The sequence below is a fragment of the Haladaptatus sp. CMAA 1909 genome, assembly GCF_043952005.1.
GTDB lineage: Archaea > Halobacteriota > Halobacteria > Halobacteriales > Haladaptataceae > Haladaptatus.
In genome coordinates this window covers 1089397-1145591 of sequence record NZ_JBIOAV010000001.1, presented here as the reverse complement: position 1 = coordinate 1145591, position 56195 = coordinate 1089397, and the positions used below count along the sequence as shown (strand labels likewise).

Genomic DNA, 56195 nt, shown 5'->3' with positions numbered 1-56195 from the left:
CCCCGGAGGACGAGACGTATTTCGGGTCGACGTTCCCCGGACTCGTCGCCGAACTCGAAGCACGGGAAGAACTCGAACGACGGCAAACGAGCGGCGGGGTCCGTTGGGTGTACGACGGCGACGGCAGTCCCCAGCACGAGATGAGCCTTCGAACCATCGACGACCGCGAAATCGACCTCCTCGACAGGTCGCGCGGCGACGTCATCGCTTCCCTCCCGTTCAGCGACGCGCTGAACGACGCCCATCCCGGCGCGATATACCACCAGCAGGGTCAGTCCTACGAGGTGGTCGACCTCGACCTGTCGCGGGACGTGGCCGAACTCTCCCCGACGTGGGCCGACTATCACACGAAGACGCTGACCGACAAGGAGATCACCGTCGAGGAGGATTTGTCCGAAAAGGCGCTCTCGAATCGCGGGGACTGTCTCATCCGCTTCGCCGACGTGACCATGCGAAAGCGAATCACCGGGTTCGAACGCCGGGACGCGAAACGCGGCGAGACGCTCGGACAGGAATCGCTCTCCCTTCCGGAACTCACCCTTCGGACCAAGGCGCTCTACTTCACGATTCCCGACGATCTGGAGCGCGAATTGCGGGCGATGGACGGCGATTTCAACGGCGCGATTCACGCCGCCGAACACGGGATGATTTCGCTCTTCCCGCTCGAACTCCTCTGTGATCGCGGCGACATCGGCGGCCTCTCCACGCCGCTGCATCCGCACACGGGTACGAGCACGATTTTTATCTACGACGGATATCCCGGCGGCGTCGGCCTGACGCGCAACGGGTACGAAACCGTCGAATCGCTCATGGTGAACACGCGGGAGATGCTTCGCGCCTGCGACTGCGAGTCGGGGTGTCCCTCCTGCGTACAGTCGCCTCAGTGTGGTAACGCGAACGACCCGCTCGACAAACGCCTCGCCGAACACCTCCTCGCCGACCTTACGGACTGAGTCGCAACGCTTTTAGGCTATCCTAAACCTAAATTAGGTTAGCCTAAACATGGACGACATCCTTCGCCGAACCCGACGCGAAATCGAAGAGTTGGCAGTCGAGTCCGGACCCTTCTCCGTCGTCGCCGCCGAATCCGGCGAATGTCCGACGCCGATAACCGGCACGCGCTTCGAATCCCACGACGACGCGATGCGCGCCGCCGACCTCGCGCGCGAGTACCGAAACGCCCTCCGCGAACACGACCCCGATCTACCGACGCACCGGTTCGTCGTCACCGAACTCGCGAGCGAACACCTCCAGATGGTCGGCGTCCGCGAGCGAACCGACGGCGTTCGAGCGAACGGTCTCCCGCGAACCCAACGCTCCGTCACCGTCACCAGCGACCGTGACGGCGCGTGGCTACGGATGGAAAACGCCCCGCTCGTTCACCTCGCTCGGGACTGCGGACCGGTCGGCGACGACGCCGTGGGTCGACAACTCGACGCGAAACTCTAAGGCCGAGTCGAGTCACCGTCGCGGATTTTCTCCCGAAGCGCCGGGATGAGGTCGAACTTGTCCTCCGTGTCTCCCAGCACGAACAGCGAGAAGTAACCGAGATACGTCCGAATCGGTACGCGGACGACGGCGAGCGTCACGAGGAGGCAGACGACGTACGCGAGGACGAGCAGACCGAACAGAGCCAGCGCCAGCGGGTTCGCGAGCGTCGTCCCGACGGCGGATAATCCGCCGAACGCGACGACCACGAGGAGGCCGATGACGGCGAACGGAATCAACAGGAGAACCGCGAGGATGCCCGCCGCGATGGAGACGAGAAATCCCACCGCGATGGCGAGGAAGAACTTGAGGACGAGGTAGATACCGAACTGTTTCCACTCGCGACGGAGCGTCGGCCAGAAGGCCCGCCATCCGGCCACCACGCCGCGCTCCTGAAGCCGCGAGTCCTGCCACCCCGTCGATTCGCTGTGTTCGCGAGCGACCATCACGGGAACGACGAAATTCGTCGTCAATCCATCGACGAGCGCGACGAAAAAGACGAGGACGGCGAAGACGGGAAGGAACACCAGCAGCGTTCCGAAGGCGATGGTCGGCGGTCCGGACGAGAACGCCGAAAGGGCGAACAGGACGAAGCCGAGGACCGGCAGAAAGACGACGAGAAAGAGAACCAGTCGAAACGCGAACAGGCGAAGTCCCTGCCCGAAATACTCCCCTGCATATCTCCTGACGTGAACCTCCCGCGTCCGAAGCGACTCGATGAAGACGAACTCCATCACCGACCCGACGAGGAGGAAGAGTATCGCTATAGAGACGGCGATGACGATGAGGACGGCCACCAGCGTCAGGATATCGACGGGAATCGAGACGTTACTCGGCGGTGACGGAACCGGTTGGTCCGAACCGGTCGAGAACTGCGTGCCGCCTTGGAACGGAGACGCCGTACCAAACCCCCCGAGGAAGAACACCACGACGGCGAGTCGGAGCCACGTTTTCACATCGAACGGAAAGAGGAACTCCCGCGTCCCCTCGATGGCGTCCCCCAACGCGTCAACGGCGTACCATGCCATGTGAAATCATCGTTCGTCCCGATAGTTAAACTACCGGACAGACTCACTCATCAGGTGGGCCACGTACTCCTCGGGCAGGAGGAGGACGTTGTAGGTGAACGTGGTCTGTGCTCCCACGACGAGGAACGCGACGAGTCCGTGAAGCACGAACGTCAGGAGGTAGCTGACGAAAAGGTTTCCGAGGGTCGCGACGACGTGAACGAACGACGTCGCCCGTATCTCCCTCGTCATGTCTGGTTCGACCATGAATTCGCCGAACGTGAAGAGCGCGAGGAGCGCGAACGCGACGATTGCACCGCCGACGTAGGCGAACACCTCCGCCGCGGAGGGGGTACCAAACCGGGTCATCAGAAGCCCGCCACCCCCCCAAATCGAAAGCGTGTAGCCGTACGCCCGTGACTCCGAGAGCAGATTTCTGCCGAGCCGTCGTCTCGGGTTCATACCCGACGTTCAGCGGACCGAAAGAAATGCGTGTCGGGTTATTCGCCTATCGAGTCCTTGATTCGCGAGTCGACGGTTTGGGACAGGATGGCCGCAAATCCCGTCTGGGAACTCCAGATGGCGCTTTCGTGGTCGCCAAGGATGCTGATGAGAATGGTATCGTCGTCTACGATGAGCATGCGTCCCGCGGGTTCGGCTTGCGGCTTGTCGTGGCGGATGACGACCTGCAAATCGTCGAAGTGGTCCTGCATCGATGGATCTTGGGAGATGATGAGGACGTCGACACCCGCTTCCGCCCGCTCCTGTAGCATCACCTCGATGCGTTCCGTGTAGAGGGATACGTCGTGAAGACCGAAGACGATTCTCGATTCGGCTTCCACCACCAACTGTTCGATTCGACTGGTAATGGCCTCCTCACCATCGATGGACCACACATCTTCGCGTTCGTTGTCGGTATCGACGAACTCGTTCTCCACCGATTCGAGGTAGTCGAACGCCTGTTCCTGTGTGCGTTCGAACCGCTTTCGGAGGTGCGATTTCGCGGCCTCCAAACTCACGGGACGGTACTGAATCGGCTTCGACTGTTTGACCTCCACGAGGCTGCGTTCCTGGAGGTCTTCGGCCGCGCCGTACACCTGTGACCGCGGCACGTCGGTGACGCCATGGATGTCCCGCGCGGTGCCGGTACCCAACTTCTGGAGCGCGACGAACACCTTGGCCTCGTAGTTGGAGAGGCCGAGGTCGGTCAGCGCGTCGATGGCGTCAGCTTCGTCCATTTCAGTCCTCACTCGGGGTTGCGGTCGTTTCGGACTTAGTTTCGATGGTTCCGCGCGCACCCGGTCCGAAGTAGCGCGTCCAGACGACGAGCAAACTCGGGAGGACCAGCACGCTTGCGACGAACGCGTAGATGATGGTCAGCCCGGTGATGATACCGAACTGCTGGAGCGCGGGCAGGATGGCGAAGGCGAGGACGCCGAAACCACCCACCGTCGTCGCCGCACTGCCCAGCAGCGCACCGCCGGTTCCGGTGAGGCTGACGTGGAGCGCGTCCCACACCGAGCCCTGTCGTTCGAGTTCCACATTGTACCGCTCGGAGAGGTGGATGCTGTACGCAACGCCCAACCCGACAGTGAGGCTCGTAATCATGCCCGTCAGGATGTTGAACGGCATTCCGAGGAGGTACATCGTCCCCAGAATCCACGCCACGCTGAACACGACGGGGAGCAGGGTGACCGCTCCGAGGGTCGCGCTGCCTTCCGTGATGCGGTAGATGAGCATCAGGAACGCGAACACTGCGACCATCGTGATGACGAGGCTCTCGATGACCGTGTTGAGCAGGTCGTCCTGCACGATTTCGAAGACGATGGACTGTCCCGTCGCCGTCGCGGTGAGACCCTCGAAGGAGTCGGCCACGTCACGCATCTGCGTCGTGACCGCCGAACTCGACGCGCCGCCTTTCAACGAGATGGCGACGCGGAGTGCGTCGTAGTCGCCGTCATCGCGGTGGATGACGCCCGCGGCTTGGCCGGGGGCGGCGGCGAACAACCCGTCGTAGACCTTCTTCAGGTCCTTGTCGGGAACGCCGTCACCGTCCGTGTCCGCCGCGGTGAACGTCTGATTGAACGTTTGGTTCTGTGCGGCGACTTGGTTCATCACCGTTAGCGGCCCCTGTACCTGTGGCTCGCCGTTCGAGAGGGTGAGCGTGACGTCCTTTTCCGCCGCTTGCTCCCGTGCCCGATGCACCTGTTCGAGCGTATCATCGCGGGTGATATCGCCCTGTATCAGTAGTTGGGCCTGTGAGTCCTGCCTGACGAAGTTGTCGTTTACGTAATCGAGGTTCTGCTTCGCGGAGTACTCGCCGGGCTTGAACGGTTCCGGGAGCTGTTTCGTCCAGTGTGGCGGACTGTCCGCGAGGAAGTCCTCCTGCGAGAAGCTCGTGTCCACTTTCGTCGCCCCGTAGCCGCCCGCCGCGCTGACGAGGAGGGTGAGGACGATGACCGCGAGCGGCGCTTTCCGCGCCGCGGTTGCGCCGACCGTCAAGAGGCGACCGATAGCACCGCCGCCGGTCCCGAACGCGCGCTTCTTGCGGTTGTATCCCCGCGATTCGAGGAGCGCATCGAGTTCCAGTTTGAGGGCGGGAATCAACCCGCCGAAGATTATCAGCGCCGCGATGATACCGACCGAACTCACGATACCGAAGTCCTGAATCGGCGGAAGCGGACTGACCAGATTCGAGAGGAAGCCGATGACCGTCGTCGCGGTCACCCACGTCAGGGCCGCACCGACGCTGACGAGCGCGACGCGCATCGACCCCCGAACGTCCTCGTCGGGGTTCGTCTCCCGTTCCTCGCGGTGGCGCATGAAGACGTGAATCGCGTAGTCGATGGCTAACCCGATGAGGAGGACGGGAACCGCGATGAACATCTGGTTGAACGTGATTCCGGCCCAGCCCATGAAGCCGAACGTCCAGACGAGGACGAAAACGATACCGAGGACGCCGAGCAGGATGTCGAGGAGGTCGCGGTAGGCGACGATGAGCGTCAGGACGACGAACAACAGCGCCAGCGGCCCGACGATGGCGAGGCTGTCAGCCATCGACTGGTTGATCTCCTCGCTGATAATGCCGCTCCCGAAGACGAGGGCTTCGTCGAACTCCTCGTTCGCGATGGTTTTGATTCCCTTTTGGGTGGTGACGAGCGTGTCGGAGGCTTGGCCCTCCATCGACGACTGGCTCTCCTGTTTCTGGAAGATGACCAACATCGTCGCGTTCGCCTCGGTGGAACCGGTGTCGTAGGACGTCGGCATGAACGCCAGTGCCTGACTCGACATGCCGCCCGAACCGCCCCCGTCACCGGAGAGAACGGCCGACGTCAACGAGTCTATCTGCGACTGGTTCATCGAGCGCAACTGGTCGAGTTGCTCGGCGATGGTCGGCATCGAGCCGTTTTGGAGCGCGTTCCGCTTTTGCTGCAGTTTTTCGCTCCGCTCGCCGAGTTTCTCGTACTCGTCCGCCAGCACGCCTTGTGTACCGAGTTTGTACACCTTGCCGAACTGGGACTGGATTTCGCCTGCCCGCTGCTCATAGGTCGATTGGTTGATGTCTCCCGACCGGTAGGAGGCGTTCAGCCCGTCGAGTTTGGCCTGCAGGCCGCGTGCCTGCTGTGCGGATTTGTTGAACGTCGCGGACTGCTCCGTCGAGAGGTTCGCCGTCGCCGACGCCCGCACCCGTGCGAGTTGGGTTTCGAGCGTCGCCGACTGCGTCCGGTAGGACTCGTTGTCCACCTCGCCCGACTGGTAGGAGGCGTTCAACTTGTCGTACTTCACCTGCAACGCACGCGTCCGATTGAGCGCGTCGCTCAGCCCGGCGGCCGTCCGGTTGAGTTGCTGGCTCCGCCGCTGGAGTTCCGCACCCGACGCCTTGAGCTCCGCGACCTTTCCCTGTTGAATCGCGGAGATGGCGATGACGTTTGCGACGCCGCTGGTGGCGGTGTCCTCCGCCAACGTGTCGTTGATGGTTTGGTTGTCCCGAAGGCGCTGTTGGAACTCTAACGAGTTGACCATCGCCTCCTTCGACAGGACGTTATCGCCCTTCACGATGACCTGAACGGTGGTCGTGTTCTCGTTGCCCGTCGTGAAGTTCGAGTTGATGTAGTTCAGTTTCTTCGCGGCCGGGCTGTCGCTTTGGAACTGGTCGAGCGACGAGGATTGCTCTATCATCGGCGCACCGGCCCCGACGAGGACCGTCAGGACGACGAGCACAGCGATGATTGCCCGACTGTGCTTGGTTACGTTTTCGAAAAGCCGGTCGAGGAGCGTCACGGACGCCCTCCACGGCTATGAAGCTGTATTGCCATAGCTGTTGTTAGAATACTACTGACAGCCCTACCAAAAAGATGGAGGTTTCGGTTTCTAGTATGACATATGTTCACTAGCACATCTCCCGTCGAAACGGAGAAACGATCTACACAGGGCGTGTTCTGCTCCTTCCGGCGGTTTACGCGGGACGAAAGTAGAGTCCGACCGAAAGCGGTGCATCCTGAAACGGGGATGGGACGATTTCTTCGGGACGTGTCGCCCGATATTTTTATTCTTACCGATGGTAGATGGAATTTTCATCGACTTGCCATCAACGTTACCACCCTGCCCGATGGAGAGGGACCTAATGGTAGATCTGCTCACTGGACTCCACTTGCTCGGTGGGGTGTTTCTCCTGTTGATGAACGCCTACTTCGTCGTCACGGAGTTCGCCATGACGCGGGTACGGCAGTTCGACAAATCCGAGTTCGAGAATTCGAAGGGACTACAACGCGCGTGGGACATGACCGACCGCCTCGAAATCTATCTCTCCGGGTGCCAGGTCGGCATCACCATCGCCAGCGTCGGACTGGGTGTCGTTGCCGAACCCGCAGTCGTGGCGCTGTTCCACCCGGTCATCAACGCCATCGGCCTCGGTAATGGGTCCACCGAAGCCCTTTCCGTGATTTTTGCACTCGCCCTCATCAACCTCCTCCACGTCATCGTCGGCGAACAGGCACCGACCTACTTCGGCATCGAACGGACGAAGTTCGCGGCGCGGTACGGGTCGGGAATCCTCTACTGGTGGACGAAACTCATGTCCCCCGTCATCATCCTCGCGGACAAGATCGCAAAGAGCCTCCTCGCTTTGTTCGGCGTCGAAATCGAACGCTCGTGGACGGAGGCCGAAGAAGGCGAGGACGGCGAGCGGCAGATAGCCAGTCGAGCGGACCTCCATCGCGAGATGGGCGACGTTCTCGGCGAGGTCGAAGACCTCCCCGCGGAGCGCGAAGAGGAGATCCTGTCCGCGCTCAAAATCGAGCGCGTCCCGGTTCGTGACGTCATGATTCCGCGGGAGGACATCATCGCCCTCTCGACCGAGGACTCCATCGAGGAGAACATCGAACGGATGCGGGAGAACCCGGTCGTCCGGTTCCCGCTCATCGACGGGTCGTTCGACGAATTTCGGGGAATCGTCTACACGCCGACGGTCATCGGACGGTACGACGACCTCATGTCGGGCGACGTTTCGCTGACCGACATCGCACACGACCCGATGACGGTCGCGGGTGATACGACCGTGGCCGACGCTATCGACCTGTTTCAGGCCCAAAATCAGGAACTCGCGCTGGTGTTGGACGGGAGCGACGTCATCGGGTTGCTGACGGTGACGGACGCCTTCGAAGTCGTCCTCGGTGATTTGGAGGACCCGACGGACAGGGAACTGCGTGCCTAAGGTTCGCCTACTCCTCGTGGAACTCCCGCGCCTGCTCGCGCGTCATCGTCTTCCACTCGCCGTTCTCGGTTCGCACCTGCACGTGCCCGTCAGGAATCTCCGTTTCGACCGTCTCGACGTGCGCTCCGAGGAGATGCGATTCGTACTGTTTCCACGCGACCCGCTCGGACGGCGCGATGGCGACCCATCCGCACCCGTCCTGACTGCACCGAATCATTGAGTGTCGTCACTCGCGACGAGGGATATAAGCCTTGAGAAACGCGTCCGCCGTGTCTCCGTGTTGATACGACGAGCGTTACCCTTTGACGACCCGCGAAGACAGTTGGGAGAGCGTCCCCGACACCTCGTAGTCGGGCGTTCGAATCCGGATCTCCGATTCCGGGGTCACGTCGTAGAACGTGAGATGGAGCGAATAGGAACCGTCTTCTTTGATATCCGTCGCCTCCATCTGCCCCGATTCGAGGTGTCGCGCCCACGCCGTCCCGCCGATTGACGCGGCGTCGATTCCGTTGATTTCGTACGTCGGAGGTGTATACGACGTGTTCTCGCCGCTCACCGGGTAGCCCTTCTCGTGCCACGCCCAGTATCCTTCGTCGATGACGTAGACGTTCGTATACCCGTTGTTGAGCAGAGTTGCGGCGCGCATCGACGAGAGGTGGTGGGGACAGCCACAGTAACAGACGATTTTCTGGTCCTTGGACCACGAGGCGACAGGGTCATCCTTGGACAGGCCGTCGGGTGCCGTACTCAGTGCCGCTCCCTTGATGTGCGACGTCGTGTACTGCTTTCTCCCTCGTGCGTCCGCGAACTTCGCGGAATCGTTTTTGTACCACTTGTACGTGTCCGAAAGCGGGGCAAGCGGGACGTACGTGCCGTCTACTTCCTTCGTATCGTACCCTTCCTCGGACTTGTGTTTCGAGTCGCCGGAACCGCCCCCCAATCCGAGACAGCCGCTCAATCCGGCAATCGAAACCGCACCCGCCGCGAGAAAGGAACGTCTGTTCATTGTTATTCCCCCCTAGCGACTACCCGACTATCAATTTTATTATCCGTGGACATTCATCATCCGAAGAATTATCGAAAGCAGACAGGTTGTTTCGGAGAGTGCCTAACAGGTTTGGCATCGTCTTTTTTCAGAATAACAGCGTACCAACTGGTATTCTCGGGGCTCGACGCCATGAAGGACACACACATAGAGGCGGGGAAGGCGATACAGCAGCAAACCGGGAAAACGTTCCATCTCGCGACTCGGCTGTTGCCCGAGCGAGTGCGCCACCCGACGTATGTGTTGTACGGCTTCTTTCGAATCTGCGACGAGGTGGTGGACGACGCCGCAGACGTCCCACCCGACGAGCAAGCCGAGCGGCTGGAATCGCTCCGAAAACAGGCACTCGGAGAAGAACCCCCCGAAGACCCGGTTCTGGAGGCGTTTCACGACCTCTGTGAATCACACGGTATCGAGGACGAGGAGGTCATCGTCTTCATCGACGCGATGGCGTCGGACATCGAGACGTCGCGCTACGAGACCTACGAGGAACTGGAGACGTACATGCGAGGGTCCGCCGCCGCCGTCGGACAGATGATGACGTCGGTGATGAACCCCGCCAACCCGGAGCGGGCACGTCCCCACGCGACGTCGCTCGGCGAGGCGTTCCAACTCACGAACTTCCTCCGGGACGTGCGCGAGGACATCGTGGACAGGAATCGAATCTACCTGCCGCGAACGACCCGCTCGCGGTACGGCGTGAGCGACGAACAGATACGACGCCTCGAATTCGACGACGGATTCGCCGAAGTCATGCAGGACGAGCTCCGACGCGCCGAAGCCCTGTATCGGGAGGGCGTCGCCGGAATCCGCTACCTCCCCGAGGACTGCCAGTTCGCGGTGTTGCTCGCGGCGGTGCTCTACGCGGAGTACCACCGCGAGATTCGAGCGCAGGGCTACGACGTTCTCTCCCGAGGACCGTCGCTGGGAACGGTTCGAAAACTCGTACTCCTCGCGAAGACGCGGTGGCACTGGCGGAAGACCCGCGACCCCGAGACCGTCTTCCGGGCCGTGAGTCCGGTCGGGACGCCGGAACACCGTGGCTCGGACGTGGAGCGTCGGGATACGCTTCCGACTCGCTAGCTCTCCACGCTCCTCGCCCCGCTTCAATCGTCGCCGTGGCCTTCGCTGGCGTGCTCCGCGAACGACGGTAGGTCCGGAACCGAACGCGTGTCGTGTGTCCCCGTCGGCGGCAGGTTCGCCGCCGCCGCGGACGAGTCCGTCAGGTCCGTCTCTCCGTCTATCGATTCCATGTCGCCGTCGACGTCCCGCGCGTCCTGGTCGATGCGCATCGAACAGAACTCCACGCCGCACATCGAGCAGTAGCGCGCTTTCTTGTAGTTATCGCCGGGGAGAGACTGGTCGTGGTACGTTCGTGCCCGTTTCGGGTCGAGGGCGAGTTCGAACTGTCGTGACCAGTCGAACTCGTAGCGGGCCTCCGAGAGCGCGTCGTCCCAGTCGCGGGCACCCGGTTGGCCGGTTGCGACGTCCGCCGCGTGGGCCGCGATTCGGTACGCCGCGAGGCCGTCTCGAACGTCCTCCTCCTCGGGGAGTCCGAGGTGCTCTTTCGGCGTCACGTAACACAGCATGGCCGCTCCGGCCCGGGCGGCCTCGGTGGCACCGATGGCGCTCGTGATGTGGTCGTACCCGGGCGCGATGTCGGTCACCAACGGGCCGAGGACGTAGAACGGAGCGCCGTCACAGACCTCCTGCTGGCGTTCGACGTTCGTTTCGATGTCGTCCATCGGGACGTGGCCCGGCCCTTCGACCATCACCTGTACGCCGTGATCCCGTGCCGTTCGGGTCAATTCGCCCAACGTCTCCAGTTCGGCGAACTGCGCGTCGTCGCACGCGTCGGCGAGGCAACCGGGCCGAAGGCCGTCGCCGAGGCTGAACGTCACGTCGTACTCGGCGAAAATCGCACAAATTCGCTCGAAGTGCGTGTACAGCGGGTTTTGGGCCTCGTTCTCCTCCATCCACTTGGCGAGAATCGACCCGCCGCGCGAGACGATGCCGGTCTTCCGACCGTTGGTGAGCGGGACGTGTTCCAGCAACACGCCCGCGTGGACGGTCATGTAATCGACGCCCTGCCGGGCCTGTTTCTCGATGACGTCGAGCAGTAACTCGGGCGTGAGGTCGGCGACGTCGTCGACGCGCGTGACCGCCTCGTAAATCGGAACGGTTCCGACCGGAACCGGAGAGTGTTCGACGTTCGTCTCACGAATCGAATCGAGGTTCGCACCGGTGCTCAAGTCCATCACGGTATCCGCGCCGTAGTGAACCGCCGCGTGGAGCTTTCGGAGTTCTTCCTCGGGGTTGCTCGTCGTCTCGCTGTTGCCGATGTTCGCGTTGACCTTCGTGGCGAACTCTCGTCCGATTATCATCGGGTCGAGCACGTCGTGTTCGTGGTTGTTCGGGATGACCGCCTGTCCCTCGGCGACCGCGCGCCGAATCGTCTCTGGGTCCCTGCTCTCCCGCTCCACCACCCGTTTCATCGCCGCGGTCAGTTCGCCGGAACGAGCGCGTTGGAGTTGTGTTTCCGACATCGATTACTCAGTTATATTACTAGGTAATAATTCTTGCCGAGCGAAACCGACACCAACGTTCACCATCGTCCGGCACGAACGTGGCGTATGCGAGTTGCAGTCCTCGAAGAACCCGGTTCCTTCGTCGTCGAAGAGCGTGACAAACCAGCCCCCGGTTCGGACGAGGTAGTCGTCGAAATCGGCCAGGTAGGCATCTGCGGGTCCGACGTCCACTACTACGAACACGGCCGCATCGGCGACTACGTGGTCGAATCGCCGCTCATCCTCGGGCACGAGAGCGCGGGCGAAGTCGTCTCGGTCGGCGAAAACGCCGAAGGCGATTTCGACGTCGGCGACCGCGTGACTCTGGAACCCGGCGTCCCCTGTCGGCGCTGTGCCCACTGCAAGCGCGGCGAGTACAACCTCTGTCCCGACGTGACGTTCATGGCGACGCCGCCGGACGACGGCGCGTTCGCGGAGTTCGTCGCCTGGCCCGCCGACTTCGCGTACCGACTCCCCGACTCCGTTTCGACCCGCGAGGGCGCGCTGTGTGAACCCTTGAGCGTCGGCATCCACGCCGCCCGGCGCGGGGACGTCGGCGTCGGTGACTCCGTCCTCGTCAGCGGGTGCGGTCCCATCGGCCTGCTGGCGATGGAGGCCGCGAAGGCCGCCGGTGCGACGGAAGTGTTCATCTCGGACGTCGTCCCCGAAAAACTCGCCTTAGCCGAGGAACGGGGCGCGGATGCGACCATCGACGTGAGCGAAACGGACCTCGCGGGGGCCGTCTCCGACCTCACCGACGGAGCGGGCGTGGACGTGGTCATCGAAGCGTCCGGTGCCGTTCCCGCGATTCGAACGACCATCGACGCGGTTCGGCGCGGCGGAACCGTCGTCCTCGTCGGCCTCGCACAGGACGCTGAAATCCCGCTGGATACGGGCGACATTATCGACAACGAACTCGACGTCCACGGGTCGTTTCGCTACCGGAACACGTACCCTGCGGCGATCCAACTGCTGGCGGACGGTGCGGTCGACGTCGAAGGTATCGTGGATTTCGAGACGACACTGACCGATGTCGATGCGGCCTTCGAACGGGCGAAGGAGTCCGGAACCGTGAAAGGGATGATTTCGGTTTCCGAGTGAGCGGCCCAAGAAAGCGACCGACCGCGCTCTCGTTTCTCGATGGCAACCCCTCGTGTATGAGAAGGTATGACGAGTCCAGCGATAGCACGGTCCTTAGAGAGAGATTAGCGTGGTAAACTCTGTCGAAATATTTACTCGGCAATGAGTAAACTATATCAACAGCGGTCAACTACGCTGTGTCGATGAGCGAAATGACCTACAAAGCAAACACAGTGGAGGTCGAACGATAATGTGGCAAGACATCGTATTCCTCTGTGGGAGCGTCTTCTCCCTCGTCGTTCTCGTGCCGACCCTCCGCGATTCGATGGCGAACGTCCCGCTCGGAACGTCCCTCCCATCGGCCGTTATCGGTATCGTCTACGGAACCGCTTTCCTCACGCTCGGGATGAGCCTCTCCGCCACCGGTTCCCTGCTCACGGGAATCATGTGGAGCCTCATCGCGGCGCTTCGGTCCCCGAACCCGCTCGGACCCGACTCGGACGACGAACGGGAAACGACGTTCTCGAAGTACGTCCCCACGCAGTACGCGGACTGACCGACGAAACGACGCGGGGGAACTGACCCACCTCCACGAAAACGGAACGAACCATTTCTCGATTTTCGACGCCCGAAACGGGCCGTTTCCAGAAGCGCGACGCGTCGTGGGACTTCGGTTTGTCGTCGAGTTGGGGGTGTGCCCGTCGCACTTGGCAGTAGTTCTCTGATAGATGCGGTGGTCAACGTCCTGCGCCTGCCGGACGCCCGGCACGTCGATTTGCATCCAGTCCGTGACGTCGTCGTAACTGCCCGGTCTACTCGCGGGTGTGCGTGGAACCGACGTGTGAGAGTACGAGAAAACCGCTCGATAACGCGGGTCGGGATTCCTGACTCCCTCGATAGTGTTATCGGGACGAAGACTCCGGCGTGAACGCCGCCGTATCCACCGAAATCGGGTTCGGACCGAGGGCGAACGTCCGCCACGTTCGTCTGACGAACGGTAACTTCGGCGCGACCGTAAACAGCCCCTTCCCCGCCGGGGGGATCACCCGATCGGGGACCGATTCGCCGTTCCGTACGTACCACGTGATGGCACGCTCGCCGCGTCGTTGGAGGCGAAGGACTTCCTCGATAGCGGGCCTGCGAATCGATTCGAACCGGTTGAGACGATCCGCCGGGAGCGATTCGGTCGTCGCATCGAGGGCGCTCACGACCGTCGAATGGGCGACCACGGCGTCCTGAATCGCGAGTCCGTTTCCCTGTCCGCCGACCGGCGAGGCGACGTGCGCCGCGTCGCCGAGCAGGAGGAGGCCGTCGTCCACCCACCGCTCGGTCAGACCGGGTTCGATGTGGAGCAGCGAACACTGGTCGAAGCTCTTCAGACGGCGGGCGATTCCCGGGTCCACCGCGGCGATTTCCCGGCGAAAACGTTCGATTCCGCGTTCTCTGACCTCGGGATACGTCCCCTTCTCGATGAACCACCCAGCCTGTGCCTCCTCCCTTCCGAGGCCGAAGTAGAGGAGGATTCCGTCGCCCTCGATACGACCCTGTGCGGGCGAGTGGACGGCGTCGGATGGAAGTTTGAACCAGAGGAGTTCGACCCCGGAGTCGAACAGACCGGCGTCGAGACTCGCCGCCTTCCGAACCGTCGAGAAGCGACCGTCTGCGCCGACGACGAGACGGCTTCGAAGTTCGAGGTCCTCGTCGCGCTCCCGGTCCGTCGCCCGCACGCCGACGACGCGGTCACCCTCGCGAACGAGGTCCGAAACGGCCGTCGACGGGCGAAATTCGAAGTTCTCGAACTCGTCGGCACGGTCGATGAGCAGGCGGAGCAACGCCGGTTGCTCCATCAGCAGTCCGTAGTCGTACGGTTTCGGCAGTTCCGAGAAGTCCACCACCTCGTAGGAACGGCCGAAGGCCGTCACTTCGGGCCGCTGCACTTCGTCGTGGTCGAGGGCCAAAACGTCGTCCAGCACCCCCATCTCCGCGAACAACCTGACCGCGAGGGGTTGGAAGAAGTAGCCGCGAAACTCGCGGTCCAGGTCCGCGTGTCGTTCCAACAGGACGGTATCGACGCCGCTTCTGGCGAGGAGGTAGCTCAACACGCACCCGCCCGGCCCGGCACCGACGACCGCGACGGCCGTTTCGCGGGTCGTCGGAGACCCCCGGCTGTCGGGCATGCTGGATTCCTCCCGTTACTCCTCGTCCGTGTCGGTGTCGGAATCGGTATCGGAGTCCGTCTCCCCGTCGCCGAGGAGCGCGTCCACGTCCGCGTGGTCGTGGAGGAGTTCGCCCATCCGCTCGACCGTCGCCTCGTCGCGGGTGCGACCGCTTCGCACCACGTCCTCGGCGCGTTCGATGGTCGTCAGCGTGTCCGCCTGCACGAGGAGGACGGGGACCCCCTTCCCCTCGGCCTTGCCGATGACGGCACCCGGCGGGCGGAACCCGCCGGTCAGAATCAGACACTTCACGCCGGGCGCTTCCAGCGCGACGGTCTGGAGGTCGGGCCGGTCGCCGCCCGTGACGAGGGCGGCGTCCCGCGTCCGGCGGAGGTAGCGAAGCGCCTTGTCGCCGCTCATCGCGCCGACGAGGAAGCGTTCGACGAACTCGTCCGTGTCCGCATTCGTGAGGAGTTCGGCGTTGAGTTCCGCCGCGAGGTCGCCGACGCTGATGCCCGCGAGATCCTGTTGTCGCGGGATGACGCCGAGAACGGGGATGCCTTCGCCTTCGAGGAACGGTACCACGTCCGTGTCGAGCGGATCGAAGTTCGTGTTCGAGACGGCGTTGAACAGCACGCCGGACAGTCGGTCGCCGATGTCGTCCACGGCGGCGAGGAGGCCGTCGACGTCGCCAGCCGTCTCGTAGCCCGAGAGGAGAAGGACCTCCGCGTCCAGCAGTTCGGCGACTTCCGGGTCCGTCAGTCCGACGATACCGCCGGTCGTGAGATCGCCGCCGCCCTCGATTATCATCAGATCGTGGTCCGCCGACATCGAGTCGAAACTCGCCCGGATCTGCTCGCGGAGTTCCTCCGGGTCTTCGCGGCCTCGAATCGCCTGCTCGATGAACGTCGGCGAGTACACGACGGGTTCCATCTCGTGCATTTCGGCGTCCAGACCGAGCAGTTCGCGAGCTAACATCGGGTCCTCGTCCAGCGTCTTGCCGACGTTGCTCTGGAGTCGGGTTCCCTTCGGTTTCATGTAACCCACCGACAGCCCGCGCTCCTGTGCGAGTCGCGCCAGCGCGAGGGCGACGGCGGTTTTGCCTGTACTTTCTTCGGTTGCGGTGACGAGTATCGTGTTCATAGTTCGTCCGTGTCCACGGTCAGTCGGATGTCTATCGCTCGCGCGCCGTCCGGGGTGGCGACGAGTGGGTTCACGTCCAATTCGAGAATCGCGGGGAAGTCGGTCACGAGTTGCGAGAGGCGTTGTAGGCTCTCGATGACGCCGTCGATGTCGGCGGGTTCGCGGCCCCTCGCCCCGCGGAGCAGGGGTGCCGCCTCGATGTCGTTCACCATCTCGCTCGCCTCGCGCTCGCTTATCGGCGCGACGCGGAAGGTGGTGTCCTCGATGATTTCGACGAAGATGCCGCCCAGTCCGAACAGCAGGAGTGGACCGAACTGCGGGTCGCGGTTCATCCCGATGATGGTTTCCGTTCCCGAATCGAGGTCCACCATCTCCTGTACCTGCACGCCGAGAATCGTTGCGTCCGGTTGGTAGTTCCGCGCCCGCGTCACGAGGTCCTCGTACGCGTCGTACACGTCCTCGTTTTCGACGCCGACTTTGACGCCGCCGATGTCGGACTTGTGCAGGATGTCGGGACTGACGATTTTCATGACGACGTTCCCGTCGATGTCCTGTGCGGCGGCGACGGCGTCCTCGGGCGTCTCGGCGATGGCGCTTTCCGGCGTCGGAATCCCGTACGCCGACAGCAGGTCCATCGCTTCCACACCGAGGCGGTTGTCCCCGCGCTCCTTCGCACGGGAGAGGATTTCCGATGCTCGCTCCCTGTCGACGTCGAACTCGGTCGGTTCCTCGTACTCGCGCTGGCTGATGTCACGGTACGTCGTGAGCGCGTCCAGACTCCGCACCGCGCGGGCCGGGTCGAAGTAGTTCGGAATCCCCCCCTCGCGGAGGCGGTCCGCCGCCGCCGCGGTCCGTTCGCCGCCCATCATCGCCGCGGCGACCGGTTTCCCGTGTTTCGCCTGTAGTTCCACGACCACCTGGGCGAGGTCGTCGTAGTCGATGACGGCCGTCGGCGCGGCCAACACGACGGCGGTCCCGACGTTCTCGTCCCCGAGCGCGATGTCAATGGCGTCGCGGAACCGGGCGATGTCGGCGTCCCCGATGGTGTCTATCGGGTTGTAGATGTTCGCCTCCTCGGGCAGGGCCTCGGCCAGTTCCGAGAGCGTCCCCTCGGAGAAGGAGGCCAACGAGAGCGTCGAATCGCCCACCGCGTCGGTCGTCATCACGCCCGGACCGCCCGCGTTCGTGACGATTGCCACGTCGTCCCGCTCCGGAAGCGGTTGTCCCGCAAGAATCTGGGCGAAGTCGAACAGTTCTTGGACGGAATCGACGCGCAGCACGCCCGCTTGTTCGAGTCCGGCCTCGTACGCCCGGTCGCTCCCCGCGAGGGTTCCGGTGTGCGAGGAGACGGCCTGCGCCCCGGCGTCGGTGCGACCCGATTTCACCATCACGATAGGCGTATCGTCGGTCACTTCGCGGGCCGTGTCGATAAACGTCGCGCCGTCCTCGACGCCTTCGAGGTAGCCGAGGATGACGTCCGTGTCGGGGTCTTTGCCCCACGCGCGGACGAAATCCGTCTCGTCCAGTACGGCCTTGTTTCCGAGCGACACCACGTCCTTGAACCCGAGTCCTTCGTCGTTGGCCCAGTCGAGGACGGCCGTGATGAACGCCCCCGATTGGCTCATGAACGACATCGACCCCGGCAGGGCGCTCTCCGGGCCGAACGTCGCGTTCATGCCGACCGGGGTACTCATCACCCCGAGGCTGTTGGGACCGACGAGGTTCAGGTCGTACTCGGCCGCGATGTCCTGCAGTTCTCGTTCGCGCTCCGCACCTTCGCTCCCCGTCTCGCCGAACCCGGCGGTGATGACGACGACGTTCCGGACGCCCGCTTCGCCCGCCCCGCGAACCACGTCCACGGCGATGTGGGGCGGAACGACGACCACGGCGAGGTCGATGTCCGGCGCGGACGCGAGGTCGGGGTAGCAGTGCAATCCGAACACCTCGTCGTAGTTCGGGTTCACGGGCACCGTCTCGCCGTTGAACTCGTCGCGGAGGTTGGTCACGATGGCGCGACCGATGGAGCCCTCGTTCTCCGTGGCTCCCACGACGGCGACACGAGACGGCGCGAAAAGGTCAGTAAGTACGGTGTCACCCATCGTTTCGGAGATTGGGCGAGCGCGGGATTAAAACTAGTGTCCCGTTTCCGGTGAGGGAGAATCGGCCGACGATTCGTGCGCCCGCCGAACCGCCGTTTCGATGGTTTGTCGCCCCGCCACGAAGTGGAGATGCGTGCCGCAGTCACAGTCCGACGCGCCGATTCCGGGAATCGACTCGATTTCCCCGTCGAGTCGGTCCGCGACGGCACATTCCACGTCCTCGTTCTCGGTTCGCATGTCGTCCGTGAGTTCCGTGTCGGGATGACCGAGCAGGTAATCGACGTGCCAGTGACGAGCGTCGTTTTCGCCCGATGCGACTCGCGCGTGGCGTTCGATACGCGAGAAGCCGCCCCGCCCGAACGCGCTTCCCGTGTAGGCGTACCAGCCCGAATCGAGCGTTCGAGTCCCCTTCGCGCCGAACTCGATTTCGGCTGGAGCGGCAAGCGAGACGAGGAGCGTGTAGGTTCCCTTCATATGTGTGAAAGCACCAGCGCACCCGCAACCGCGAGCATCGCGACGCCGTTCAGCACGACCGACTGTTTGTGGTACCGTGCGAAGCCGTCGTCGCCCGCCGCCTCCATCTTCGGAAGGAGTCGTGCCTGCGCGTAGATGGTCGCCGCCAGCGCTATCAGGATGAGCGGTTGGATGAACAGCGTGGCCGTCGGATCGAGGACGTCTCGATTCCACGCGACGATGGCGGCACCAAACGCGGTGAATCCGAGGATGCTTCCGAACTCGTAATACTTCGGGAAGATGGCGTTGACCACCTGCCCCGCGGCGTCACCCAACACGTCGAACGTGGTCGGCGCGCCGACAAACGAGAAGAACACCATTCCGCCGAGCCACATGCCGAGGGTAACGTCCAGCACCAACAACAGCGCCGTTCCGAGGAGGGTCATGACGGAAAAGAAGATTCATCGGATAATCATTCTTTCCAACACAGGTTTCGGCTCTTCCACTGACATCCGCTCCTACTCACTCGCTCACGTGGGCGGGCGTCGCGTCCGCGTACCGCGCGAGTTCGTCGGGAGAAATCGGGAAGACGGCTTTCGGCGTCCCGGCGGCGGCCCAGACGGTTTCGAACTCGGTAAGGGTCTCGTCCAGATAGACGGGGAGGTCGCTCTCGTGGCAGAACGGCGGGACGCCGCCGATGGACCACCCGAGCGTCTCCCGAATCTCGTCGGCGTCGGCCATGCCGACCGCGGACGGGGACGTATCGCGCAGTTCGGCCAGTTCCGCCTCGCTCACGCGGTTCGCCCCGCTGGTCACGACGACCACGAGGTCCTCGTCCGCGCGGAAGACGAGGCTGCTGGCGATCTGTGCTACCTCACAACCGATGGCGTTCGCGGCGGCGGCGGCGGTTTTCGTCCCCTCTGGGAACTCGTGAACGTCCACGTCGAAGTCGTATCTGTCCGCGGCGTGGGTTTCGAACTCCTTCGCTCGCTCGTGCATGGTGGTCACGTCTCCTCGACGGGATAAATCGGTGGTGGTGGCGACAATGCTGAAACCGAACCGAAGTCAGCGTCCGTCCTTCGAACCGTCGCGATGGCTGACCGTGAAATCGTCCACGGTGGCGGCCAGCGATTCGGCCTGTTCGGCGAGCGCATCGGCGCTCCGGGCGACTTCGCTGACCGAGGCTGTCTGTTCTTCGGCCGCAGCGGCCACGTCTTCGGCCTCCTCGGCCGTCTCGTCGCTAATTCTACTCACCTCGTCCACCGCGGCGACGACTTCCTCCGTCGTGGTCGCCTGCTCCGCGGTCACGTCGTTTATCCCCTCGATACCGCTCGTCGTCTCCTCGACGTTCGAAACGATGGCTTGGAGCGATTCCTGTGCGTCGCGCACCGTTTCGGACCCCTCGATGACCGCTTCGTGTGTCTCCCGAACGTCCGAGACGGTCACGTCTGCCTGTCCTTTCACCGTGTCGATGCGACGCTCGATGTCGACCACCGCTTCCTTCGTCTCGTTCGCCAGTTCCTTGACCTCGTCCGCGACGACTTCGAACCCTTCCGTGGACCCGTCCGCACTGGCCGCCTCGATGCTCGCATTCAGCGCGAGCATGTTCGTTTGGTCCGCGATTGAACGGATGAGTTCGACGACGTCGCCGATGCGGTCGATTTCGTCGGCCAAGTCCGTCACCTGTTCGACCGTCTCGTCCGTCCCCGATTCGATGGCGTCCATCTTCTCGATGGCGTCCGACGCCGCCTCCCGGCCGTCCTGTCCGAGTGCTTCCGTGTCGTGGGCCGCATCCGCAACTTGGTCCGCGGCGGCGGCGACTTCCTCGATGGTCGCCGAGAGTTCGCTCATCTCCCCGGCGGTCTCTTCGAGGCGTTCGGACTGTTCCACCGTCCCGGACGACATCACCTGCGTCGATTCGGTCACTTGCTCGCTCGCCCGCTCGATTTCGGCGGTACTCGCGGTGACTTCCTGACTCGCGGCCGCGACGTGCTCCGCGAACTCGTTCACGTCGCGTATCGTCGCTTCGAGTTCGGCGATCATCTCGTTGAATCCGCGCGCGATTTCCGTCATTGATTCCGTCGGGCTATCGGTCGCCATGCGCCGGGTGAGGTCGCCGTCCGCCGCTTCCTCCATCACGACGCTGAACTCCGCGGCCTTCCGCTCCAACGCCGCGTTGAGTTCCTCCGCTTCCGCCTGCGCCGCTTCCGCCTCGTCTTGTGCCATTTCGGCGTCCGCCTGTGCCTCCTCCGCTTCGGCGCGGGCCTGTTGGACGTCTTCGACCATCACCTGAAGGTCGTCGCGCATCTGTTCGAGGGCCTGACCGAACGACCCCGGAACGGATTCGTCGAACACCGGTGCGTCGAACTCCTGTCGCGCGAGGGCGTCGGCTTGGTCGGCAACCGTGTTCAGGTATCCGTGCATGGACTCGAACGAGCCGTATAGTTCGCCCATCTCGTCCTGCCGACCCGTTTCCGGCAGTTCGATGTCGAGTTCACCGGCCGCGATTCGGTCGGCCGTGCCGGAAACCGAGGAAAGGGATTTCGCGGTTCCGCGACCGATGGTCAGGCCGACGGCCGCGAGCGCGAGAACCGCCATCAACACGAGAATTCCGATGTTCTTCGTGACGTTCGTCTGCAGCGCGAACGCAGTCTCGTGGGGAACGTTGTACAGCAACACCCAGTCCGTACCGACGACCGGGGTGTAGGCCATCATCGTCGTCCCGTTCGCCCCGGACACTTGTTTGACATCGCTCTCGCCGGACAGTACGCGTTCGACGGTCGTTCCCACGCCGTTCGAGTAGGTGCTCATCAGTCCGACGTTTCGGTTGTCGAGGACGACGGTTCCGTCGCCGTCGATAACCGTGACGTCACCGGTCGTGGTCGGCGACGAAAGGACGTGGGAATGTTCGGCGAGGGACGCCGTAACGACGACCAGATGGTCGTCCTCGGTCGGCGTGACGAACGCGGCGACGGGGACGCCGTTCGTTTCGTACGGCGACGTTATCGTAACCCTGCCGGACGAGAGCGAGAGCGAATCGTTCTCCCACGCCGCGCCGGCCGGTGCCCCGCCGACCACCGAATCGGACGTGCTTGCGAGGACGATTCCGCTTCGTCGGTCCACGTAATGGATCGCCTGCACGTCGTTCGGCATGTTGATCAACTGACGTTCAAGGAACGCCTGCCGTTCGGCGTTCGACTCGTTTCCTTCGAGCGACGAGGAGAGGAACTGCGTCGTCGATCGCTTCTGGTTCACCCACTCGTGGAGGGATTCCGCTTCGATGTTCGCGGCGCTTTGTAACTCCTCGCTCGTGTTCCGTTCGACGAGTTGCTTCGTGTCGAAGTGGATGAACGCCCCGACACCGCCGATGAGGACGAGGATGGCGAGCAACACGGTGCCGAATTTCGCCGCGTAGCTCCGTCTGATTCTACTCGGAACGAACCGCGCGAGACGTGCGCTGACCCGCGAACGCACGGAGGCACTTCCGTCGGTCATTACGCCACCACCCCTCGGAAGAAGGACGCACGAAGCAGTTCCAGTTGGGTCATCCCGCCGCCGTCGACACGTTCGATGATGTACGCGTTGAGGGGTTCGAGGTTCTCGCTCAAATCGACCGAACTCGATGCGCCCTGATAGTTCATCGTACGGTCAGCGTCGAGAATCGTCTTCGCGCGTGCGAACTCGCCGACTGAAATCGTCTGACCCGTCCCGCCAGAAACGGAGACGAGGTTCTCGCTGATGGTGGTCCCGGTCGCGTTACCTGCCTGTTGTATCGCGAGTCCCAGCAGAAACATCGCGTCGTAGGCGTGCTGGGTGTACGGTGCGAGCGGCGTGATATCGTCCAGTTTCTGTCGGAGTTCGATGGCACCCGTGGTTTGTTCGACCGCCACCGAGGCGCTGTACATTCCATCCATATGCGAGGGGATCTCGGCCGGAATGACGCCTTCGCTCAACACGAAGTCGCCGTCGTACGAACTCTTCGCGAGTCGTTCGAGGATTTTCGCGTTTCCGGGTTCGGTCACGAACGCCACCGCGTCCGGATCGGACTGTACCACCCGGTTTACGCGCCCGGAGTACGTCTCCCGTCCGGTCGGAAACGGGATGGTTTCGACAGTCGTTCCGATGGCGTTTTCGTCGATTATCTCCGCCAATCCCGCGCCGAAACTGTTGTCCACGTGGACGATGGCGACGGTTTTGGCCCCCACGTATCGGTCGATGTTGAGTATCTTCGCCATCACGAGCGCTTGCTGAATGTCGTTTGCGGCAGTCCGAGCGAAGTACTTCGTCCCGTCTTTCATTCCCGCCGACGCGAGTGCCGGGTGCGTGCTCGATGGACTCACCCCGATGACCTCTCGTTTGGCGAGTCCGTCCGTAATCGCCATCGAGATGTCCGTGACCACCGGGCCGACGAGGCCGACGACGCCCGAATCGACGAGGGAGGCGAACGCCCTCTTCGCCACCTCCGGGTCGAGCGCGGTGTCCTCCACCGTGAGTTCCAGTTCGCGGCCGAGCGGACCCCCGGCGTCGTTGATGTCCGTGATTGCTTGCTCGATGGCGCGCTGATGGTGGTCCGCCACCGTTTTGAGGAAGCCGGACGCCGAAAGCGGCAGGAGGGCACCGATGTGAATCGGTTTCGTCTCGATTTCCCCACCGAGACATCCCGCGATGGCACTGGTTGCGGCGAGAGAACCACCGGAGAGACACATATATCCTCTCCTAGATAGGTAATCGTTCATATGTTATTGTGGATAGTGAAAACACGCATAGGAGTTTCGGTCCACGCACCAACTCTGATAATTGGGACAAAATATTGACGCACACCTGTAGGAATTCACGTAAACAATCCGCTCCTCGCAATTATATTCCGGTTATGTTCCACGGGGAACTTAGTTCTCTGCCGTCGAAGCGGGACCATGGAGTTCGAAGTGGAAACCTCGAATCGCGTTGCTATCGTGGATATAACGGACACGGTGAGCGAAGCCGTTTCCGACTCCGCCGACACGTGCACCGTCTTCGTTCCCCACACGACGGCCGGGGTCGTCGTCAACGAAAACGAACGCCTGCTGCGCTCGGACTTCAAAACCCTCCTGTCGCGCCTCGTTCCGCGGGGGGACGACTACGGACACGACCAACTAGATGGCAACGCCGACGCGCATCTCCGTGCGATGATTCTCGGGGAACACGTCACCGTTCCCGTCGAGGACGGCGAATTGGCGCTCGGGACGTGGCAGTCAGTCCTCTTCGTGGACTGCGACGGGCCACGAACGCGCCGAGTCGTGGTCAGATGAGGCGCGCACCGCAGTTGGAACATTCGACCTTCTTCTTTCCGGTGGCGGTTCGTTCGACGCCGAGCGACCCGTTCGAGTTGCAGTCCGGACAGACGCTCTTTCCGGTTTCGACGGCCTGATGCTGGGCCATCCACTTGAGGTTCTTCTCGACCGTTTGCAGTCGCTCCCTGGTTTCTTCGAGTTCCTCACGGAGCCGTTCCACTTCCGATTGGTAAGACGCTTCGTGAGGGGACGATTCCGTCGTGGACTCCGATTCATTCGTCGTCATGGGGGAATCAACACATGCGATGTGCTATCGTTCTTCACGACGGCGGGGAACAAAAGGTTGTGGGCAGTTTTTCGTGTACTTTCGAGTTAGTCCGCCTTCGTGGGGTCCGGACGGTTCTCCGACCCGAAGCGTTCGAGGGCGCTCTGGAAGTCGCCTTCATCCTCCGTGATCGTCTCCCACGCTTCGAGGCCTCGTTCCTCACGGGTTCCCTCGATGGTATTGTCGAGGACGAACGCCACGAGGCCGCCGACGGCCATCCCGGTTCCGAGGACGACGTACAGCGTGTTCGAGACGATGTCGGAGCCGAGAACCGGGCCGACGACGGCCACGCTGTGCATTCCCTGTTGGAACAGTTCGGCACCGCTTTGCTCCACACCGGCACCGAGATTTCCGATGTACGCCGGAATGGCGAGGCCGGAGAACGTGGCGAGGCCGACGATGAACAGGTTGCGCGAGGAGTCCAAGTCCACGTACTTCAGGTTCGACAGGCCGACGGCGGCGATTTGGCCGAACATGGCGATGAACAGGCCGCCGACGATGGGGCTCGGAATCGTCGCCACGAGTTGGCCGAAGTAGCCGACGAACCCGACGACGAGCATGACCACCGCGCCGATTTGGACGACGTAGCGCGAGGCGACGCCGGTCAGGCCGATGGCTCCGATGTTCTCGGAGTAGGAGGTGGAACCGTTGCCGGTTCCCATGAGTCCGGCGAAGACGCTGGCGAGGCCCTCCATTCCGATGCCGTGGTCGATGCGCTTTCTGCTCGGGGCACCGACGCCGGAGAGGCGCGCCACCGCGTGATAGTCGCCGAAACTCTCTATCATCGAGGCGACGACGCCCGCAAACATGCCGATGATGTACGGAAGCGTGAACCGCGGCATTCCCCACTGGAGCGGCATGACGGGTTGGAAGAGGTTCGCGTTGACGACGCTCATGTAATCGACGTAGCCGGGATTCGCGGGCGTGTAGAAACCGGCGTAGGACAGCACGAACGCGATGGCCCACGCCGTCACGACGCCGAGGAGAACCGGAAAGAGGCGGAAGGCGCGATGGTTGTCGAGGTACTGCGAGAAGAGGACGATGAGACCGAGCGTGAGACCGACGAGCCACCAGTTCTGATCGGCGGCCGTTATCTGTGGAACGCTGAACAGCGAGAGGCCGATGAGCGCGATGGTCGGCGCGATGACGACGGGCGAGAGGTGCTTTTTCAGCCTCCCCATCAACCCGAGATAGCCGACCAACACCTCGACGGCGCTGGCCGCGATGACCGCGCCTTGCAGTTCGAGCAAGGTCACGCGCCACCCGGCACCGATGACCCCGATGATTGCCAGCGCGGGCGCGAGCATCGAGAACGTCGCGCCCTGTACGATGGGGTAGCGGTTGCCGAACGTCGTCTGTGCCAGCGTCGCGACCCCGGAGACGACGAAAAACGTCCCGATGAACTGGGCCGTCTGCGCCGGCGGCATCTTCATCGCGCCCGCCAACGCCAACGGCACCGCGATGTTCGCGCCGATCATCGTCAGGTAGTGCTGAAAGCCCAATAGGACCGATTCACCGACCGGTGGTTTGTCTTCGATACCGTACTCCACGAACGACGCCTCCTCCAGCGCCGCGTCCCCGTCCGTACTGCCTGTGCTCTCACTCATTCTCGATGATTCTCTGTTCTTCGATTCCACGTGAGAGGCTTAAAAGTGACGTTACGAATCCCGAAGTCGAAGTTACGTATCTCGTAATTCGTCGACCGCATCTCGGTCGGGGAGCGCCGTCATCGCACCCGGTTCGGTCGTCGTCAGGGCGGCAACGGCGTTGGCGAACCCGAGGACGGAGTCCAGGGACTTCCCGTCGGCCAACGCCGCCAACGCACCCGCGGTGAAGGCATCGCCCGCGCCGGTCGTATCTACGACGGACACGTCGTACCCGGAATGATTCGCCGAACCCGCGTTCCACGGGGCCTCGTCCGTCGCGTATGCGTACGCGCCGTCTCCTCCCATCGTCAGCAAGCAGGTGTGCGGACCGGCCTCGCAGACGCTCGCCGCGAGTCGCGTCGTCTCATTATCGTCGAACCCGGCCATTTCGAGGTCCTCGGGCGTCGCTTTCACCACGTCGACGAGTCCGAACATCTCGTCCACCGCCTCCGCGAACCCGTCCTCCGGCCAGAGTTCCGGTCGCGCGTTCGGGTCGAAGACGACGGAGCAGTCCGCCGCGCGGGCGCGTTCCACGAGGTCGAACGTCGCGGTTCGCGCCGGGTCGCTCGCCAGCATCACGCCGCCGACGTACACCCATTCGAGTTCGGCGAGCGCCTCGTCCGGGACGCCGCCGGGTTCCAGTCGCGTGTCCGCCGTCCCGTCGCGGTAGAAGGTGAACGCCCGGTCGTTCGCCTCGTCGTGGGTCACGAACGCCAGCGTCGTCTTCGCGTCCGCGTCGCGCTCGACGAATCGGTCCGGCAAATCGGCATCGAGCGTCTCAGCGAGGAAATCGCCGAACGGGTCGCGCGCGATTCGCGTCCAGAACCACGGCGTCTCGTTTAGCCGGGAGAGCGCCACGGCGACGTTCGCGGGCGCGCCGCCGGGACGGCGCTCGAACGTCGGCACCTCCGAGAGCGGCCCGGGTCGCTCCGGCAGGAAATCTATCAGCGTCTCGCCCGAAACGAGAATCCGCGGTGTCGATTGCGTCATGATTTCCCGTGGGAGGGCGAGCAGGAAAGGATTTGCCTCCGCGATTCGGTCCCAGGACACTACCGAGTCACAGCAGTTCGTCAAGATACGCCTTGCTCGTCTCGATGTAGCCGTAATCGAGGGTGAACACTTCGAGCGAGAGCGTCCCCTCCCAGTCGTCGGGGAGCGCTTCGAAGATGGTCCGGAAATCGAGGGTTCCCGCGCCGAACGGGAGATGTTCGTCCGACGGTCCGCGGGTGTCGTTCAGGTGGAAGTGGGAGATTCGATCGCCGTGTCGCCCGACGAACGCGGCGATGTCGTCGGAGTCAAATCCGTCGATTCGTGCGTGACCCGTATCGAGCGTCATCGACGCGTCCGTTTCCGCGGACAGGCGGTCGAATTTTCGGGTCGAAAGCCACCCGTCCGGGATGTTCTCGACGCAGAGTTCGAACCCGCGTTCGTCGGCGAACTCGTCGAGCGTCGTCACCGATTCGACGATGTTGTCCCGGATTTTCTCCTCGTCGCATGCCGGTTTCCACGCGTTCGAGCTCGCGTGCACGACGCCCTTCGTCGCGCCGAACGAACGCGCCGTCTCGATTGCGGCCTGTACTTCCCGAACCGACCCTTCGCGGACGTGTTCGAACGGGGATCCGATGTCCAGCGCGAACGGCAGGTGGACCGCGAGGGAGACGTCACACTCCTCCGCTCGTGCTCGTACCGCGTCGGGGTCAACGCGGGTGCGCTCGTTCGCGCCGTCCATCATCAACTCCACGTAGTCGAACCCGAGGTCCCCCGCCACCTCGAACGCTTTCTCGTACTCCATTCCCACCTGCGTGACGAACCCCGTCTTCGCGTTCATACCTCCAGTTGGACCGGCCGTCGGTTAGTTCTAGTTGCCGCTTCCGCGGAAAACGAGGAGGTCGCTACTTGCGGTCAGTTACCGTCGTTTCCACCGTGGTCACCGTTGTCCCCACTGTGGTTACCGTTTCCGCCCATGTGGTCACCATTTCCACCGTTGGACCCTCCTTTGCCGCTCGTCTCCACCTTCCCTTTCATCGTCGTCGGATGGACCGTACAGATGTAATGTTCGACGTCCTCCGTGGCGACGAACCGGAGCGTCTGGGTCGCGCCCTTCTTGCTGACGATTTTCGTCTTCGCGATGGCGTTATTGGGTGGACTCGTGTTGCCGCCACCGTTTCCGCCGCCCATGTTTCCGCCGCCGTTCGTGTTCGTCTGAACGTTCGGGTAGATGACCTTCAGGTTCTTTCCGTCCGAGTTTTGGAGGGCGAAGTCGTGCGGTTGCCCGTCGAGGTTCTTCCACGTCACCTGATACGCCTGTCCGGTCTGTAGCGAGAGCGTGGGGTTCTTCTTCCCCTCGATGGAGTTCGGCGCTTGCCCTTGCCAGCCCTGCACGCGCCCGCCGAGTTGGAACGATTCGGACTGCGATCCGTTCTGCCGGGCGGACCCGATGGCCGTCATGCCGACGAGCGTTCCGCCAGCGACCGTCAGAAACCGTCGTCGCGACTGCGTCTTTTGGTCGTCTCTCATGCCACGAAAGCCTTGCCGAGGAGGCGGATAAACGACGGCTATCGTTTACATCTCGAACGGCACGAAGGCCGGGAATGAATCGCCTCCGTTCGGTAGTAACCCAGACAACTCGATTTCCAACCGGGAAGGCGCTCGTTACCCGGTCGTTCCCTCGTTTCGGGAACCACCCGTTCCGTACGTTTATCGGACCGACTCGCGGGTCGTCGATATCGTATGCGTTCTGATACTCGGGCGGTACTATTGAGACAGTGGAATACGATGGGTAATATATGGCGTCCGAAAAGATCGGGTTGACCGAGTCGATATCGATGGCGGTCGGTGGGATGGTCGGCGGCGGTATTTTCGCCGTTCTGGGCGTCGTCGCGTCCGCTGCGGACACGCTCGCGTGGCTCGCGTTCATCGTCGCGGGGATCATCGCACTGGCAGCGGGGTACTCGTTCATCCGGCTCGGAGACCTCTCGAAGGATGACGACGATGGACCGCTCACCTACATTGAGCGATTCACCGGGAGTACGAAATTGGCGGGAATGACCGGGTGGACGTTCGTCGTCGGGTACATCGGAACGATGGCGATGTACGCATTCGCGTTCGGCGGCTACTTCACCGAACTCCTCGGCGTCAGGACGGTCGGCGGCGTTCCCGCCCGTCCGTTCATCTCGGCGCTCGTCATCGTCCTGTTCGTCGGTCTCAACGTCCTCGGCGCACACGCGTCGGGCCGAACCGAAGACGTGCTCGTCGGGTTGAAGGTCGCCATTCTCCTCGTGTTCGGTTTCGGCGGCATCTACTACGGCTTCAAAAACGGAAAACTCCGCTCCGGATTGGCCCAGTTCGGCGTCGGTCCCGTCATCGCGGCGGCGCTCTCGTTCGTCGCGTTCGAAGGCTGGGAACTCCTGTTGTTCGACCGCAACAGCATCAAAAATCCCGCCGAAACGATACGAAAGGCGATATACATCTCGATCGTCGGCGTCACCGGCCTGTACATCATCGTCGCTGTCGTGACGACTGACCTCGTCTCGCCACAGGTCATCCAGCAGAACGCGGAAACCGCGCTGGCCGTCGCGGCGAAACCGTTCCTCGGTCAGGCCGGATTCGTCCTCATCTCGATAGCCGCGCTGTTCTCGACGGGAAGCGCGATCAACGCGACGCTGTTCAGTTCCTCCCGACTGCTGAACAAGATGGTGTCCGAGGACTACCTCCCAACACAGGTGGGCGGCAAAGGCGACGGCGAACCCGTTCGTGCGTTGGTGATCCTCGGTACCCTGACGGCGGCGTTCACCGTTCTCGGAAGTTTGGACGGGATCTCCTCGTTCGCCTCGCTCGCGTTCATCACCATCTTCGGCGCCGCGAGCTATTTGGCGTTCAGAAACCGGAGCGGCGACGACGTGAAAACGAGCGTCGTCCCCGCGGTCGGAACGGTCGGCGCAATAGCGACCATCGCGGCACTCCTCTGGCATCTCTACACGAGCGAAAACCCGGTTTTCTGGACGGTCGCTAGCATCACAGTCGCCGTCGTCGCCGCCGAGGTGCTCTACTTCGAACGAAAATCGATAGAGAACGGGGTGTCTTCGATGGAATCGGAACTCGAAGACATCGTGTGAGAGGTCGTATCCGTCGAACGCGAACTCAGACGTAGCCCTTGACGCTCGTGTGAACCCCCATGGCTTCGAGCGTCTCTTCGAGCGCGTCGAGAACCACGGCGAGGTCCTGTTGGAGCGCGTACTCCCGATACTTTCCACCGGCGGACCCCTCGTTTATCTCGGACACGGAAAGGATGCCGAGCATGGCGAGGTCGTCCAGATGTTCCCGAAGCCATCGGGCGGTCAGGGCTTCGCGCTGGGCCGTCACCGAGAGCGCCTTGTATCGGGAGTAAATTTCGCGCGACCGGGCGGGCGTCTCGCCCTCCGCTTCGAGCGTCGCGAGGGCGTAGACGACCAGTCGCTCGTGGTCGTTCAGGTCCGCGATGCCGCGGGCCACCTGCTCGCGTTCGAGGAGGTCTCGGCCCCGGCGGACGTGCTCTTCGGACACCCGTTCCGCGTTCTCCTCGCGTGCGAGGTCCCCCGCCTTGAGGAGCAAGTCGAGGGCTTTGCGCGCGTCGCCTGATTCCTGCGCGCCGAACGCGGCACAGAGGGGGATCACGTCCTCGGTCAGCACGTCGTTTTTGAACGCGACTTCCCGCCGCTGGTCGAGGACGGCGCGGAGTTCGTTGGCGTCGTAGGTCGAAAAGGAGATGGACCGTTCACAGAGGGAGGAACGAACTTTGGGCGAGAGACCGTCGCGAAAGGTGAGGTCGTTGCTGATACCGATGAGGCCGATTCTGGCTTCCGTCAAGTTGCCGTTCTCGCGTGCGCGCGAAAGTTGATACAGGATGCTGTCGTCCTTGAGGTGGTCGATTTCGTCCAGTACGAGGAGGATGATGCCGCCGTGGCTGTCAAGTTCGTCCCACATCAACTCGTACACCTGCGAGCGCGAATAGCCGGTTTCGCTGATGCGGTTGGCGGGGTCACGGAGCGTGTTCACCAGATGGCTCGCCACGCGGTAACTGGAGTTGAGGCCGTCGCAGTTGACCAGTTCGGTGAAGATGTCGAGGTCGTCGTAGTCGTCGGCGTTGTTCTCCAACTTGTCGAGCAGAAATCGCGTCGCGGCGGTTTTCCCCACACCGGCCTTCCCGTAGAGAAAGATGTTGTCCGGTTGTTCGCCGTAAATCGCGGGTTGAAGCGCCCCGTGGTACTCCTCCAACTCGGAATCACGGCCCACCAGCGTATCGGGCGTATAATCGTCCAGCAGCGCCTCGCGATTTTTGTACGGAGAATGTTCGCGAACGAACTCGAATGTACCCATTGTTTTTTCGCAAACGGAGGAGTACCATAACGCTTCCGAACCACCCGTTCCTGTGATTCCTGAGTTTCATCTGTATCGGGGGTATCCCGCAAGAGTGTTCGAGACCGTCGGTTTCACGCCGTAACTGCGAATTTGAACCGACCGGGAGTCACGATCTGGGCGGCGATACCGGACGTTCCTCTGATTCCTCTGTTTCTTCTGTCTCGATTATTTAAATACCACCCCCACCCCTCGATTCCGCTGAGTTGGTGGGAAATGGGTGGGTGGGGGGTGGAAGCGATTTCTAGAAAGGAAACGTTCAAGAGACGGCCATCACAACAATATCCGCAAACCAGTCAAAAAAGACTATTTCGACGAAATAGTCGCCGTATTATTCCCCACCGTTCGACTTTCCAACCGGTCGTGTTTTCTACCACTGACCTTCGAGCGCGGATACAGCGGAACAGAGGGGTGGGGGTCATCATAAATCAAACTCGACATCGGAAACAACGGAAACACCACCACGCCATCCGACTCCACACGACTATAGAGAACAGGGGAACGGTAAGGCGGGGAAGAACTACCGTTCGAGTCGGTAATGCGCGGAGCGAGCGAGCCATTTCGAACAAAAGACAGCGGAACGGCGGTGTATGTCCTATGTCAATCAGTGGCGTGGGACGAAGCGTGCATTCACCCCGTGTGAGCCACGTGGAGTATTCGGACAACGGCTCCCGAGCGGACCGACCGGCATTCCATACTGACCGATATCTCACACCGACCGATATCTCACACCGACCGGCATTCCGCATTCATTCGTGGATTCCTTTCGACGGAGTATAACGAACGACGGCTATCATAATAACAGAGGAACGACGGGGTACTGAAACAAACTCACCACCTTTCAAAAGTTTTTATCCTACTTGATTACCCGCGGGAATACCAAAAACAGCGGAACGATGGGGTGGTTTGACCGCTCCGGCGGCACGCACGTCCCCTGCGAGGAATCTGCCGACCAATGCGAACAGCGGAACGGCGGGGTCTCGTGAGTGACGGGTTTCACGATCGACATCGTTTCATGACCGGCAGAACTCTACCACTCGGTTGTGGTCGCTCGCGACCACTCTTCGGTCATGAATTCGGCGGGTCGTCCTTCGTCGTTCAAAGATATCGACGTCTTTTCTCGAAGATGTACGTTCCACCATAAAATCGGTTTTTTCTCGAAAAGCACAAGAAACAGCGGAACGACGGTGGTGGGTCAACGCCGCGGATCCGACGTACTGAAAGACAGCGGAACGGCGGGGTTCGAACGAAGAACGGGTCCCTGTCCCGAAAATCCCAAGCACGTAATAAACCGGCATCGTAGCGTGAAAAAGGAGTTCGTACCGATCACGACTCGGCGAAACCGCAGGCCACTTCTCGACCGTCCGGCCCGTCAGACACAGAGGAACGACGGGGTACGTTGGTATGGAACCGTGTGACAGGAATCACGAGACGGAAACCACGAGACAGAGATCACGAGACGAAAACCACGAGACGAAAACCACGAAACGGAAACCAAGAGACGGAATCTATGACGGAGCGATGAAAAGTCAACCTGAACGAATGCATTGCTGACGAATCGGACGACAAAAGTTGGAAAGAGTTCGACTTAAAGGATGATGCTCTTCTGCCGAACCATCTCCTCGATGGTCAGGTGGAGACCCTGCCGACCGATTCCCGAGCCTTTGTTGCCGCCGAACGGGATGTCTCCCAGTCCGTGACTCGGCGCGCCGTTGATGCGAACCGCGCCGGCGTCGAGTTTGTCGGCCATCCGGCGCGCACGGTCGTAATCGTCCGTGAAGACGGCGGCGTCGAGCGCCAAATCGCCGCCGTTCGAGATTTCGAGGGCTTCCTCCTCGGTTTCGAAGGCCGTCACCGCCGCGACAGGGCCGAACTGTTCCTCGTGAATGATTCGGGCGTCGTGCGGGACGTTCGCCAACAGCGTCGGTTCGAAGAACTGCCCGTCGCGGTCGCCGCCGCGAACCAAGTCGGCACCCTTCTCCACCGCGTCCTCGACGAGTTCCTCGACCCATTCGGCTTGGTCTTCACTGATGAGGGGACCCATCTGCGTGTCCTCGTCGAAGAGGTCGCCGACGGTCCAGTCGTCCATGGCGGCGTCGATTCGGTCGACGACTTCGTCGTGGACGCTCTCGTGGGCGAGTACCCTGCTGACGGCGGAACATCGCTGACCGGCGTATTTGAACGAGCCTTTCGTGCAGGCACCGGCGACCTCCGAGAGGTCCGCGTCCGGGAAGATGACGGCGGGCGCGTTGCCGCCGAGTTCCATGTGCAGGTTGACCATGCCGCTCTTGTGCGCGACGTGTTTCCCGGCCGCGCTGCTGCCGGTCATGGTTATCATGTTGATGCGGTCGTCGCCGACGAGCAGGTCCCCGATTTCGCTGCCGTGACCCGGCGTGAAGTTGAACGCCCCTTTCGGGAGTCCGACCTCGGAAATCACCTCGGCGAGGATAGCCGCACTCACCGGCGTCTTGCTGGCCGGTTTGAGGATGACGCAGTTACCCGCCGCGAGCGCCGGAGCGACCTCCAGCGCGGTCGTCGCGAGGGGGTAGTTGTACGGCGTAATCGCCAGAATGGTTCCCACGGGTTCGGGCTTGAGGATGGCCTCCCATCCCTCGTGGCCGCTCGTCGTCCCTTGGCGGAACTCGCCCTGCAGTTCGTGGGCCTCCTCGGCCGCGCGGCGGAACCGCTCGGACGCGCTTTCGACTTCGCCGCGCGCGCTCGAAATCGGCTTTCCGGCCTCCCGAACGATAACCTCGGCCAACTCCTCTTTGCGTTCGAGGAGTCCGTCCGCGATGTCTTCCATCCATTGGGCGCGCTGGGGGATGGTCGTCTCGCGCATGGCTGACTCCGCTCGCTCCGTCGCAGCGAGTGCGTTGTCCGCCTGTTCGGCATCCGCGGCGGCGACTTCGGCGAAGACGCCACCGTCGGCGAGGTCGGTCACGTCGAGCGTGCCGTCGGTGTCTAGCCATTCGCCATCGATGTAGAGTTGTTCCCGTCGATGGATCGGTTTCTGTGACATGGTTCTACCTTGGGACTCAGTAGGTAAATTATTTACTCACAACCGGATTAATGACATATGTTGGCTTTTACCACGATCTGAGCCGAACAGTATTGGCAATGATCGCCGTTACCGCGGGACATGGTATCAAACCGATCGGATATCGTCCGTCCGAAAGAATCGGCAAATCCGGCGGCGTTTGTAGCTGTTTTTGGCGTCGAATCCCAACGAAGGACGATGACCGACGACCTGTTCAGTAGTATCTCGTTTCGGGAGTCGACGGCGCGGAACCGCGTGATGGTCTCGCCGATGTGCCAGTACTCCTGTGACGGCGACGGAGTAGCAACCGAGTGGCATCGGGTTCACCTCGGAAGCCGTGCCACCGGCGGCGCTGGCATCGTGATGGCCGAAGCGACCGCCGTCGAACCGCGAGGCCGTATCTCACCTGACGACCTCGGCATCTGGAGCGACGAACACGCGGACGCGCTCGCTCCGATTACCCAGTTCATCAGGGACCGCGGCGCGCTCCCCGCGATTCAACTCGCCCACGCGGGTCGAAAGGCCAGCAAGACCAGCCCGTGGGACGGCAACCGACCGCTCCAACCCGACGAACGCGGATGGGAGGTCATTGCCCCGAGCGCGAACCCGTGGCCCTACGACGAAACGCCGCCCGAACTCCGCGAGATGACCAAAGACGACATCGCCGCGTTAGTTGACGACTTCGCGGCGGCGGCCGAACGCTCGCTCGACGCCGGGTTCGAAATCGCCGAAGTCCACGCCGCACACGGCTATCTCCTCCACGAATTCCTCTCCCCCGTAACGAACGACCGCGAGGACGAGTACGGCGGCAGTCTGGAGAACCGAACCCGAATCGTTCGAGAAGTAACCGAGGCGGTCCGCGAGGTGTGGCCCGACGACAAACCGGTCTTCGTTCGCATCTCCGCCACCGATTGGCTTCCCGACCGCGAGTCATGGACCGTCGACAATTCGGTGCTTCTCGCCGACCAACTCGCCGACGCCGGTGCCGACCTCATCGACGTGAGCGCCGGTGGACTTCACCCCGACCAGCGGATTCCGAACCCGGGACCGAACTACCAAGTCCCGTTCGCGGAGCGAATCCGCGAGGAGACCGACGCGCGTGTCGGCGCGGTCGGCGGCATCACGGAACCCGCGCAGGCCGACGCGCTCATCCGCAACGGACGCGCCGACCTCGCGATCATCGGCCGCGAACACCTCCGCGACCCCTACTTCACGCTCCACGCCGCCGCGGAACTCGACGCGGAAGAGCGCGTCGAGTGGCCGATACAGTATCGCCGCGCGGTCCAGTGACATAGGGCTTCGACACCTCCGTCTGACTGTCCATCGACATCTCCGTCTGACGGTCCATTTATGCCGTTTCTTGTCCATCTATCAGTATGGCACTCAGTCGCACGCACGGCGTCCGAGGAGGGAGGGAAAACGACCATGCCGACTGACGATGCGACCGACCGGGACGGCCGCGGGTCGTCGATCGAAATCAGGACCATGCCGGCACCGTTTTTCATCGCCGAGAAGTACGTGGCCAACCCCGTCCTGCGGCGGCTCCTGCGCTCGAAGCTCCACTGGCTCGTGAGCAACCGACTCATGCTCCTTTCCTACGTCGGGCGCCGGTCGGGAACGCGATACGCGACACCCGTCGCTTACGACCGGCGCGAGGACGTCCTCGTCGCCACCACGCTCCGTCATCACAGCAACTGGTGGAAGAACTTCCGCGAGGAACATCCGGCGACCGTCTGGCTGCGAGGCGTTCGCAGAAAAACGACCGGGCTCGCCACGACGAACGCGCGCGAAATCGCGGAGTTCGTGCGAAGTTCCCTCGTCCGCTACGGCGTCGAACGGGCGCGGTGGCTCGGATTGAACGTCGAGGGCGAGGACCCGCCGTCCGTCGAGGAACTCGAAACGGTCGCGGACGAACTCGTCGTCGTTCGGTTCTCGGTCGACGACCTCGAACCGGTGTTTCAGACGCTCCACATCAAAGAAGAGGAGTTCTCGAACCGCTTCGGCACCGAGATGCCGTCGTAGTTCGACTTCCTCGAATCCTTCGATCGCCCCTCGATCACTCGTAGCGGCTATCCTCCCGGATGTTCTCGGGTATCTCGTCGTCCCGCCCGTTGTACTGGTCGCCGAACGTCTCCACGACGTCGCGTTCGGTCCCCCATTCGACGTAGTAGTCGTCGAGGATCCCCGCCACCGTCTCTCCGAGGTCGTCCATCTCCTCGTTGATGGCCGAGACGGTGGACCACGAGTCGAGGTCCGCGTAGCGGCGACGCTCCCCCCAGTCGTCGGGAACCTCCGGCGCTTCGTATTCGACTTCCTCCATCTCCGGATTCCAATAGAAATCGAACTCCTCGATGAGCCCGAGGTCGAGGGCGACGCGATACGCGTCGTCCGAGAGTGCGGTTTCGTCCGCCCACGTCTCGAACCCCTCCTCCCACGCGTTCTCCACGCCGTCTAAATAGGTCTGTAAGTCGGCCCGCTTGTCGACATCGGATTCGTACTGGTCGTCCCGCGTCTCCTCGTAGATCGTCGGCGCGGCGGGAATGGCTACATCGAGGCTCATACAGCTAGAGACGCGTCGCACGAGAATAAGCTCTGTAGCCCCGAAGAGGCCCCGTCTCACTCGCGGTCGAACCGAATCGGGAGCGAATCGACGCCGTAGATGAACGAACTCCGCGTCGGTTCGAGCGTCGTCTCGGGAATCGTTACGTTCGACACGCGCGAGAGGAGTTCCGAGAGCGCGACTTTGGCTTCGAGGCGGGCCAGCGGCGCGCCCAAACAGTAGTGGGTTCCGTAGCCGAAGCCGAAATGCTGATTTGGGGTGCGGTCGGCGCGGAACTCGTCCGCGTCGTCGAACTGCCGTTCGTCGCGGTTTCCGGAGCCGAGCCAGACGACGATTCGGTCGCCCTCCTCGATGGTTTCGCCGTGTATCGTCACGTCCTCCATCGCGACCCGGGTCATCGCCTGCACGGGCGAGCGGTAGCGAAGCACCTCCTCGATTGCGGTGGTGAGCGCCCTGTCATCTCCAGCCAGTTCCTCGAAGGCGTCGTCCTCGTCGAAACAGCGCATCGCGTTCGTGATGAGGTTCGTCGTCGTGATGTTCCCGGCGACGAGCAGGAGGATGCACGTCCCGAGGATTTCGCGATGGTCGAGGGGTTCGCCGTCGATTTCGGCTGTGACGAGCGTCGAAATCAGGTCGTCTTGCGGGTTCTCGCGCCGGTCTTCCATCAGTTGGACGAAGTAGAACGCCATCTCCTGGCGCATCTCGTCCTGCCGTTCGTAGAACTCCTCCGTGTTCTCGTCCTCGCTCGCGGCGGAGACGATGGCGTCCGACCACTGCTTGAACTGCTCGCGGTCCTCCGGCGGGACGCCCAACAGTTCGGCGATGACGATGACGGGAAGCGGGTACGCGAACTCCTCCACGAGGTCGATTTCGCCCCCGTTGTCGAGGATGTCGTCCAACAGCTCCGTCGTCAACTCGCGGATACGTGGCTCCAGTTCCCGAATCGTACGGGGACTGAATTCCTCGTCTACGACACCTCGGAGTTCGTCGTGTCGCGGCGGGTCCTGCATGAGCATCGTATCGAGCATGACACCCGCCTCCTCGCCTTCCGGTTCCTGAAATCCGTCCGCGTTCCGCGGACTCACGGAAAAGCGCTCGTCGTCGTCCAACATCTCCTTCACGTCGTCATATCGGAACACGTCCCACACCCCCCGCGCCGGGTCGTACCGAACCGGTGCCTGCTCGCGCATCTCCCGGTACCAGTCGAACGGTTCCAGCCACGCTTTTCGTTCGGACAGTTCGTCGGGAAACGCCTGCAATCCCTGTGGGTTGGAGGAACTCATCCCTAGAAATTGATGGGCGCGTACGCATCAGCGTTTTCCCTCTCGTATCGGAAATCCCCCTCGTATCGAAAACCGATCCAAAATGACGCATGAATCGACGTAAAACCGAGACGCTGGCGAACACGTCCATCATGCCGATCTACTCTTCGGTCCGCGTCGTCGGAACGCTCCCCGCCTCTCCTCTATTCCCTGACCATTTTGATGACAAATCAATTAGAATCTCGGATACTTTGCGGGCAATAGTGTACTAATGCGAGCGTTGATGAACAGTGTTCACGGTTAAACGACGTTACTTTGCCCGGGTTTCAACCCGCATGGAACTGAGACGGAAGGCTAATATAATTGTGGTAAATGCTTTCATAGCATGGATAGACGTAACTACCTCAAGGCGAGTTCCGGCGCATTCGCTGCGTTGGCGCTTGCAGGTTGTCTCGGTGATTCTAGCGGCAGTGGCAGCGACGACGAAACTTCAGAAAGCGGTGACGGCGAGAAGACCAGTTCGGAAGGCAAGGACGATTCCGACAACGGCAAGATAATCGTCGGATCCGATATCCCGTACAAACCGTTCGAGTACCGGAAGGCGGACGGGTCGCTCGAAGGGTTTGACCCGGCTATCGCGGAAGCCGTCTTCAAAGGACAGCTCGGCCGGGAGTACGAGTTCCAGAAGACCAGCTTCGACACCATCATCCAGAGCCTGAAAAACAAGAGTTTCCGCGTCATCATGAGCGCGATGACCATCACGGACAAGCGCGCCGAGAAGGTCGATTTCTCGGACCCGTACTTCACGGCGTACCAGACCGTAGCGATTCGCAAAGGTGGCGACATCGGGAAACTCGACGATCTGAAAGGCAAAACTGTCGCCGTCCAGAAGGGGACGACGGGTGAGAGCGCGGCGGAAGACCTGAAAAAGGAATTTGGCGGCAGTCTCAGCATCGACAGCTACGACCAGATTACGGGCGCGTTCAATGCCTTGAGCAACAAGCAGGCGGTCGCGGTCATCAACGACAACACCGTCAACGCGCAGTTCGTGAACGAGAAGGACGGTATCGTGTTCCTCGAAGGCAAGGGTGAAGCCGAAAAGCAGGGTAAGAAGGCTCCGTCGTACCTCACTCTGACCGTCGAAGAGTACGGCATCGCGTTCCGCAAGGACGACGATGAACTCCGGAAGAAGGTGAACGACGCCATCAAGACGATCAAGGACGACGGCACCTACGACGAAATATACGGCGAATATTTCGAGGGCTGACCCCGGCGATAGCTTCTGAACAAAGAAATCATTTGATACACCATGGCAGAGACATACCACGAAGACACGGCCGCCGAACACCGTGCCGGTGACGGTTTCTTGACGGATACGCGGCTCAAATGGTTCGGCATCATCATCGCGGGCGTGTTCACGCTCGCCGTCGTGTACCTGCTCTACCGAATCCTGACCGAATTCGTCGATTACGAGCTGATGCGCATCATTCTCCCGCGGTTCGTCGATGCGTACATCCTCGTCCTCGAAATCGTCGTGGTTTCGAGCGTCCTCTCGCTCATCGGTGGCCTGTTCGTCGGATTAGGTCGCGTGTCGAAGACGTCGTTCACTCACGCCATCGCAACGGGGTACGTCGAATTCTTCCGCGGAACGCCGCTCCTCTTTCAGCTCCTCGTCATCTACGTCGGACTTCCGGCGTTCGGAATCGGTCAATTCTCCGAATGGAAGTACTACGCCGCGGTCATCGGACTGACGCTGAACCACGCGGCGTACTCCGGGGAGGCTATTAAGGGCGGTATCAACGCAATCCCGGACGGTCAGATGGAGGCCGCGCGGTCGCTCGGCATGTCGTACATCAGCGCGATGCGCAAAGTCGTCCTGCCACAGGCGTTCCGCAACGCGCTCGCCGCGGTGGGCAACGACCAGATTATCCTCGTCAAGGACACCTCGTTGCTGACCGTCATCGCCATCCCGGAGATCATCAGCCTGTTCAGGAACGTCAACAGCAACCAACTGGACCCGTGGACGCCCATCGTCCTCGTGGCTATCGCTTACCTCGCCATCACGCTCCCGTTGGGCAAACTCGTCCGCACGCTCGAAAGCCGAGCCGCGTGGGGTGAACAGCAATGAGGACCCCGAAAATCGAGTTCGACGGCGTTGACAAGTACTTCGGCGAAGCACACGTCCTGAAGGACGTCGACCTCGAAATCGAGGACGGCGAAGTAGTCGTCGTCATCGGTCCGAGCGGGAGCGGTAAATCGACGCTGTTGCGCTGCACGAACCGCTTGGAGGAGATTCAGGACGGCGACATCCGCATCGAGGGGCAGTCCATCACCAATCCGACGGTGGACATCAACTTCCTCCGCCAGCGCATCGGGATGGTGTTCCAGAGCTTCAACCTCTTCCCGCACAAGACCGCACTGGAAAACGTCGCGCTCGCGCCGATGGACGTGAAGGGATTCTCGCGTGCGGAAGCCGACGAACGGAGTCAGGAACTCCTCGCCGACGTCGGTCTCGCGGACCAAGCCGACTCCTACCCGAACCAGCTTTCGGGCGGGCAACAACAACGCGTCGCCATCGCCCGCGCGTTGGCGATGGATCCGCACGTCATGCTGTTCGACGAGGTGACGAGCGCGTTGGACCCCGAACTCGTCGGCGAGGTGTTGGGCGTCATGCGCGAACTCGCGGAGGGCGGCATGACGATGATGGTCGTCACCCACGAGATGGGCTTCGCCCGCGAAGTCGGCGACCGAATCGTCCTCATGGCTGACGGGCGCGTCATCGAAACCGCACCGCCCGAGGAGTTCTTCGAGAACCCGAGCACCGACCGGGCGAAGCAGTTCCTCTCGATGGTGCTGTAGCGGTTTTGGCAACGCTCCCGTAACGCCCGTCTCGACTGTCCCGTCGAATTCCTCTCGCCCGACCTGCGTTTCTCCCGACTATCCTGTACTCCCCCTCGTTTCCGTGACACGGAACCCAATTCCAAGCTTCTGGGACGAGTCGATGTCTCTTTTACACCTGCCCGGAAATGACGGGTAGATACGGGACCGATTCCGAACGTCGCATCGAGCGGTCCCGGCGACCCGAATGAGCGAACACAACGTCGACTTGAGCCGGTTGTTACTGGTTCCCGAGCAGACGGAGACGACCGAGCCGTCTACAGACATGAACAGAGAATCGTCGGACGACCGGACGTCCCCGCCGCCGTCGGTGGTCCTGCGCTCGCTCGAAGACGACAAGTGTCGAACGCTCCTCACGGCGTTGCACGAACCCACGTCCGCGACCGCGCTCCGCACCGAGTGCGACATGCCCCGCTCGACCGTGTATCGGAAACTCGAACGACTCGGCGAGGCCGGACTCGTGCGGGAGTACACCGAGGTTCGACGCGACGGACCGAACGCCACCCTCTACGAGCGCGATTTCACGGATATCTCCATCGGTATCGACGAGAACGACGAGTTTACGGTTTCAATCGAACGGCCGGACCGTGACGCCACGGACCGAATGGCGACTTTCTGGACGGAGATGAAAAAAGAATCATGATGGACGCGATAACGTGGCTCCTCGTCATCGTGAAGTTCGCCGCGCTCGGACTCGGCGGGGTCGTCACTCTACTCGCCTACCGCGCCTACGAGCGCACGCAGTTCGCGGGGCTTCGCTACTTCGCCATCGGGTTGTTCATCATCACCGTCGGGACGGTACTGGTCGGCGTCTTCCACCACTTCCTCCACGTCCAACTCACGATGGGGATGCTCCTCGAAAGCTCCATCATCTGCGTCGGATTCGGCGTCATGGTCGTCGGACTGTACGGACAATAGCGGCGTTTTCGTCCGTTCACACGCCGGTTTCCCTCCTCGTTTCGAGGTTGTCCCACGTTGTGGGACCCCACCATCGGTTCTTGTTCGATGCCTGTGGAGACTATCGTAATGAGAGTCACGACTGAAGGAACCCTCACGTTCGACGTGCCGCACCGACGACCCGTTTCGGGACCGCGTGGTGACCGATGAAGCGGACGGTAGCGGAACGGTTCGCGGACACCATCGTCGAGCGGAGTCGGCTCGTCATCGCGCTCTTGCTTCTCGTCTCGGTGGTCGTGGGTGCGGGCGCGGTCATCGGCGAAACGGGCGACGCGCCCATCGGCCAAGCCGGAACCACGTCGCAGGAACAGAAAGCCCTCGACGAAATCGGGGCGACATACGGGACGAACGACGCGATAGTAAGCCAAGTCGTCGTGAGAAACGAGGACGGAAACGTCCTCTCCCGCGAGTCCTTGATACGAAGTCTCCGTCTCCAACGCGAGGTACGTAACGACGACTCCATCAACGGGACGCTCCGCGCCGACCGCGGACTCGTCGGCATCGAGAACGTCGTCGCAACCGCCGCGTACGCCGAGGACGTGCGACGGAAACGGGCCAACTCGTCGAAGAACGGGTCCGGGACGAACGCCGGTGCTCCGGCGACCCGTCCACCGTCGCCGACGTTGGACCAACAGATACGCGCGCTCGAAACGCGCTCTCCGGCCGACGTCCGGTCCCTCGTCGGAACGGTGCTCGATTCCGACGCGGCCGCTCCGGGAACCGACCCGACGGAGTTCCTTTCCTCGAACTACGAACCGGGGACGACGAGCGCCGACGCACGGATTACGTTCGTCTTCCAGCGAGGAACGGACGACTCGGAAGCCGCGACTCAAGCTGCGTACGACGCGCAGGTGGCCATCGAGTCGCTGGTCGATTCGCGCTTCGACGACGCGTTCGTCTTCGGGCAGGGAATCGTCGATGACGCCTCGTCGCGGGCCATCGGCGACAGTTTCATCATCATCACGCCGGTCGCCCTCGTCCTGTTGCTCATCGCGCTCACCCTCGCCTACCGCGACCTCGTAGACGTGCTCATCAGCGTCTTCGGCGTCGGCATCGTGATGGTGTGGCTCAGCGGCGCGCAGGCGTGGCTCGGGATTCCGTCGAGTTCGCTCCTCATCGCGGTTCCGTTCCTCCTCATCGGGTTGAGTCTCGACTACTCGCTGCACGTCGTCATGCGGTACCGCGAAGCGCGGACCGGTGCCCTCGATACCGACAATTCGGATACCGACCGGCGGTCTCCAGCGATGGCGATGCGGTCGGGACTCTCCGGGGTCATCCTCGCGCTGGCCATCGCGGCGTTTACGACCGCCATCGGGTTCTTCTCGAACTACGTCAGTCCGCTGGCGTCCATCCGCGACTTCGCGCTCCTGAGCGGCACCGGCATCATCGCCATGCTGGTCGTTTTCGCCGCGCTCGTCCCGGCGGTCAAACTCGAAGTCGAACGCTTTTTCGACCGCCGCGGTCGTCCCCGCTTGCGTTCGGCGTTCGGCGTCGGTGACGGGCCGGTTCGGCGCGCGCTCTCGGGTACCGCGAATCTCGCCCGACGAGCACCCGTCGTCGTCCTCGTCGTCGCCGTCCTCCTCGCGTCGTCCGGCGTCTACGGCGCGACGGGCATCGATACGGAGTTCAATCAGGCCGATTTCATCCCGCAGGACGCCCCCGCGTGGATGCACTCGCTCCCCGAACCGTTCGCGCCCGACCAGTACGATGTCAGCGCGAACCTCGCGTACCTGAGCGATAACTTCCGGCAGCGCGGTGAAGGGTCGGAGGCGCAGATACTCGTCCATGGGAACGTCACCGACCCGAAATCACTCGCGACGCTCGATGCGGCGACGACGACCGCGGCGGAACGCGGCGGGCAGAACGGCACCGTCGTCTTGCGGCCGGACGGGTCGGCCGCCGTCGAAAGCCCTGCGTCGGTCCTGCGCGACGTGGCCGCCACGAACGAGACGGTGGCCGCGGCAATCGACGACCGCGACCGTGACGGCGACGGACTCCCGGACGAAGACGTCGCGGCGGTCTACGACCGGTTGTACGACGCGGCCCCCGAACGTGCAACGACGGTCCTCTATCGGGACGCGAACGGGTCGTACGCGTCCGCACGTGTTATCGTCGGAATCGCGGGCGACGCCTCGGCGCAGTCGAGCGCGAGCGATGCCCGCGCCGTCGCCACCGCGGTCGAACGAGGTGCCCCCGTCACGGCGATTGCGACCGGTCAGCCGGTCGTTACCGCCGTCGTCCAGAGCGCGCTGTTCGAGACGCTCGTCGAGGGGTTCTCCATCACGCTCGGCGTCATCCTCGTGTTCCTCGTCGGATTGTACTGGTGGCGATACCGTGCACCCGAACTCGGCGTGGTGCTCCTCGTTCCCGTCCTCATCGCGCTCGCGTGGCTGCTCGGGACGATGGCGTTGCTCGACATTCCGTTCAACAGCGAAACCGTCATCATCACCAGTCTGGCTATCGGACTCGGCGTGGACTACAGCATCCACCTCGGCGAACGCGTCGTGGACGAACGCGCTCGCCACGACACGCTCGGAGAGGCGCTCTCGGCCGCCGTCGTCGGGACCGGTGGCGCGCTCCTCGGAAGCGCGGTGACGACGGCCGCCGGGTTCGGCGTGCTCGCGTTGGCGCTCTCGCCTCCGCTCCGGCGGTTCGGGACGGTGACGGGATTGAGCATCGTTTACGCCCTCGTCGCGTGCGTCACGGTGCTTCCGTGCCTCCTCGTAATCCGCGAGCGACTTCTGGGACGACGGACGAACGTCGAATCCGGGGAAGCGGCGAACTGAAAACGCCGCTCCCTTCCACGGTACTCCACGTCGGACAACCCTTCTACTCCAACCATACATCGTTTCCCGTGCCGTCGTGATTCGAAAATCGGTAGTCCCGTGCCGTGCTGTCGAATCCTTCCGGGCCTATTCGACTACTTCGACGGTATCGCCGACGTGGAGCGTTTGATTGCGGTCCGACTCGGGTATCTGGGCGATGAGCATCGTCGCGTAGTGGTGGTCGAGCGCGCTCTCGTCAACCCATTCCGGGAGCGTTTCCCGTCGTTTTCGGATGAATCGCGTGCGGAATTCGGGCAGGGATTCGCCCGTGTCCGGGTCGCGCTGTGGGATGACGCACCGATTGCACGCCTCGACGCCCTCGAATCGAACACCGCCAACTTCGAAGTCGGGAGACCCGTCACCGATGAATCGGTCCTCCCAAAACGGGGGAACGCCTTCGATTTCGACGTTGGCGCGGAGTCGTCTCCGCGCGCTTTCGACCGTCATCCCGTCGAACCACGACGCGATGGCACGCAACGAGGCCGTGCTTATAGCCGACGGCCCCCGCTCTCGCCGGTCGACGAACCCGTTCTCCGTGTCCCGACGTAGCGTCAGGTCCATCTCGAAGAGTTCGCTGAACCACCGTTCGGCCTGTTCGCGTTGCTCGGGAAGGTCGAAGAGGCGTGTCCCTCCGTCCGGCGTTTCTATCGTCAGTTCACCCGAAGTGGGGTCGAAATCCGTCGACAGCCGTTGAAACATATCCGTTTGCTTCCCGTTGACGGCGTTGCCCGCGGCGTCGAAGAGCGCAAATTCCCTATCGTAGGCCACCGTGCCTCCCGGTACGATGTCGGTCGAATCGACTTCGATGCCGTTGAGCCCTTTTATTGGATACACCCGTATCCGTCCGAGTTTCATCGGTGGCAATGGCTCCGCGACGACCATATAGTTGACTTTCGGGCCGGCTTGCCGATTTTCTGACGAACGATACTCCCGCTCGCACTCTCGATTTTCATATGTCGTTATACGATACATGTGGCCGATGCGAACATATTTCTTGCTTCTCGTCAATCTCTAATCATACCCGCCTATCGGCCGATACCGGCCACATACGAGGACGAGTGTCGGCGGTTTTTGCGATACGCGTTCGAGCCGGAAAACGGCCTCCAAGCCGGCGATGATGACGACGCCGAAGTCGTCCCTGAACGCTCCCGTTTGTGGCAGGAATCGTCGTCGGGCAGCGCCCGTGCACAGGATGAACAGCAGACGGCGACGGCGTTTCGTTCGCACACCGCCGACGTCACGGTCGGTCGTCGTCCAGCAGTGCCCGCCAAAGGCGTATCTGGACGACCAACGTTATCGCGGCAACACCGAATTCGAACAGGGCACGCGTTCGTCGCTTAGTTATGATTCCATTCCCCCATCCGACACGATATGTTTACTGCCCACCGTTTCCGTGGGAGTCAGGTGGCTTTTCCACTGCTGAGCGACGGCTTCGGAAAAAGCGGGGAATTTCGGTGGGTTCGGACTACGCCAGTGGGAAGACCGTCGAAATAACGAGCACCGTCACGAGGCCCGTGATTGAGATGATCGTCGTCAACACGGTCCACGTCTTCAGCGTTTCCGTCTGCGTGAGTCCGCCGATTTCCTTGACGAGCCAGAACCCGGAGTCGTTGTACCACGAGCAGATGTTGCCGCCCGCTCCGATGGCCATCACCATGTACACCGGGCTGACCGATAGCTGTGCGGTCAGCGGTGCCATGATTCCCGCGGCGGTGAGCATGGCGGCCGTCGCCGACCCCTGCGCGACGCGAACGATGGCGGCGATGAGCCACGCAGTCACGAGCAGGCCGATGCCGATGCCCTTGAGGTGGCTTGCGATGTACGACCCGATTCCGGACGCGGCCAAGAGCGCGCCGAACGCGCCACCCATCGCGGTGATGGCGGCGATGTTCCCACCGCTCTTCAGCGCCTCCGTGAGTTCCTCCTCCCAGAGCGATCGTGAGAGGTCGGACCACCGGAGGTATGTGTACGCCGCCGCGATGGCGGCGATCGTCAGCGCGACGTTCTTGTCCCCGATGAACGCGACCACGGGTTGCAGGTTCCCGAGCACCGGATACGGGTCTTTGAACGTATCGACGATGGTGTACGAGGCGACCAATCCGATGGCGAGGATGATGGGGATGGCCGATTCGAGGACGCCGGGGAGGTTCTTGTTGTCCCGGTTCGCACGCTCTTCGAGTTCTTCCGTCGTCGTCCCCATCGCGTCCCGGAGCGGGATGTTCATCCGCTTGTTTATCCAGCGGCCGTACACGAGGCCGCCCATGATCGCCGAGGGAATGGCGACGACGATGCCGACCAGAATGGTCAGTCCGAGGTTGGCGATGCCGAGTTGGTCGGAGACTGCCAGCGGTCCCGGCGTCGGCGGGATGAACACGTGCGCCACCGAGGCACCCGCCCCGACGGCTATCAGATACAGCGCGTAATTCTTTCCCACGCGTGCACGCATCGAGCGTGCGAGCGGCGCGAGGAGGTAGAACACGCTGTCGAAGAACACCGGAATCGCGAGGACGGTACTGCTCCCCCACAGCGCGATGTCCGAATTTTCCTTCCCAACGACCGATTGGAACGCCCGAACGATACGCTGGGCGGAACCACTCTCGAGCATCGACTTTCCGATAACCGATGCCATCAGAATTGGAATACCGATACCTGCCATCCCGTTTCCGAACTCCGTCGCCGTACGTGCCGCTGCATCAGCGAAGGTGAAGTCGGCGACGAACGCCGCGTTGAGTAGTCCGACACCAAATGCGGAGATAGCTAGCCCGACGAACGCCGGGAGGTCCCAGACGACGAGGAGGAGGATGACTAAAATCAGCCCGGCTGCGAACGTCAACAGCGGACTCTGTGCGAATTCGATTGCCATGGATTGCGCATCCATGTCATTGATGTTCATTGAAAACATTTTCCTTTAATAGCGGTAATTTAATAAAGATGAATAATAAACAAACAGTATGTTTGAAATAGATTGTACTATTTTTTCACTATGTAAACGAACGCTGGTTTTATTATTTTTCGTTTATTTGCGGTATTTATGGATCGTATACTCGCCGTCGTCGAACCCACGGAGGCAGCCAAGGAACTCGTCCGCGAAGCAGGTATCATCGCCGAGGGATTGGACGCCGATTTGATTCTAACGCATATCACCACCGAACAGGAGTACGGCGCTCGGCGGGACGCGATGGAATCGCTCATGAGCAGTTCGGCGAGTTACACCGTCGGCGAGGCAGAGGAGGGTGCGACGCAGTTCGCCCGCGACGTCGGTGACGAAGTCCTCGCCGAACTCGACGTGGAGTACGACGTGACGGGCTATCTCGGGAACAAGTCGGAGAAAATCCTCGACGCCGCCGAGGAGTACGACTGCGACCACGTGTTCATCACGGGGCGACAACGCTCGCCGACGGGGAAGGCCCTCTTCGGCGACGCGACGCAGGAGGTCATCCTCGACTTCGACGGACCTGTCACTGTCATAACTGGCTAACCGATTCTCCACTATTTATCCAACGATAGCCCGGTTTCACACGAGTTAGTTTGCAAATAGCGACGAAACAACCGGAATAATAAAACGGCAGCGCGATAGCGCACAACTGTGACCAGTACATTGCACGACCAGACCGCCGTCGTAACGGGGTCGAGTAGTGGTATCGGGTTCGCAATCGCACAGGAGTTCGCGTCCCGGGGGGCGAACGTCGTCGTCAACTCGCGCTCACAGGAACGAGCGGCCGAGGCCGCCGAGGAGATCGCGGACGAAACCGGTTCCGAGTCCGTCGTCCCCATCGAAGCCGACGTGACGGACGCCGACTCGCTCGAATCGCTCGTCGAGGACGTCGTCGAGCGGTTCGGCTCCCTCGACGTCTGGGTGAACAACGCGGGCATCAACATCCGCGGCCCGGCCGAGGAGATGTCGCTCTCCGACTGGCAGCAGGTCATCGACGTGAACCTGACCGGCGCGTTCTCCGGGGCGCAACTCGCCGGACGGCAGATGATAGAGCAGGGAACCGGCGGAAGCATCATCAACATTTCCAGCATGATGGGCGAACAGGGTCAGACCGGCCGGACGCCGTACAACACGTCGAAGGGCGGCGTCAACAACCTTACCCGCTGTCTAGCCGTCGAGTGGGCCGAACACGACATCCACGTCAACGCCATCTCTCCCGGCTACATCCGAACCGAGATGGTGGACGACGCACAGGACCAGATCGGTTTCGACGAACAGGACGTCATCGACCGCACGCCGCTCGGCCGATTCGGTACACCCGAGGAAGTCGCCAACTGCGCCGCGTTCCTCGCGGAAGGTGAACACTTCATGACCGGCGAAATCCTTCACCCCGACGGTGGATGGCTCTCGTTCGGTTGGGGAAGCAAGTCGTAAGAACCGTTCTGTCCTGCATTCTGCATTTTATACCGATCTGATATATCTCCGTGATATCCTTTCTTTCGTATAGCGAGATACGATTCAACCGCCCGATACGAACCTATTTCTCGCTTCCAGTCAATCCCCAATCATGCCCGACTATCGGCCGATTCCCGCGAAATACAAGGACGAGTATCGGCGATTCTTGCGCTACGCGTTCCGACCCGAAGACGGTCCCGACATCGAGGATGACGACGATGACCCCGAACTCGGGGACCGCCGCGGACTCTTCGACGGCGACGATTTGCTCTGCGTGTGCAAACACCACTGGTTCACCGCGCGAATCCGCGGCGAGTGGCACGAGATGGCCGGCCTGTCCGCCGTCGCGTCGCCGCCGGAGAGTCGCCGTCGCGGACTGGTCCGCGACATGCTCGCCGAATCGCTCGCGGAGTACCGCGAGAACGAAGTGTACTTCTCGGCCCTTTGGCCCTTCTCCTACGAGTTCTACCGCAAGTACGGGTGGGCGATGGCGAACAAGTCCACCGAGTACGTGACAACCCCCGACGCGCTCGATTTGGAGGTCGAACCGACGGGCGAGTTCCGTCGACTCGACGCCGACGACTGGGAACTCCTCGTTCCCGCGTACGACGCGATGACCGAGGGATACGCCCTCAGCACCGACCGAACGGAGGACTGGTGGCGGGAGCGGGTCTTTAAAGGCTGGAAGAAAGACCCCTACGTGTACGCGTGGATGCGGGACGGCGACGCGCGCGGCTACGTCGTCTACACGATGCAAGAGGAAGACGACGGCAAACGGCTCAAGGTGTGGGAACTCACGGCCGCGGACGACGAGGCACACCGTCACCTCCTTCGGTTCGTGCAGTACCACGATTCGCAGGTCGAGACGGTCGAGTTCACCTACGTCCCCCAGAACGCGGACCTCCTCGACATCGTCGCGAACCCCCGTGACGTGGACTGCAAAATCGAAGGCGGGCCGATGTTCCGTCTCGTGGACGTTCCGCGTGCCCTCGAAAGCATCTCCTACGACGCGGACGGAACGCTCGTCCTCCGCGTCACCGACCCGTTGGCCGAGTGGAACGAGGGGACGTTCGAACTCGACGTGGGCGACGTCGTCCGCTGCGGACGTACCGACGCCGACCCGGACGTGGCGACCGACGTGAACACGCTCTCGCAGTTGGTCGTGGGATATTGCGCCGTCGAGGATGCCGAGCGGTTCGGGGAGTTGACCGTCGAAACCGACGACGCTCGTGCGCTTCTCGCCGACCTGTTCCCCGAGGAGGACGTGTTCCTCACGGAAGGGTTCTGAGTCGCACGCTTCAACCACACGTTCCGACCGACCAATACTTTTGTTCTGCGGTGCGAACGTCCGTCCATGTCGAACGACCGGGACGACCCCGACCGGGACGACCGAGCGGACCTCGAAGACCGAATCGAGGAGTTGGAAACCACCCTGCGCGGCCTCCAAACGGAACTCGGCCGACCGCCGCGCGGGCCGATGGGACTACCGCGTCCGCCGACGCCCCGCGAGGTGCTCTCGTTTACCGGCGAGTACGCCATCCCGACGCTCATCTCCATGCTGGAGGCGAACGTCCGCGCGCTCAAGGCCCTCCAGCAGATCATCCGCCTCGTGGATCCCGAGTACGACCCCACCGAAACGGCACGCTCCGACCTCAGCGCACGCGCCGGACGGGCGAGTCGGGCCACCCTCGATCGGTTGCAGGACACGCTGAACGACGTCGAAGGCGCCCTCACCGAAGGTGGCCTGCCCGAGGAACCGCGCGCCCGTCGCATCCTCGAAGACGCCCGCCGCCTCAGCGAGGACATCGGTGACGAAATCGCCGCCGGAAGCGAACGGGCCGACGAGGGACGCGAACTCGCGGACGCGGCGGACGAAGAGATGGAGGAAGAGGAGGACGAACAACCGCAAGTCGACGTGGACGCCGAACTGCGCTCCATTCGCGACGAGTTGGACGTTCGGGGCAACGGACACGGAGAAGACGACTCGGCGGACGATGGGCCGACCTCGGGGAGTACGGACGATTCGGACGACGAAAACGACGTGTAAATCTCCTTCTCCCGGTCGTACTCTCTCGCTCGTTCTCGTCGGTCAGAGAAACGGCCGCCGTCGTTCAGTCGGCCGGTTCGAACCGATAGCCGTCCCACTCTTGACTCGCCTTCTCTCGGATCCCGGCGTCGGGGTCGCGGAGGTCGTCGGCGTAGACGGGTCGCACTTCGTCGCCGATTTCCACGCCGTCGGTCGTCAGTTGCCCGATGGCCCGCACCGACTCGCCGTCCACGTCGAACTCGACGATGGCGATGTGGTTCGGTTGTCGGACGCCGGACGGCGTGGCCGTGCTGGTCGTCCACGTCACGACCTCGGCGGTCCTGTCGCTCAGGTCTACCGTCTCGTCCTGCGGCTCGGCACACGTCGGGCAGCGCGGGTGGCCCGGATACGAGAGGTGGCCGTTCGGACAGCGATGCGCGTCGAACGTTTCGTTTCCGTTCATGCTTGCTCCATGATGGTGGTGATGACGCAGTTGCCGAATCCGCCGACGTTGCACGCGAGGCCGACTTCGGCATCGACCTGCCGTTCCCCGGCGTCGCCGAGTAACTGCTGGTGGAGTTCGTACGCTTGTGCGACGCCGCTCGCGCCGAGCGGGTGGCCCTTCGATTTCAAGCCGCCGGAGGTGTTGATCGGCAGGTCGCCATCGCGGTCGGTGATTCCCTCTTCGACGGCTTTCCAGCCCTCTCCCTGCTCGAAGAAGCCGACGGCCTCGCTCTGCAGGAATTCGAGGATGGTGAACATGTCGTGGAGTTCCGCCACGTCGATGTCGTCCGGCGTTCGGTCGGCCATCTCGTAGGCGAGTTCGCTGCTCTCGACGGCCGCACCCATCACCGTCGGGTCGTCGCGTTCGTGAACGACGTGCGTGTCGGTCGCGCCGCCGATGCCCGAAACGACGGTGTACTCGTCGGTGTACTGCTTCGCCTCGGATTCGGGGCAGAACAGCAACGCCGCGCTCCCGTCCGTGATGGGACAGAAGTCGTAGAGGCGGAGCGGGTCGGCGACGATCGGCGACTCCATCACCGTCTCCAGATCGACTTCCTTTCGGAACTGCGCGTGTGGGTTGTCCACGCCGTTCCGGTGGTTCTTGACGGCAACCTTGGCCAAACTCTCGCGCGGCGCGTCGTACTCGTGGAGGTAGCGCCGGGCGGTCAACCCCGCGAAACTCGGCAACGTGAGGCCGTGTTTGTACTCGACGGGATGCGTGAGCGAGGCGATGACGTCCGTCGCCTCGGCGGTCGATTTGTGGGTCATCTTCTCGCCGCCGACGAGGAGGGTCAGGTCGCTCGCCCCCGAGGCGACCGACTGCCACGCGGCGTAGATTCCGGCCCCGCCGCTCGAACTCGTCTGGTCGATTCGTTGCGTGTACGCCGGAAGCGCGCCGAGGTCGTGTGCCAGCGCGTTCGGCACGCCGGTCTGGCCCTCGAACTCGCCGCTTGCCATGTTCGAGACGTAGAGGTGTTCCACGTCCGACGGCGAGACGTCCGCATCGTCGAGGCAGGCCGACCCCGCCTCCGCCAACAGTTCGCGTATCCACGCGTCACGCTGCCCGAACTGGGTCATCGACGCGCCGATAATTGCGACTCGTTCCATAATCGCAACAACGAGGGGATGGGTTTAGAAGCTTGAGTTTCGCGGCAGAAAACCTATGCTGGTGGATTGCTTCGCTCGGTGATATGAAACGACGGGCGCTTCTGGCCGGTCTGACCGGCCTCTCCGCGGGTTCGACCGCGGGATGCCTCCACGTCCTCGGCTCTCCTTCCGCGAGCATCGGCAACCTCGCGCTCATCAACGAAGATACGGACCCGCGCGTCTTCCACATCGAAATCGAGCGATACGGAACGACCGTCGCCACCCTTTCGAAGCGGGTCGACGGTGCGGATGACGAGAACCGCGAAGGAAACGCCGTCGTCTCCGGTGATTGGGGAAAACCGGGACGGTACGACGTCACCGTCCGAGTTGCTGACGCACGCGGTCACGTGGCGATGGATGACGACGACTGTAACGACATCGTCATATCGTACTCGTCGGGGCGTCTCGGGTTCTTCACCGATCTCTACGACGACGGATGTTCCAGCTGACGCCGTTGCTGTCCGTCGGATGACGTGAGACAGAACCAAGGTCCTTCGCCGCCTATTTTTCTGTGCCGTGGCAAACGACAAAGACGATCTGAGTTCCATAACGGGACTCCCGGAAGAACTCGGCATCGACGAAGACTTGGGGCGAACCGAACAGCGCCTCGTCATCCGGACCGAGAAACGACGCTACGACAAGCCGGTAACCATCGTCGAGGGGTTCGACCCGAGCGAGGTGGACGTAAAGGACCTCGCCTCCGAACTCAAGCGGAAGATGGCCACCGGGGGGACGGTACACGAGGGGGCGATAGAACTACAGGGCGACCACCGTAAGCGTGTCACGGACGTCCTACAGGACAAGGGATACGCAGTCGAGTAAGGAAGCGACCGGTCACGAACTTCACACCGTCAGGTATCGGTGTTCGATACACCGTATTTTCCGATCCGATAGTTTCGACCGTCCCACCGCGAAACGATCCGTTGTCGTACCCGTTGTAGTCACGCGTACGGCGGAGTCTCGATTTTCAGGCGCGGACGTTTCTATCGGGTTTCCACGAACCGAAGCACGCCTTTGCCGACTCCGAATCCGAGCAACGCGCCGCCGACGCCGAGGAGGCCGAATCCGATGGCTAGCGCCCAAATCGGGGCCTCTCCCGGAGCGGTGTGACCCATGAAGTCGAGACCGCCGAGGACGAGGGCGAACAGGACGCCGGGTGCGAGACCGACGGCGAGGCTGGCGGGGAAACCGCCGCCGCGAAACGCGCTCACGGCGGAGATGAAGGGAGGTGCGTAAAACAGCACGGCGGGGAGCAGAAACGCGTCCATGGGTCCCGATCCCTCGCCGAGCGCCGCGACGACGAGAAGGGCGAAGACGACGAGGGCGTACCCCCCGACGAAAACCCACCAGTGTTGCGTACGCTCCCCCGACCGCCCCCAGAGTTCCGAGACAGTTGTCATCCACTCGGCGTGCAACGGCGAGGAAAATAAACGTTCATCCGATATGCCATCTTTCGACCGGGATCGAGAAACAGTTTTCCCGTGGCGCTTCGAATCACGAATAAGCATGACATACAGTGACACCGAGACGTCATCTCGGGAGGAGCTGCGTGCGCTGCAGGACGAGCGACTCGCCGAAACGGTCGCTCACGCCTACGAAAACGTCCCGTTCTACCGGCAGGCTCTCGACGACGCGGGTATCTCGCCGGACGACATCGAGAGCGTCGAAGACGTGTCGGAACTGCCGTTCACGACGAAAGAGGATTTCCGCGACAACTACCCCGACGGGATGTTCGCGGTTCCGCGCGGAGAACTACGGCGAATTCACGCCTCCTCGGGAACGACGGGGAAGCCGAAAATCGTCGGCTACACCGAATCGGACCTCGGCGTCTGGCGCGAGGTGATGGCCCGTTCGCTCGCCGCCGCGGGCGTCGAACCCGAACACGTCGTCCAGAACGCCTACGGCTACGGGCTGTTCACGGGTGGTCTCGGATTCCACGACGGCGTGGAGGAACTCGGTGCCTGCGTCATCCCCGTCGGCGGCGGCAACACCGCCCGGCAAATCGACATGCTGCAGGATTTGGAAAGCGACGTCCTCTCCTGTACGCCCTCCTACTGCCTCTACATCGCGGAGGCGATGGAAGCGCGCGGTATCGACCCGCACGACCTCCCACTTTCGACCGTCATCATCGGCGCGGAACCGTTCACGGACCCGATGCGCGAGGAGATAGAGGACGCCCTCGGCGTGACCGCGGTGGACGTGTACGGCCTGTCCGAAATCATCGGGCCGGGCGTCTCCATCGAGTGCGCCGAGGCGCAGGACGGCCAGCACGTCTGGGAGGACCACTTCTATCCCGAAGTCGTGGACCCGAACACGGGCGAACCGCTCCCCGAAGGCGAGGAGGGGGAACTGGTCATCACGAGTCTGACGAAGGAAGCCCTGCCCGTCCTTCGCTACCGAACCGGCGACATGACGACGCTGAACTACGAGCGGTGTGACTGCGGACGCACGATGGTCCGGATGGGTAACGTCACCGGCCGCGCCGACGACCTGCTCATCGTTCGCGGCGTGAACGTGTACCCGAGCCAGATCGAGGAGGTGATGGTCGATTTGGACGCCGTCGCACCCCACTACCGCATCGACCTGCGGCGCGACGGCCAACTCGACAAGATGGAGATAACCGTCGAGTACCACGAGAGCTTCGAGGATTCGCCCGCTGAACTCCGCGAGCGAATCCACGCCCGACTGCGGGAGATTCTGGACGTCAAACCCGACAAACTCGAGGTGGTCGAACCCGGCGCCATCGAACGAACCGAAGTCGGGAAGGTAAAGCGCGTCTACGACCACCGCTGACGCCGCCGCTCCTCGAACCGTTCGCCCCATGGGTCCGCGTCGAGGGCGGAGGAGGCAAATTTTTGTATCGTCGTTCGGTACGGGGCGTGACGATGCAGGTCAAGATGTTCAAGACGCCCACGTGCGGGCGGTGCCCGAACCAGATAGCGATTCTCGAAGAACTGGACGCGAGAGGAGCCATCGAGTTCGACACGGAGGAAAACGTCATCGACGCGATGGAAAACATGGACGAAGCGAACCGGTACGCGGTCAGGTCGTTCCCGACGACGGTTCTCCTCGAAGATGCGGGAAGCGTCGTGCAGCGGTTCACCGGCCTGACGCCGGCCGAGAAAATCGAGGCGGAACTGTAATCCGCGGACGCCGTCATCGACGGCCCTCGACTTCGTTCAGAGCCAGTTCCCCAACAGCGAG

At 62.4% G+C, this 56195-nt stretch carries 55 protein-coding genes (2 of these 55 only partly in view); 24 read left to right on the top strand and 31 right to left on the bottom strand.

What is annotated here, in order from left to right; genetic code table 11:
• On the top strand, positions 1-953 hold the final stretch of the coding sequence (locus ACGYLY_RS06380) for a DEAD/DEAH box helicase (protein WP_395282445.1). 1366 nt of this gene lie to the left of the window's left edge; only the last 953 of its 2319 coding nucleotides appear in the window; its start codon lies off the left edge, out of view; it ends in the stop codon at positions 951-953.
• Positions 954-1002: 49 nt separating this feature from the next.
• Entirely contained in the window at positions 1003-1449 is a 447-nt protein-coding gene (locus ACGYLY_RS06375; RefSeq protein ID WP_395282446.1) for a hypothetical protein, read from the top strand.
• Here ACGYLY_RS06375 and ACGYLY_RS06370 read toward each other — a convergent pair.
• Genes ACGYLY_RS06370 through ACGYLY_RS06355 form a run of 4 tightly spaced genes read right to left on the bottom strand, consistent with a single transcriptional unit; the run spans position 1446 to position 6776 of the window.
• A complete protein-coding gene (locus ACGYLY_RS06370; protein ID WP_395282447.1) occupies positions 1446-2516 on the bottom strand; it encodes a hypothetical protein in 1071 nt (356 codons plus the stop codon). The two genes, ACGYLY_RS06375 and ACGYLY_RS06370, sit on opposite strands and share 4 nt — an antisense overlap.
• A 30-nt stretch (positions 2517-2546) precedes the next feature.
• Positions 2547-2957: a hypothetical protein gene (locus ACGYLY_RS06365; RefSeq protein WP_395282448.1), complete on the bottom strand. Its 411-nt coding sequence runs from the start codon at positions 2955-2957 to the stop codon at positions 2547-2549.
• A 38-nt stretch (positions 2958-2995) separates the two neighbouring features.
• Positions 2996-3733, bottom strand: coding sequence for a TrmB family transcriptional regulator (locus ACGYLY_RS06360; protein WP_395282449.1), 738 nt, complete (start codon positions 3731-3733; stop codon positions 2996-2998).
• A 1-nt stretch (position 3734) separates the two neighbouring features.
• Positions 3735-6776, bottom strand: coding sequence for an MMPL family transporter (locus ACGYLY_RS06355; RefSeq protein WP_395282450.1), 3042 nt, complete (start codon positions 6774-6776; stop codon positions 3735-3737).
• A gap of 343 nt (positions 6777-7119) precedes the next feature.
• Here ACGYLY_RS06355 and ACGYLY_RS06350 point away from each other — a divergent pair, with 343 nt between their 5' ends.
• A complete protein-coding gene (locus ACGYLY_RS06350) occupies positions 7120-8208 on the top strand; it encodes a CNNM domain-containing protein (RefSeq protein ID WP_395282451.1) in 1089 nt (362 codons plus the stop codon).
• Between the two features lie 7 nt (positions 8209-8215).
• Here the strand turns inward: ACGYLY_RS06350 and ACGYLY_RS06345 are convergent, their stop codons facing one another.
• The gene (locus ACGYLY_RS06345) at positions 8216-8425 is read right to left on the bottom strand and encodes a hypothetical protein (RefSeq protein ID WP_395282452.1); all 210 of its coding nucleotides are present in this window, start codon (positions 8423-8425) and stop codon (positions 8216-8218) included.
• A gap of 78 nt (positions 8426-8503) precedes the next feature.
• The gene (locus ACGYLY_RS06340) at positions 8504-9214 is read right to left on the bottom strand and encodes a rhodanese-like domain-containing protein (RefSeq protein WP_395282453.1); all 711 of its coding nucleotides are present in this window, start codon (positions 9212-9214) and stop codon (positions 8504-8506) included.
• A gap of 171 nt (positions 9215-9385) precedes the next feature.
• Between ACGYLY_RS06340 and ACGYLY_RS06335 the strand changes: the two genes are divergently transcribed.
• Positions 9386-10336 (top strand): phytoene/squalene synthase family protein, encoded by a 951-nt coding sequence (locus ACGYLY_RS06335; RefSeq protein WP_395282454.1) that lies wholly within the window; start codon positions 9386-9388, stop codon positions 10334-10336.
• Positions 10337-10359: 23 nt separating this feature from the next.
• Here the strand turns inward: ACGYLY_RS06335 and thiC are convergent, their stop codons facing one another.
• Positions 10360-11799, bottom strand: coding sequence for a phosphomethylpyrimidine synthase ThiC (gene thiC, locus ACGYLY_RS06330; protein WP_395282455.1), 1440 nt, complete (start codon positions 11797-11799; stop codon positions 10360-10362).
• Between the two features lie 87 nt (positions 11800-11886).
• Here thiC and ACGYLY_RS06325 point away from each other — a divergent pair, with 87 nt between their 5' ends.
• Together ACGYLY_RS06325 and ACGYLY_RS06320 are read left to right on the top strand one after the other, a co-directional pair.
• Positions 11887-12921: an NAD(P)-dependent alcohol dehydrogenase gene (locus ACGYLY_RS06325; RefSeq protein WP_395282456.1), complete on the top strand. Its 1035-nt coding sequence runs from the start codon at positions 11887-11889 to the stop codon at positions 12919-12921.
• 229 nt (positions 12922-13150) lie between these two features.
• On the top strand, positions 13151-13456 hold the full coding sequence (locus ACGYLY_RS06320) for a hypothetical protein (RefSeq protein WP_395282457.1): 306 nt from the start codon (positions 13151-13153) through the stop codon (positions 13454-13456).
• A 346-nt stretch (positions 13457-13802) separates the two neighbouring features.
• On the opposite strand, the gene ACGYLY_RS06315 is transcribed toward ACGYLY_RS06320, so the two are convergent.
• The 8 genes from ACGYLY_RS06315 to ACGYLY_RS06280 all read right to left on the bottom strand — a co-directional run bounded on the left by ACGYLY_RS06315 (position 13803) and on the right by ACGYLY_RS06280 (position 23457).
• Positions 13803-15077, bottom strand: a complete 1275-nt coding sequence (locus ACGYLY_RS06315) for an FAD-dependent oxidoreductase (protein WP_395282458.1) — start codon at positions 15075-15077, stop codon at positions 13803-13805.
• Between the two features lie 15 nt (positions 15078-15092).
• The gene (locus tag ACGYLY_RS06310; RefSeq protein WP_395282459.1) at positions 15093-16199 is read right to left on the bottom strand and encodes a phosphotransacetylase family protein; all 1107 of its coding nucleotides are present in this window, start codon (positions 16197-16199) and stop codon (positions 15093-15095) included.
• Positions 16196-18298, bottom strand: a complete 2103-nt coding sequence (locus ACGYLY_RS06305) for an acetate--CoA ligase family protein (RefSeq protein WP_395282460.1) — start codon at positions 18296-18298, stop codon at positions 16196-16198. The genes ACGYLY_RS06310 and ACGYLY_RS06305 overlap by 4 nt, the downstream gene beginning before the upstream one ends.
• Positions 18299-18331: 33 nt before the next feature.
• Positions 18332-18772 carry a DUF123 domain-containing protein gene (locus tag ACGYLY_RS06300; protein WP_395282461.1) on the bottom strand — a complete coding sequence of 147 codons (441 nt, stop codon included), beginning with the start codon at positions 18770-18772 and terminating at the stop codon, positions 18332-18334.
• Positions 18769-19197: a DUF4149 domain-containing protein gene (locus ACGYLY_RS06295; RefSeq protein ID WP_395282462.1), complete on the bottom strand. Its 429-nt coding sequence runs from the start codon at positions 19195-19197 to the stop codon at positions 18769-18771. Before ACGYLY_RS06295 ends, ACGYLY_RS06300 begins: the two co-directional genes overlap by 4 nt.
• 76 nt (positions 19198-19273) lie before the next feature.
• On the bottom strand, positions 19274-19750 hold the full coding sequence (locus tag ACGYLY_RS06290) for a YbaK/EbsC family protein (RefSeq protein WP_395282463.1): 477 nt from the start codon (positions 19748-19750) through the stop codon (positions 19274-19276).
• Positions 19751-19816: 66 nt separating this feature from the next.
• A complete protein-coding gene (locus ACGYLY_RS06285; RefSeq protein WP_395282464.1) occupies positions 19817-22246 on the bottom strand; it encodes a methyl-accepting chemotaxis protein in 2430 nt (809 codons plus the stop codon).
• Positions 22246-23457: an ABC transporter substrate-binding protein gene (locus ACGYLY_RS06280; RefSeq protein WP_395282465.1), complete on the bottom strand. Its 1212-nt coding sequence runs from the start codon at positions 23455-23457 to the stop codon at positions 22246-22248. The genes ACGYLY_RS06285 and ACGYLY_RS06280 overlap by 1 nt, the downstream gene beginning before the upstream one ends.
• A 207-nt stretch (positions 23458-23664) precedes the next feature.
• On the opposite strand from ACGYLY_RS06280, the gene ACGYLY_RS06275 reads away from it, so the two are divergent.
• The gene (locus ACGYLY_RS06275; RefSeq protein ID WP_395282466.1) at positions 23665-24039 is read left to right on the top strand and encodes a secondary thiamine-phosphate synthase enzyme YjbQ; all 375 of its coding nucleotides are present in this window, start codon (positions 23665-23667) and stop codon (positions 24037-24039) included.
• Here the strand turns inward: ACGYLY_RS06275 and ACGYLY_RS06270 are convergent.
• From ACGYLY_RS06270 to ACGYLY_RS06250, 5 genes are all read right to left on the bottom strand, one after another.
• A complete protein-coding gene (locus tag ACGYLY_RS06270) occupies positions 24032-24307 on the bottom strand; it encodes a hypothetical protein (protein ID WP_395282467.1) in 276 nt (91 codons plus the stop codon). The two genes, ACGYLY_RS06275 and ACGYLY_RS06270, sit on opposite strands and share 8 nt — an antisense overlap.
• Before the next feature lie 86 nt (positions 24308-24393).
• Positions 24394-25953 carry a uracil-xanthine permease family protein gene (locus tag ACGYLY_RS06265; RefSeq protein WP_395282468.1) on the bottom strand — a complete coding sequence of 520 codons (1560 nt, stop codon included), beginning with the start codon at positions 25951-25953 and terminating at the stop codon, positions 24394-24396.
• A gap of 72 nt (positions 25954-26025) precedes the next feature.
• Complete coding sequence (locus ACGYLY_RS06260; RefSeq protein WP_395284144.1) at positions 26026-26982, bottom strand: carbohydrate kinase; 957 nt, start codon at positions 26980-26982, stop codon at positions 26026-26028.
• 67 nt (positions 26983-27049) lie between these two features.
• Complete coding sequence (locus ACGYLY_RS06255) at positions 27050-27820, bottom strand: sugar phosphate isomerase/epimerase family protein (RefSeq protein ID WP_395282469.1); 771 nt, start codon at positions 27818-27820, stop codon at positions 27050-27052.
• A gap of 74 nt (positions 27821-27894) precedes the next feature.
• Complete coding sequence (locus tag ACGYLY_RS06250; RefSeq protein WP_395282470.1) at positions 27895-28509, bottom strand: hypothetical protein; 615 nt, start codon at positions 28507-28509, stop codon at positions 27895-27897.
• A 269-nt stretch (positions 28510-28778) separates the two neighbouring features.
• On the opposite strand from ACGYLY_RS06250, the gene ACGYLY_RS06245 reads away from it, so the two are divergent.
• Positions 28779-30107 carry an APC family permease gene (locus tag ACGYLY_RS06245; RefSeq protein ID WP_395282471.1) on the top strand — a complete coding sequence of 443 codons (1329 nt, stop codon included), beginning with the start codon at positions 28779-28781 and terminating at the stop codon, positions 30105-30107.
• A gap of 25 nt (positions 30108-30132) precedes the next feature.
• Here ACGYLY_RS06245 and ACGYLY_RS06240 read toward each other — a convergent pair whose 3' ends face one another.
• Both ACGYLY_RS06240 and ACGYLY_RS06235 read right to left on the bottom strand, forming a co-directional pair.
• Positions 30133-31347 carry a Cdc6/Cdc18 family protein gene (locus tag ACGYLY_RS06240; protein WP_231183422.1) on the bottom strand — a complete coding sequence of 405 codons (1215 nt, stop codon included), beginning with the start codon at positions 31345-31347 and terminating at the stop codon, positions 30133-30135.
• Positions 31348-32974: 1627 nt separating this feature from the next.
• Positions 32975-34405 (bottom strand): aldehyde dehydrogenase family protein, encoded by a 1431-nt coding sequence (locus ACGYLY_RS06235; protein ID WP_395282472.1) that lies wholly within the window; start codon positions 34403-34405, stop codon positions 32975-32977.
• Between the two features lie 216 nt (positions 34406-34621).
• Between ACGYLY_RS06235 and ACGYLY_RS06230 the strand changes: the two genes are divergently transcribed.
• Together ACGYLY_RS06230 and ACGYLY_RS06225 are read left to right on the top strand one after the other, a co-directional pair.
• The gene (locus ACGYLY_RS06230; RefSeq protein WP_395284145.1) at positions 34622-35713 is read left to right on the top strand and encodes an NADH:flavin oxidoreductase/NADH oxidase; all 1092 of its coding nucleotides are present in this window, start codon (positions 34622-34624) and stop codon (positions 35711-35713) included.
• 135 nt (positions 35714-35848) lie between these two features.
• Entirely contained in the window at positions 35849-36445 is a 597-nt protein-coding gene (locus ACGYLY_RS06225; RefSeq protein ID WP_395282473.1) for a nitroreductase/quinone reductase family protein, read from the top strand.
• Between the two features lie 34 nt (positions 36446-36479).
• Here ACGYLY_RS06225 and ACGYLY_RS06220 read toward each other — a convergent pair whose 3' ends face one another.
• Together ACGYLY_RS06220 and ACGYLY_RS06215 are read right to left on the bottom strand one after the other, a co-directional pair.
• Entirely contained in the window at positions 36480-36983 is a 504-nt protein-coding gene (locus tag ACGYLY_RS06220) for a hypothetical protein (protein WP_395282474.1), read from the bottom strand.
• A 56-nt stretch (positions 36984-37039) separates the two neighbouring features.
• The gene (locus tag ACGYLY_RS06215) at positions 37040-38266 is read right to left on the bottom strand and encodes a cytochrome P450 (RefSeq protein ID WP_395282475.1); all 1227 of its coding nucleotides are present in this window, start codon (positions 38264-38266) and stop codon (positions 37040-37042) included.
• 364 nt (positions 38267-38630) lie between these two features.
• Between ACGYLY_RS06215 and ACGYLY_RS06210 the strand changes: the two genes are divergently transcribed.
• From ACGYLY_RS06210 to ACGYLY_RS06185, 6 genes are all read left to right on the top strand, one after another.
• Entirely contained in the window at positions 38631-39512 is an 882-nt protein-coding gene (locus ACGYLY_RS06210; protein ID WP_395282476.1) for a basic amino acid ABC transporter substrate-binding protein, read from the top strand.
• A gap of 42 nt (positions 39513-39554) precedes the next feature.
• Positions 39555-40373 carry an amino acid ABC transporter permease gene (locus tag ACGYLY_RS06205; RefSeq protein WP_395282477.1) on the top strand — a complete coding sequence of 273 codons (819 nt, stop codon included), beginning with the start codon at positions 39555-39557 and terminating at the stop codon, positions 40371-40373.
• Entirely contained in the window at positions 40370-41104 is a 735-nt protein-coding gene (locus ACGYLY_RS06200; protein ID WP_395282478.1) for an amino acid ABC transporter ATP-binding protein, read from the top strand. The genes ACGYLY_RS06205 and ACGYLY_RS06200 overlap by 4 nt, the downstream gene beginning before the upstream one ends.
• Positions 41105-41330: 226 nt before the next feature.
• Complete coding sequence (locus tag ACGYLY_RS06195; protein ID WP_395282479.1) at positions 41331-41786, top strand: helix-turn-helix domain-containing protein; 456 nt, start codon at positions 41331-41333, stop codon at positions 41784-41786.
• Positions 41783-42061: a hypothetical protein gene (locus tag ACGYLY_RS06190; protein ID WP_069450431.1), complete on the top strand. Its 279-nt coding sequence runs from the start codon at positions 41783-41785 to the stop codon at positions 42059-42061. The genes ACGYLY_RS06195 and ACGYLY_RS06190 overlap by 4 nt, the downstream gene beginning before the upstream one ends.
• Positions 42062-42246: 185 nt before the next feature.
• On the top strand, positions 42247-44886 hold the full coding sequence (locus ACGYLY_RS06185) for an RND family transporter (protein WP_395282480.1): 2640 nt from the start codon (positions 42247-42249) through the stop codon (positions 44884-44886).
• A gap of 126 nt (positions 44887-45012) precedes the next feature.
• On the opposite strand, the gene ACGYLY_RS06180 is transcribed toward ACGYLY_RS06185, so the two are convergent.
• From ACGYLY_RS06180 to ACGYLY_RS06170, 3 genes are all read right to left on the bottom strand, one after another.
• Positions 45013-45780 (bottom strand): MOSC domain-containing protein, encoded by a 768-nt coding sequence (locus tag ACGYLY_RS06180; protein WP_395282481.1) that lies wholly within the window; start codon positions 45778-45780, stop codon positions 45013-45015.
• Between the two features lie 156 nt (positions 45781-45936).
• A complete protein-coding gene (locus tag ACGYLY_RS06175) occupies positions 45937-46152 on the bottom strand; it encodes a hypothetical protein (protein ID WP_395282482.1) in 216 nt (71 codons plus the stop codon).
• Positions 46153-46390: 238 nt separating this feature from the next.
• A complete protein-coding gene (locus ACGYLY_RS06170; RefSeq protein WP_395282483.1) occupies positions 46391-47788 on the bottom strand; it encodes a GntP family permease in 1398 nt (465 codons plus the stop codon).
• 168 nt (positions 47789-47956) lie between these two features.
• Here ACGYLY_RS06170 and ACGYLY_RS06165 point away from each other — a divergent pair, with 168 nt between their 5' ends.
• From ACGYLY_RS06165 to ACGYLY_RS06150, 4 genes are all read left to right on the top strand, one after another.
• Entirely contained in the window at positions 47957-48403 is a 447-nt protein-coding gene (locus tag ACGYLY_RS06165; protein ID WP_395282484.1) for a universal stress protein, read from the top strand.
• Positions 48404-48511: 108 nt separating this feature from the next.
• A complete protein-coding gene (locus ACGYLY_RS06160; protein ID WP_231183386.1) occupies positions 48512-49294 on the top strand; it encodes an SDR family oxidoreductase in 783 nt (260 codons plus the stop codon).
• 133 nt (positions 49295-49427) lie between these two features.
• Positions 49428-50603 carry an enhanced intracellular survival protein Eis gene (gene eis, locus ACGYLY_RS06155; RefSeq protein ID WP_395282485.1) on the top strand — a complete coding sequence of 392 codons (1176 nt, stop codon included), beginning with the start codon at positions 49428-49430 and terminating at the stop codon, positions 50601-50603.
• A 66-nt stretch (positions 50604-50669) separates the two neighbouring features.
• Positions 50670-51362 (top strand): hypothetical protein, encoded by a 693-nt coding sequence (locus ACGYLY_RS06150; protein WP_395282486.1) that lies wholly within the window; start codon positions 50670-50672, stop codon positions 51360-51362.
• Between the two features lie 64 nt (positions 51363-51426).
• On the opposite strand, the gene ACGYLY_RS06145 is transcribed toward ACGYLY_RS06150, so the two are convergent.
• Together ACGYLY_RS06145 and ACGYLY_RS06140 are read right to left on the bottom strand one after the other, a co-directional pair.
• Complete coding sequence (locus ACGYLY_RS06145) at positions 51427-51804, bottom strand: Zn-ribbon domain-containing OB-fold protein (RefSeq protein ID WP_395282487.1); 378 nt, start codon at positions 51802-51804, stop codon at positions 51427-51429.
• The gene (locus tag ACGYLY_RS06140; protein WP_395282488.1) at positions 51801-52952 is read right to left on the bottom strand and encodes a thiolase C-terminal domain-containing protein; all 1152 of its coding nucleotides are present in this window, start codon (positions 52950-52952) and stop codon (positions 51801-51803) included. The genes ACGYLY_RS06145 and ACGYLY_RS06140 overlap by 4 nt, the downstream gene beginning before the upstream one ends.
• 83 nt (positions 52953-53035) lie before the next feature.
• Here ACGYLY_RS06140 and ACGYLY_RS06135 point away from each other — a divergent pair, with 83 nt between their 5' ends.
• Together ACGYLY_RS06135 and ACGYLY_RS06130 are read left to right on the top strand one after the other, a co-directional pair.
• Entirely contained in the window at positions 53036-53440 is a 405-nt protein-coding gene (locus ACGYLY_RS06135; RefSeq protein WP_395282489.1) for a hypothetical protein, read from the top strand.
• Between the two features lie 67 nt (positions 53441-53507).
• Positions 53508-53813, top strand: coding sequence for a translation initiation factor (locus tag ACGYLY_RS06130; protein WP_395282490.1), 306 nt, complete (start codon positions 53508-53510; stop codon positions 53811-53813).
• A 161-nt stretch (positions 53814-53974) separates the two neighbouring features.
• Here ACGYLY_RS06130 and ACGYLY_RS06125 read toward each other — a convergent pair whose 3' ends face one another.
• A complete protein-coding gene (locus ACGYLY_RS06125; protein WP_395282491.1) occupies positions 53975-54391 on the bottom strand; it encodes a hypothetical protein in 417 nt (138 codons plus the stop codon).
• Positions 54392-54497: 106 nt separating this feature from the next.
• Here ACGYLY_RS06125 and paaK point away from each other — a divergent pair, with 106 nt between their 5' ends.
• A complete protein-coding gene (gene paaK / locus ACGYLY_RS06120) occupies positions 54498-55784 on the top strand; it encodes a phenylacetate--CoA ligase PaaK (protein WP_395282492.1) in 1287 nt (428 codons plus the stop codon).
• A gap of 92 nt (positions 55785-55876) precedes the next feature.
• Positions 55877-56134, top strand: coding sequence for a thioredoxin family protein (locus ACGYLY_RS06115; RefSeq protein ID WP_395282493.1), 258 nt, complete (start codon positions 55877-55879; stop codon positions 56132-56134).
• A 36-nt stretch (positions 56135-56170) separates the two neighbouring features.
• Here the strand turns inward: ACGYLY_RS06115 and ACGYLY_RS06110 are convergent, their stop codons facing one another.
• Positions 56171-56195, bottom strand: the 3' end of a protein-coding gene (locus tag ACGYLY_RS06110; protein ID WP_395282494.1) for a universal stress protein. Its footprint extends 878 nt past the window's final position; the window shows 25 of its 903 coding nt (coding positions 879-903); its start codon lies off the right edge, out of view; it ends in the stop codon at positions 56171-56173.

Coding starts and splice junctions, on each gene's coding strand:
- ACGYLY_RS06375 (WP_395282446.1), top strand. CDS start 1,003: ATGGACGACATCCTTCGCCGAACCCGACGCGAAATCGAAGAGTTGGCA.
- ACGYLY_RS06370 (WP_395282447.1), bottom strand. CDS start 2,516: ATGGCATGGTACGCCGTTGACGCGTTGGGGGACGCCATCGAGGGGACG.
- ACGYLY_RS06365 (WP_395282448.1), bottom strand. CDS start 2,957: ATGAACCCGAGACGACGGCTCGGCAGAAATCTGCTCTCGGAGTCACGG.
- ACGYLY_RS06360 (WP_395282449.1), bottom strand. CDS start 3,733: ATGGACGAAGCTGACGCCATCGACGCGCTGACCGACCTCGGCCTCTCC.
- ACGYLY_RS06350 (WP_395282451.1), top strand. CDS start 7,120: ATGGTAGATCTGCTCACTGGACTCCACTTGCTCGGTGGGGTGTTTCTC.
- ACGYLY_RS06345 (WP_395282452.1), bottom strand. CDS start 8,425: ATGATTCGGTGCAGTCAGGACGGGTGCGGATGGGTCGCCATCGCGCCG.
- ACGYLY_RS06340 (WP_395282453.1), bottom strand. CDS start 9,214: ATGAACAGACGTTCCTTTCTCGCGGCGGGTGCGGTTTCGATTGCCGGA.
- ACGYLY_RS06335 (WP_395282454.1), top strand. CDS start 9,386: ATGAAGGACACACACATAGAGGCGGGGAAGGCGATACAGCAGCAAACC.
- thiC (WP_395282455.1), bottom strand. CDS start 11,799: ATGTCGGAAACACAACTCCAACGCGCTCGTTCCGGCGAACTGACCGCG.
- ACGYLY_RS06325 (WP_395282456.1), top strand. CDS start 11,887: ATGCGAGTTGCAGTCCTCGAAGAACCCGGTTCCTTCGTCGTCGAAGAG.
- ACGYLY_RS06320 (WP_395282457.1), top strand. CDS start 13,151: ATGTGGCAAGACATCGTATTCCTCTGTGGGAGCGTCTTCTCCCTCGTC.
- ACGYLY_RS06315 (WP_395282458.1), bottom strand. CDS start 15,077: ATGCCCGACAGCCGGGGGTCTCCGACGACCCGCGAAACGGCCGTCGCG.
- ACGYLY_RS06310 (WP_395282459.1), bottom strand. CDS start 16,199: ATGAACACGATACTCGTCACCGCAACCGAAGAAAGTACAGGCAAAACC.
- ACGYLY_RS06305 (WP_395282460.1), bottom strand. CDS start 18,298: ATGGGTGACACCGTACTTACTGACCTTTTCGCGCCGTCTCGTGTCGCC.
- ACGYLY_RS06300 (WP_395282461.1), bottom strand. CDS start 18,772: ATGAAGGGAACCTACACGCTCCTCGTCTCGCTTGCCGCTCCAGCCGAA.
- ACGYLY_RS06295 (WP_395282462.1), bottom strand. CDS start 19,197: ATGACCCTCCTCGGAACGGCGCTGTTGTTGGTGCTGGACGTTACCCTC.
- ACGYLY_RS06290 (WP_395282463.1), bottom strand. CDS start 19,750: ATGCACGAGCGAGCGAAGGAGTTCGAAACCCACGCCGCGGACAGATAC.
- ACGYLY_RS06285 (WP_395282464.1), bottom strand. CDS start 22,246: ATGACCGACGGAAGTGCCTCCGTGCGTTCGCGGGTCAGCGCACGTCTC.
- ACGYLY_RS06280 (WP_395282465.1), bottom strand. CDS start 23,457: ATGTGTCTCTCCGGTGGTTCTCTCGCCGCAACCAGTGCCATCGCGGGA.
- ACGYLY_RS06275 (WP_395282466.1), top strand. CDS start 23,665: ATGGAGTTCGAAGTGGAAACCTCGAATCGCGTTGCTATCGTGGATATA.
- ACGYLY_RS06270 (WP_395282467.1), bottom strand. CDS start 24,307: ATGACGACGAATGAATCGGAGTCCACGACGGAATCGTCCCCTCACGAA.
- ACGYLY_RS06265 (WP_395282468.1), bottom strand. CDS start 25,953: ATGAGTGAGAGCACAGGCAGTACGGACGGGGACGCGGCGCTGGAGGAG.
- ACGYLY_RS06260 (WP_395284144.1), bottom strand. CDS start 26,982: ATGACGCAATCGACACCGCGGATTCTCGTTTCGGGCGAGACGCTGATA.
- ACGYLY_RS06255 (WP_395282469.1), bottom strand. CDS start 27,820: ATGAACGCGAAGACGGGGTTCGTCACGCAGGTGGGAATGGAGTACGAG.
- ACGYLY_RS06250 (WP_395282470.1), bottom strand. CDS start 28,509: ATGAGAGACGACCAAAAGACGCAGTCGCGACGACGGTTTCTGACGGTC.
- ACGYLY_RS06245 (WP_395282471.1), top strand. CDS start 28,779: ATGGCGTCCGAAAAGATCGGGTTGACCGAGTCGATATCGATGGCGGTC.
- ACGYLY_RS06240 (WP_231183422.1), bottom strand. CDS start 31,347: ATGGGTACATTCGAGTTCGTTCGCGAACATTCTCCGTACAAAAATCGC.
- ACGYLY_RS06235 (WP_395282472.1), bottom strand. CDS start 34,405: ATGTCACAGAAACCGATCCATCGACGGGAACAACTCTACATCGATGGC.
- ACGYLY_RS06230 (WP_395284145.1), top strand. CDS start 34,622: ATGACCGACGACCTGTTCAGTAGTATCTCGTTTCGGGAGTCGACGGCG.
- ACGYLY_RS06225 (WP_395282473.1), top strand. CDS start 35,849: ATGCCGACTGACGATGCGACCGACCGGGACGGCCGCGGGTCGTCGATC.
- ACGYLY_RS06220 (WP_395282474.1), bottom strand. CDS start 36,983: ATGAGCCTCGATGTAGCCATTCCCGCCGCGCCGACGATCTACGAGGAG.
- ACGYLY_RS06215 (WP_395282475.1), bottom strand. CDS start 38,266: ATGAGTTCCTCCAACCCACAGGGATTGCAGGCGTTTCCCGACGAACTG.
- ACGYLY_RS06210 (WP_395282476.1), top strand. CDS start 38,631: ATGGATAGACGTAACTACCTCAAGGCGAGTTCCGGCGCATTCGCTGCG.
- ACGYLY_RS06205 (WP_395282477.1), top strand. CDS start 39,555: ATGGCAGAGACATACCACGAAGACACGGCCGCCGAACACCGTGCCGGT.
- ACGYLY_RS06200 (WP_395282478.1), top strand. CDS start 40,370: ATGAGGACCCCGAAAATCGAGTTCGACGGCGTTGACAAGTACTTCGGC.
- ACGYLY_RS06195 (WP_395282479.1), top strand. CDS start 41,331: ATGAGCGAACACAACGTCGACTTGAGCCGGTTGTTACTGGTTCCCGAG.
- ACGYLY_RS06190 (WP_069450431.1), top strand. CDS start 41,783: ATGATGGACGCGATAACGTGGCTCCTCGTCATCGTGAAGTTCGCCGCG.
- ACGYLY_RS06185 (WP_395282480.1), top strand. CDS start 42,247: ATGAAGCGGACGGTAGCGGAACGGTTCGCGGACACCATCGTCGAGCGG.
- ACGYLY_RS06180 (WP_395282481.1), bottom strand. CDS start 45,780: ATGAAACTCGGACGGATACGGGTGTATCCAATAAAAGGGCTCAACGGC.
- ACGYLY_RS06170 (WP_395282483.1), bottom strand. CDS start 47,788: ATGGCAATCGAATTCGCACAGAGTCCGCTGTTGACGTTCGCAGCCGGG.
- ACGYLY_RS06165 (WP_395282484.1), top strand. CDS start 47,957: ATGGATCGTATACTCGCCGTCGTCGAACCCACGGAGGCAGCCAAGGAA.
- eis (WP_395282485.1), top strand. CDS start 49,428: ATGCCCGACTATCGGCCGATTCCCGCGAAATACAAGGACGAGTATCGG.
- ACGYLY_RS06150 (WP_395282486.1), top strand. CDS start 50,670: ATGTCGAACGACCGGGACGACCCCGACCGGGACGACCGAGCGGACCTC.
- ACGYLY_RS06145 (WP_395282487.1), bottom strand. CDS start 51,804: ATGAACGGAAACGAAACGTTCGACGCGCATCGCTGTCCGAACGGCCAC.
- ACGYLY_RS06140 (WP_395282488.1), bottom strand. CDS start 52,952: ATGGAACGAGTCGCAATTATCGGCGCGTCGATGACCCAGTTCGGGCAG.
- ACGYLY_RS06135 (WP_395282489.1), top strand. CDS start 53,036: ATGAAACGACGGGCGCTTCTGGCCGGTCTGACCGGCCTCTCCGCGGGT.
- ACGYLY_RS06125 (WP_395282491.1), bottom strand. CDS start 54,391: ATGACAACTGTCTCGGAACTCTGGGGGCGGTCGGGGGAGCGTACGCAA.
- paaK (WP_395282492.1), top strand. CDS start 54,498: ATGACATACAGTGACACCGAGACGTCATCTCGGGAGGAGCTGCGTGCG.
- ACGYLY_RS06115 (WP_395282493.1), top strand. CDS start 55,877: ATGCAGGTCAAGATGTTCAAGACGCCCACGTGCGGGCGGTGCCCGAAC.